General features: G+C 71.8%; 54 protein-coding genes and 1 tRNA gene (1 of these 55 cut by a window edge). 40 read left to right on the forward strand and 15 right to left on the reverse strand.

What is annotated here, in order from left to right; genetic code table 11:
* Positions 1-433, forward strand: the 3' portion of a protein-coding gene (locus B0I31_RS17855) for a bifunctional DNA primase/polymerase (protein ID WP_106616483.1). Its footprint begins 170 nt before the window's first position; only the last 433 of its 603 coding nucleotides appear in the window; the start codon falls outside the window, past its left edge; the stop codon is at positions 431-433.
* Here B0I31_RS17855 and B0I31_RS17860 read toward each other — a convergent pair.
* Positions 403-2,781 carry a DEAD/DEAH box helicase gene (locus B0I31_RS17860; RefSeq protein ID WP_425444367.1) on the reverse strand — a complete coding sequence of 793 codons (2,379 nt, stop codon included), beginning with the start codon at positions 2,779-2,781 and terminating at the stop codon, positions 403-405. The two genes, B0I31_RS17855 and B0I31_RS17860, sit on opposite strands and share 31 nt — an antisense overlap.
* 235 nt (positions 2,782-3,016) lie before the next feature.
* On the opposite strand from B0I31_RS17860, the gene B0I31_RS17865 reads away from it, so the two are divergent.
* The 8 genes from B0I31_RS17865 to B0I31_RS17905 all read left to right on the forward strand — a co-directional run bounded on the left by B0I31_RS17865 (position 3,017) and on the right by B0I31_RS17905 (position 14,404).
* Positions 3,017-5,320, forward strand: a complete 2,304-nt coding sequence (locus B0I31_RS17865; RefSeq protein ID WP_106616485.1) for a sodium-translocating pyrophosphatase — start codon at positions 3,017-3,019, stop codon at positions 5,318-5,320.
* A gap of 155 nt (positions 5,321-5,475) precedes the next feature.
* The gene (locus B0I31_RS17870) at positions 5,476-6,063 is read left to right on the forward strand and encodes a hypothetical protein (protein WP_245950007.1); all 588 of its coding nucleotides are present in this window, start codon (positions 5,476-5,478) and stop codon (positions 6,061-6,063) included.
* Positions 6,064-6,105: 42 nt separating this feature from the next.
* Positions 6,106-6,711, forward strand: a complete 606-nt coding sequence (locus B0I31_RS17875; RefSeq protein ID WP_106616487.1) for a hypothetical protein — start codon at positions 6,106-6,108, stop codon at positions 6,709-6,711.
* Between the two features lie 90 nt (positions 6,712-6,801).
* Positions 6,802-7,713: a hypothetical protein gene (locus B0I31_RS41810; protein WP_245950009.1), complete on the forward strand. Its 912-nt coding sequence runs from the start codon at positions 6,802-6,804 to the stop codon at positions 7,711-7,713.
* Between the two features lie 127 nt (positions 7,714-7,840).
* Complete coding sequence (gene topA / locus B0I31_RS17890; RefSeq protein ID WP_106616488.1) at positions 7,841-10,603, forward strand: type I DNA topoisomerase; 2,763 nt, start codon at positions 7,841-7,843, stop codon at positions 10,601-10,603.
* A 13-nt stretch (positions 10,604-10,616) separates the two neighbouring features.
* Positions 10,617-11,072, forward strand: coding sequence for a hypothetical protein (locus B0I31_RS17895; RefSeq protein ID WP_106616489.1), 456 nt, complete (start codon positions 10,617-10,619; stop codon positions 11,070-11,072).
* Positions 11,073-11,156: 84 nt separating this feature from the next.
* The gene (locus B0I31_RS17900) at positions 11,157-13,184 is read left to right on the forward strand and encodes a bifunctional MFS transporter/dTMP kinase (RefSeq protein ID WP_245950011.1); all 2,028 of its coding nucleotides are present in this window, start codon (positions 11,157-11,159) and stop codon (positions 13,182-13,184) included.
* Positions 13,185-13,204: 20 nt separating this feature from the next.
* Entirely contained in the window at positions 13,205-14,404 is a 1,200-nt protein-coding gene (locus tag B0I31_RS17905; RefSeq protein ID WP_106616491.1) for a DNA polymerase III subunit delta', read from the forward strand.
* Positions 14,405-14,408: 4 nt separating this feature from the next.
* Here B0I31_RS17905 and B0I31_RS17910 read toward each other — a convergent pair whose 3' ends face one another.
* Positions 14,409-16,013, reverse strand: a complete 1,605-nt coding sequence (locus tag B0I31_RS17910; protein WP_245950013.1) for a hypothetical protein — start codon at positions 16,011-16,013, stop codon at positions 14,409-14,411.
* Positions 16,014-16,108: 95 nt separating this feature from the next.
* On the opposite strand from B0I31_RS17910, the gene B0I31_RS17915 reads away from it, so the two are divergent.
* The 5 genes from B0I31_RS17915 to B0I31_RS17935 all read left to right on the forward strand — a co-directional run bounded on the left by B0I31_RS17915 (position 16,109) and on the right by B0I31_RS17935 (position 18,661).
* A tRNA-Thr gene (locus B0I31_RS17915) sits at positions 16,109-16,182 on the forward strand.
* A 116-nt stretch (positions 16,183-16,298) separates the two neighbouring features.
* Positions 16,299-16,607, forward strand: a complete 309-nt coding sequence (locus B0I31_RS17920; RefSeq protein ID WP_181320215.1) for a TauD/TfdA family dioxygenase — start codon at positions 16,299-16,301, stop codon at positions 16,605-16,607.
* A 17-nt stretch (positions 16,608-16,624) separates the two neighbouring features.
* Positions 16,625-17,278 carry a YdcF family protein gene (locus B0I31_RS17925; protein WP_181320216.1) on the forward strand — a complete coding sequence of 218 codons (654 nt, stop codon included), beginning with the start codon at positions 16,625-16,627 and terminating at the stop codon, positions 17,276-17,278.
* A 14-nt stretch (positions 17,279-17,292) separates the two neighbouring features.
* A complete protein-coding gene (locus B0I31_RS17930) occupies positions 17,293-18,207 on the forward strand; it encodes a hypothetical protein (RefSeq protein WP_106616495.1) in 915 nt (304 codons plus the stop codon).
* Positions 18,208-18,481: 274 nt separating this feature from the next.
* Entirely contained in the window at positions 18,482-18,661 is a 180-nt protein-coding gene (locus B0I31_RS17935) for a hypothetical protein (protein WP_146173879.1), read from the forward strand.
* Here B0I31_RS17935 and B0I31_RS17940 read toward each other — a convergent pair.
* From B0I31_RS17940 to B0I31_RS17950, 3 genes are all read right to left on the reverse strand, one after another.
* The gene (locus B0I31_RS17940; RefSeq protein ID WP_106616497.1) at positions 18,648-19,598 is read right to left on the reverse strand and encodes a TIGR03617 family F420-dependent LLM class oxidoreductase; all 951 of its coding nucleotides are present in this window, start codon (positions 19,596-19,598) and stop codon (positions 18,648-18,650) included. The two genes, B0I31_RS17935 and B0I31_RS17940, sit on opposite strands and share 14 nt — an antisense overlap.
* Before the next feature lie 10 nt (positions 19,599-19,608).
* Entirely contained in the window at positions 19,609-20,172 is a 564-nt protein-coding gene (locus B0I31_RS17945; protein WP_245950015.1) for an excalibur calcium-binding domain-containing protein, read from the reverse strand.
* A gap of 297 nt (positions 20,173-20,469) precedes the next feature.
* A complete protein-coding gene (locus tag B0I31_RS17950; protein ID WP_181320217.1) occupies positions 20,470-20,922 on the reverse strand; it encodes a DUF4442 domain-containing protein in 453 nt (150 codons plus the stop codon).
* A gap of 127 nt (positions 20,923-21,049) precedes the next feature.
* Here B0I31_RS17950 and B0I31_RS17955 point away from each other — a divergent pair, with 127 nt between their 5' ends.
* Together B0I31_RS17955 and B0I31_RS17960 are read left to right on the forward strand one after the other, a co-directional pair.
* Positions 21,050-21,565, forward strand: a complete 516-nt coding sequence (locus B0I31_RS17955) for a MarR family winged helix-turn-helix transcriptional regulator (protein WP_106616499.1) — start codon at positions 21,050-21,052, stop codon at positions 21,563-21,565.
* Complete coding sequence (locus tag B0I31_RS17960) at positions 21,565-23,229, forward strand: MDR family MFS transporter (RefSeq protein WP_106616500.1); 1,665 nt, start codon at positions 21,565-21,567, stop codon at positions 23,227-23,229. Before B0I31_RS17955 ends, B0I31_RS17960 begins: the two co-directional genes overlap by 1 nt.
* A gap of 66 nt (positions 23,230-23,295) precedes the next feature.
* Here the strand turns inward: B0I31_RS17960 and B0I31_RS17965 are convergent, their stop codons facing one another.
* Positions 23,296-23,799 carry an inorganic diphosphatase gene (locus B0I31_RS17965; protein WP_106616501.1) on the reverse strand — a complete coding sequence of 168 codons (504 nt, stop codon included), beginning with the start codon at positions 23,797-23,799 and terminating at the stop codon, positions 23,296-23,298.
* A gap of 381 nt (positions 23,800-24,180) precedes the next feature.
* Between B0I31_RS17965 and dacB the strand changes: the two genes are divergently transcribed.
* The 4 genes from dacB (at position 24,181) to hpt (ending at position 28,215) form a co-directional block, all read left to right on the forward strand.
* Entirely contained in the window at positions 24,181-25,530 is a 1,350-nt protein-coding gene (gene dacB, locus B0I31_RS17970; protein WP_181320218.1) for a D-alanyl-D-alanine carboxypeptidase/D-alanyl-D-alanine endopeptidase, read from the forward strand.
* Positions 25,531-25,709: 179 nt separating this feature from the next.
* Positions 25,710-26,723: a zinc-dependent metalloprotease gene (locus tag B0I31_RS17975; RefSeq protein ID WP_106616503.1), complete on the forward strand. Its 1,014-nt coding sequence runs from the start codon at positions 25,710-25,712 to the stop codon at positions 26,721-26,723.
* Entirely contained in the window at positions 26,720-27,646 is a 927-nt protein-coding gene (gene tilS / locus B0I31_RS17980) for a tRNA lysidine(34) synthetase TilS (protein WP_106616504.1), read from the forward strand. The genes B0I31_RS17975 and tilS overlap by 4 nt, the downstream gene beginning before the upstream one ends.
* A 17-nt stretch (positions 27,647-27,663) precedes the next feature.
* Positions 27,664-28,215, forward strand: coding sequence for a hypoxanthine phosphoribosyltransferase (gene hpt, locus B0I31_RS17985; RefSeq protein WP_106616505.1), 552 nt, complete (start codon positions 27,664-27,666; stop codon positions 28,213-28,215).
* Between the two features lie 51 nt (positions 28,216-28,266).
* Here hpt and B0I31_RS17990 read toward each other — a convergent pair whose 3' ends face one another.
* Positions 28,267-29,967, reverse strand: a complete 1,701-nt coding sequence (locus B0I31_RS17990) for a substrate-binding and VWA domain-containing protein (protein WP_106616506.1) — start codon at positions 29,965-29,967, stop codon at positions 28,267-28,269.
* A gap of 418 nt (positions 29,968-30,385) precedes the next feature.
* Here B0I31_RS17990 and ftsH point away from each other — a divergent pair, with 418 nt between their 5' ends.
* From ftsH to B0I31_RS18030, 8 genes are all read left to right on the forward strand, one after another.
* The gene (ftsH, locus tag B0I31_RS17995) at positions 30,386-32,659 is read left to right on the forward strand and encodes an ATP-dependent zinc metalloprotease FtsH (RefSeq protein ID WP_106616507.1); all 2,274 of its coding nucleotides are present in this window, start codon (positions 30,386-30,388) and stop codon (positions 32,657-32,659) included.
* A complete protein-coding gene (gene folE / locus B0I31_RS18000; protein ID WP_106616508.1) occupies positions 32,656-33,300 on the forward strand; it encodes a GTP cyclohydrolase I FolE in 645 nt (214 codons plus the stop codon). Before ftsH ends, folE begins: the two co-directional genes overlap by 4 nt.
* A 29-nt stretch (positions 33,301-33,329) precedes the next feature.
* Positions 33,330-34,118, forward strand: a complete 789-nt coding sequence (gene folP, locus B0I31_RS18005; protein ID WP_106616592.1) for a dihydropteroate synthase — start codon at positions 33,330-33,332, stop codon at positions 34,116-34,118.
* Positions 34,119-34,146: 28 nt separating this feature from the next.
* The gene (gene folB / locus B0I31_RS18010) at positions 34,147-34,509 is read left to right on the forward strand and encodes a dihydroneopterin aldolase (RefSeq protein WP_106616593.1); all 363 of its coding nucleotides are present in this window, start codon (positions 34,147-34,149) and stop codon (positions 34,507-34,509) included.
* Entirely contained in the window at positions 34,502-34,984 is a 483-nt protein-coding gene (gene folK, locus B0I31_RS18015; RefSeq protein ID WP_106616509.1) for a 2-amino-4-hydroxy-6-hydroxymethyldihydropteridine diphosphokinase, read from the forward strand. The genes folB and folK overlap by 8 nt, the downstream gene beginning before the upstream one ends.
* Before the next feature lie 55 nt (positions 34,985-35,039).
* Positions 35,040-35,696, forward strand: coding sequence for a maleylpyruvate isomerase family mycothiol-dependent enzyme (locus B0I31_RS18020; protein WP_106616510.1), 657 nt, complete (start codon positions 35,040-35,042; stop codon positions 35,694-35,696).
* A gap of 17 nt (positions 35,697-35,713) precedes the next feature.
* Positions 35,714-36,166 (forward strand): DUF3180 domain-containing protein, encoded by a 453-nt coding sequence (locus tag B0I31_RS18025; RefSeq protein ID WP_106616511.1) that lies wholly within the window; start codon positions 35,714-35,716, stop codon positions 36,164-36,166.
* 131 nt (positions 36,167-36,297) lie between these two features.
* On the forward strand, positions 36,298-37,980 hold the full coding sequence (locus B0I31_RS18030; protein WP_106616512.1) for a DUF6779 domain-containing protein: 1,683 nt from the start codon (positions 36,298-36,300) through the stop codon (positions 37,978-37,980).
* On the opposite strand, the gene B0I31_RS18035 is transcribed toward B0I31_RS18030, so the two are convergent.
* The 5 genes from B0I31_RS18035 to B0I31_RS18055 form a co-directional block, all read right to left on the reverse strand.
* Positions 37,981-39,045: an NADH-quinone oxidoreductase subunit D gene (locus B0I31_RS18035; protein ID WP_106616513.1), complete on the reverse strand. Its 1,065-nt coding sequence runs from the start codon at positions 39,043-39,045 to the stop codon at positions 37,981-37,983.
* A 36-nt stretch (positions 39,046-39,081) separates the two neighbouring features.
* Positions 39,082-39,534: a DUF1203 domain-containing protein gene (locus B0I31_RS18040; RefSeq protein ID WP_181320219.1), complete on the reverse strand. Its 453-nt coding sequence runs from the start codon at positions 39,532-39,534 to the stop codon at positions 39,082-39,084.
* A gap of 69 nt (positions 39,535-39,603) precedes the next feature.
* A complete protein-coding gene (locus B0I31_RS18045) occupies positions 39,604-40,761 on the reverse strand; it encodes an RNA polymerase sigma factor (RefSeq protein WP_106616515.1) in 1,158 nt (385 codons plus the stop codon).
* Positions 40,758-41,165, reverse strand: coding sequence for a YciI family protein (locus tag B0I31_RS18050; RefSeq protein ID WP_106616516.1), 408 nt, complete (start codon positions 41,163-41,165; stop codon positions 40,758-40,760). The genes B0I31_RS18045 and B0I31_RS18050 overlap by 4 nt, the downstream gene beginning before the upstream one ends.
* A 118-nt stretch (positions 41,166-41,283) precedes the next feature.
* Positions 41,284-41,709 (reverse strand): MarR family winged helix-turn-helix transcriptional regulator, encoded by a 426-nt coding sequence (locus tag B0I31_RS18055; protein WP_106616594.1) that lies wholly within the window; start codon positions 41,707-41,709, stop codon positions 41,284-41,286.
* A 64-nt stretch (positions 41,710-41,773) separates the two neighbouring features.
* Between B0I31_RS18055 and B0I31_RS18060 the strand changes: the two genes are divergently transcribed.
* Entirely contained in the window at positions 41,774-42,097 is a 324-nt protein-coding gene (locus B0I31_RS18060; RefSeq protein WP_106616517.1) for a cupin domain-containing protein, read from the forward strand.
* Between the two features lie 27 nt (positions 42,098-42,124).
* Here B0I31_RS18060 and B0I31_RS18065 read toward each other — a convergent pair whose 3' ends face one another.
* Positions 42,125-43,171 carry an SAM-dependent methyltransferase gene (locus B0I31_RS18065; RefSeq protein ID WP_106616518.1) on the reverse strand — a complete coding sequence of 349 codons (1,047 nt, stop codon included), beginning with the start codon at positions 43,169-43,171 and terminating at the stop codon, positions 42,125-42,127.
* 30 nt (positions 43,172-43,201) lie between these two features.
* Here B0I31_RS18065 and B0I31_RS18070 point away from each other — a divergent pair, with 30 nt between their 5' ends.
* The 5 genes from B0I31_RS18070 (at position 43,202) to B0I31_RS18090 (ending at position 47,562) form a co-directional block, all read left to right on the forward strand.
* Positions 43,202-44,374 carry a PrsW family intramembrane metalloprotease gene (locus B0I31_RS18070; RefSeq protein WP_106616519.1) on the forward strand — a complete coding sequence of 391 codons (1,173 nt, stop codon included), beginning with the start codon at positions 43,202-43,204 and terminating at the stop codon, positions 44,372-44,374.
* Positions 44,375-44,465: 91 nt separating this feature from the next.
* Positions 44,466-45,356 (forward strand): Rossmann-like and DUF2520 domain-containing protein, encoded by an 891-nt coding sequence (locus B0I31_RS18075; protein ID WP_106616520.1) that lies wholly within the window; start codon positions 44,466-44,468, stop codon positions 45,354-45,356.
* On the forward strand, positions 45,353-46,243 hold the full coding sequence (gene panC / locus B0I31_RS18080) for a pantoate--beta-alanine ligase (RefSeq protein ID WP_106616521.1): 891 nt from the start codon (positions 45,353-45,355) through the stop codon (positions 46,241-46,243). Before B0I31_RS18075 ends, panC begins: the two co-directional genes overlap by 4 nt.
* A gap of 10 nt (positions 46,244-46,253) precedes the next feature.
* Positions 46,254-46,748, forward strand: a complete 495-nt coding sequence (panD, locus tag B0I31_RS18085; protein WP_106616522.1) for an aspartate 1-decarboxylase — start codon at positions 46,254-46,256, stop codon at positions 46,746-46,748.
* Between the two features lie 28 nt (positions 46,749-46,776).
* Positions 46,777-47,562, forward strand: coding sequence for a type III pantothenate kinase (locus B0I31_RS18090; RefSeq protein WP_106616523.1), 786 nt, complete (start codon positions 46,777-46,779; stop codon positions 47,560-47,562).
* Here the strand turns inward: B0I31_RS18090 and B0I31_RS18095 are convergent, their stop codons facing one another.
* Positions 47,563-48,318, reverse strand: a complete 756-nt coding sequence (locus B0I31_RS18095) for a class I SAM-dependent methyltransferase (protein WP_245950017.1) — start codon at positions 48,316-48,318, stop codon at positions 47,563-47,565.
* A 62-nt stretch (positions 48,319-48,380) separates the two neighbouring features.
* Between B0I31_RS18095 and lysS the strand changes: the two genes are divergently transcribed.
* The 5 genes from lysS to B0I31_RS18120 all read left to right on the forward strand — a co-directional run bounded on the left by lysS (position 48,381) and on the right by B0I31_RS18120 (position 53,456).
* Positions 48,381-49,892 carry a lysine--tRNA ligase gene (gene lysS, locus B0I31_RS18100; protein ID WP_106616525.1) on the forward strand — a complete coding sequence of 504 codons (1,512 nt, stop codon included), beginning with the start codon at positions 48,381-48,383 and terminating at the stop codon, positions 49,890-49,892.
* A gap of 114 nt (positions 49,893-50,006) precedes the next feature.
* Positions 50,007-50,354: a histone-like nucleoid-structuring protein Lsr2 gene (locus B0I31_RS18105; RefSeq protein WP_073886911.1), complete on the forward strand. Its 348-nt coding sequence runs from the start codon at positions 50,007-50,009 to the stop codon at positions 50,352-50,354.
* A 245-nt stretch (positions 50,355-50,599) separates the two neighbouring features.
* Positions 50,600-51,607: a FecCD family ABC transporter permease gene (locus B0I31_RS18110; RefSeq protein ID WP_245950019.1), complete on the forward strand. Its 1,008-nt coding sequence runs from the start codon at positions 50,600-50,602 to the stop codon at positions 51,605-51,607.
* The gene (locus tag B0I31_RS18115) at positions 51,604-52,653 is read left to right on the forward strand and encodes a FecCD family ABC transporter permease (protein ID WP_106616527.1); all 1,050 of its coding nucleotides are present in this window, start codon (positions 51,604-51,606) and stop codon (positions 52,651-52,653) included. Before B0I31_RS18110 ends, B0I31_RS18115 begins: the two co-directional genes overlap by 4 nt.
* A complete protein-coding gene (locus B0I31_RS18120; protein ID WP_106616528.1) occupies positions 52,650-53,456 on the forward strand; it encodes an ABC transporter ATP-binding protein in 807 nt (268 codons plus the stop codon). The genes B0I31_RS18115 and B0I31_RS18120 overlap by 4 nt, the downstream gene beginning before the upstream one ends.
* Before the next feature lie 8 nt (positions 53,457-53,464).
* Here the strand turns inward: B0I31_RS18120 and B0I31_RS18125 are convergent, their stop codons facing one another.
* Positions 53,465-54,265: a (2Fe-2S)-binding protein gene (locus tag B0I31_RS18125; protein WP_106616529.1), complete on the reverse strand. Its 801-nt coding sequence runs from the start codon at positions 54,263-54,265 to the stop codon at positions 53,465-53,467.
* Positions 54,266-54,632: 367 nt separating this feature from the next.
* Here B0I31_RS18125 and B0I31_RS18130 point away from each other — a divergent pair.
* The coding region (locus B0I31_RS18130; RefSeq protein WP_106616530.1) for an ATP-dependent Clp protease ATP-binding subunit at positions 54,633-56,465 on the forward strand (1,833 nt) is incomplete at its 3' end.

The raw sequence follows: 56,465 nt of genomic DNA on the forward strand, positions 1-56,465 counted from the left end.
CTGGCAGGAGCGCATCGGCACCAAGGCGGAGCAGGTCGCCACCTGGTGGGCGGGCCACTCCTACAGCATCCTGCTGGCCACCGGCCACGGCGTGGACGCCGTCGAGGTCGGCGCCGACCTCGGCCGCCGGGCCGCGGTCGAGCTGCGCGCCGCGGGCATCCCGGTGCCGATCGTGGCCACCCCGGAAGGCCGCTGGATGTTCCTGGTCGCCTCCGGTGGCACGCCGATCACCGACCCGGACGTCACCCACTACGGCCAGGGCGAGTACGTCCCGCTGCCGCCCAGCCCCGGCCAGGTCGGCGTGGTGCACTGGCGGGTCAAGCCGCAGATCTGCGCGTGGCACCTGCCGCACGTGGACGTGGTCCGCGAGGCGCTGCTCCAAGCCGCCGACCACACCTCCGACTACGGCCTGGTCGCCGCCGACCGGTCGTGACCGACGTGGCCGTGCTGAACGTCGTGGTGTCTCTCCCCGACCACCCCGAGCACGACGTCCAGCACGGCCACACCGCCCGCCTTGTCCAGCGGATCGTTGCCGTTCCCGCACTTCGGCGACTGAACGCAGGACGGGCACCCGGCCGGACACGCGCAAGCCGCGATGGCCTCCCTAGTAGCGACCAACCACGGGATGACCGCGTCGAACCCGCGGTCGGCGAACCCGGCTCCCCCGGGATGACCGTCGTGCACGAACACCGTCGCCTCCCCGGTGTCCTCGTGCAGCGCGGTCGAGACTCCGCCGATGTCCCAACGGTCACAGGTCGCGAAGAGCGGTAGCAGGCCGATCGCCGCGTGTTCGGCGGCGTGCAGTGCGCCGGGGACGCGCGCCGGTGTCAGACCGGCGCCCCCCGGCGCACTGCCCAGCAAACCCGAGGACACCGTGTACCAGACCGCCCGCGTCACCAACGTCTGCGCGGGCAGCGACAGCGGCACCGAGTCGATCACCTGGCCGGACGGCAGCTTGCGCAGGTAGCCGACCACCTGCGAGGTCACCTCCACCTCGCCCAGGCACACCGTCACCCCCTCGAACGAGCGCTTCTCCAGCACCCGCACCACCGAGATGTCCTTGGTGTCACGGGCGGTCGTCGTCCAGTCCGGCTTCTCCGCGTGCACCATCGCCAGCCCGGCGTCGAGGTCCAGCTCGTCCACCACGTACGACTCGCCCTGGTGCAGGTAGACGGCACCGGAGTGCACCTGCCAGCACGCCGAGCCCGGGTCGACGGTGCCGAGCATCCGCCCCGAGTCGGCCTCCACCACCACGACCTGCTCGCCACCGGACCCGCGGATGTCCACCTGCGCGTGCGGCCGGTCGTGCGACGTCCAGTACCACCCGTTCGGCCGCCGCCGCAGCACCCGCCGCGCCGTCATGTCCTCCAGCACGGCCAGCGCCGCGTCACCCCCGAACGCGTCCAGCGAGTCCGGTGTCAACGGCAGCTCCGCCGCCGCGCACGCCAACTGCGGCTCCAGCACGTACGGGTTCGTCGGGTCCAGCACCGTCGCCTCGACCGGCTTGTCCAGCACCGCAGACGGGTTGTGCACCAGGTAGGTGTCCAACGGGTCGTCCCGCGCCACGAACACCACCAGGGCGTCGCTGTCCCCGGTCCGCCCCGCCCGCCCGGCCTGCTGCCAGAACGACGCCAGCGTGCCCGGGAAACCGGCCACCACCACGGCGTCCAGCCCGACGATGTCGACGCCCAGCTCCAGCGCGTTCGTCGTCGCCACGCCCAGCAGCTCGCCCGACGACACCGCCCGCTCCAACGCCCGCCGCTCCTCCGGCAGGTACCCGCCCCGGTACGCGGCCACCCGCGAGGCCAGCGACGGGTCGACCTCCGACAGCACCCGACGCGCGCCCAACGCGGTCAGCTCCGCACCCACCCGCGACCGCACGAACGCCAACGACCGCGCGCCCTCCACCACCAGGTCGGCCAGGATCCGCGCCGTCTCCGCGCCCGCCGACCGCCGCACCGGCGCCCCGTTCTCGCCCTCCAGGTCGTCCAGCAGCGGCGGCTCCCACAACGCCACCGTCCGCCCGGCGCGCGGTGACCCGTCCTCCGTCACCGCCGCCACGTCCGCGCCCAGCAGCGCCGCGGCCGACGCCGCCGGATCGGCCACCGTCGCCGACGCCAGCACGAACACCGGGTCCGCGCCGTACCGCTGAGCCACCCTCCGCAACCGCCGCAACAACAACGCCACGTGCGAGCCGAAAACACCCCGGTACGTGTGACATTCGTCGACCACCACGTACGACAGCCCGCGCAGGAACCGGATCCACCTGGCGTGGTTGGGCAGCACGCCGCGGTGCAGCATGTCCGGGTTGCTGAACACCCAGTTGGCGTGGGCGCGCACCCAATCGCGTTCCGCCATCGGGGTGTCGCCGTCGAACGACGCGGCGCGCACGCCCGACACGCCCAGACCCGTCACCGATCTCAACTGGTCCGCGCCCAACGCCTTCGTCGGCGACAAGTACAGGGCTGTTGCCTTCGGATCAACTGTCAACGCGCTCAAGACCGGCAATTGGTACGCCAGCGATTTACCCGACGCGGTGCCCGTCGCCACGACGACGTGTGATCCGGACCACGCGTGCGTCGCCGCTTCCACCTGGTGCCGCCACGGTTGGGCTACCCCCCGATCCACCAGCGCGGACACCACCGGGGCCGGTGCCCACGACGGCCACGGCACGGGCTGCGCGGGCCGTGCCGGCTGGTCTTCGGTGTGCGTCAACGGCGATTCGCCCGCCGGAACACCGGCGAGGACCCGGTCCAGCAAACGACGTCCCTGGTTCGCCACGGGGCGCAGCTTCGCACACCTGTCCGACATCCGGACCCTGCGTCTGCGGATAACGGTGTGTGTACGGATCGGGACGCCCCGTTGCCTACTTGCGGTCTATGAATAGACTCCGCCGCTATCGCATCCAATGAGGGGTGCATCACGTTGTGTCGGGGCTGACAGTCGCGTGAGTGACCCGCCTCACAGCAGCGGGGTGGCCCTGACATTGGGCTTGGAAAACTCACCAGGAGGACGGATGTCCCGGCAATTCCTCGCGGAGGGCCTAGAGCTCTCCGGAGGTGATCGCGGCCTCGTCGCCGTGGTCGCCGTGGTCGCCCTGGCTGCCCTGGCCGTGGGCTACGTGCTGCTCCGGGAGGTACTGGCCGCGGGCCAGGGCACCTCCAAGATGCAGGACATCGCCAAGGCGGTCCAAGAGGGCGCAGCGGCCTACCTCAACCGGCAGTTCCGAACGCTCGGCATCTTCGTCGTCATCGTGTTTGTGCTGCTGTTCGCGTTGCCCGCCGAGGACATCGGGGAACGGATCGGCAGGTCGCTGTTCTTCCTCGTCGGTGCGGGCTTCTCCGCCGTCATCGGCTACCTCGGCATGTGGCTGTCGACCCGCGCGAACGTGCGCGTCGCCGCCGCGGCCAAGGAGAGCGGCGGCCGGGAGAAGGCCATGCGGATCGCGTTCCGCACCGGCGGCGTGGTCGGCATGTTCACCGTCGGCCTCGGCCTGTTCGGCGCGGCCCTGGTCGTGTTCGTCTACGTCGGCCAGGCACCGCGGGTGCTGGAGGGCTTCGGCTTCGGCGCGGCCCTGCTCGCCATGTTCATGCGGGTCGGCGGCGGCATCTTCACCAAGGCCGCCGACGTCGGCGCGGACCTGGTCGGCAAGGTCGAGCAGGGCATCCCCGAGGACGACCCGCGCAACGCCGCCACCATCGCCGACAACGTGGGCGACAACGTCGGCGACTGCGCCGGCATGGCGGCCGACCTGTTCGAGTCCTACGCCGTCACGCTCGTGGCGTCGCTGATCCTCGGCACGGCCGCGTTCGGCGCGAAGGGCCTGCTGTTCCCGCTGATCGTCCCGGCGATCGGCGTGCTCACCGCGGTCATCGGCGTCTACATCACCAGCGCCAGGACCGGCGAGAACGGCCTCACCGCGATCAACCGCTCGTTCTACATCTCGGCGGTCATCTCGGCGGTGCTGTGCACGGTCGCGGCGTTCCTGTTCCTGCCCAGCTCGTTCGCGGGCCTGGCGGGCGTGTCCGAGGAGATCGCGGGCACCCCGGGCAACCCGGCCCTGATCGCCGCCGTCGCGGTGATCATCGGCATCGTGCTGGCGGGCGTCATCCTGTGGCTGACCGGCTACTTCACCGGCACCGAGCACAAGCCGGTCAAGGAGGTCGGCCGCACCTCGCTCACCGGCGCGGCGACCGTCATCCTGTCCGGCATCTCGGTCGGCTTCGAGTCGGCGGTCTACACCGCGCTGGTCATCGGCGGCGCGGTCTACGGCGCGTTCCTGCTGTCCGGTTCGGTGGTCGTGTCGCTGTTCGCGGTCGCGCTGGCCGGTTGCGGCCTGCTGACCACGGTCGGCGTCATCGTGGCCATGGACACCTTCGGCCCGGTCTCCGACAACGCGCAGGGCATCGCCGAGATGTCCGGTGACGTGGACGGCGAGGGCGCGCAGATCCTCACCGAGCTGGACGCGGTCGGCAACACCACCAAGGCGATCACCAAGGGCATCGCGATCGCCACCGCCGTGCTGGCGGCGACCGCGCTGTTCGGCTCCTACAAGGACGCCATCGAGCAGGCGCTGCGGGACGTGCAGGTGGGCCTCGGCGAGGTGCCGGTGTCGTTCACCAACGTGGTGTTCAGCCCGAACGTGCTGGTCGGCGTCATCATCGGCGCGGCCGTCGTGTTCATGTTCTCCGGTCTCGCGGTCAACGCGGTGACCCGTGCGGCGGGCGCGATCGTGTTCGAGGTGCGCCGCCAGTTCCGCGAGAACCCCGGGATCATGGACGGCACGGTCAAGCCGGAGTACGGCAGGGTCGTCGACATCTGCACGAAGGACTCGCTGCGCGAGCTGGCCACCCCCGGCCTGCTGGCGGTGCTGGCGCCGATCGCGGTCGGTTTCGGCCTGGGCGTCGGCCCGCTGGCCGGTTACCTGGCCGGCGCGATCGCGACCGGCACGCTGATGGCGGTGTTCCTGGCCAACTCCGGTGGTGCCTGGGACAACGCGAAGAAGCTGGTCGAGGACGGCAACCACGGCGGCAAGGGCTCGGACGCCCACGCCGCCACGGTCATCGGTGACACGGTCGGCGACCCGTTCAAGGACACCGCCGGTCCGGCGATCAACCCGCTGATCAAGGTGATGAACCTGGTCTCGGTGCTGATCGCGCCCGCCATCGTCGGCTTCAGCGTCGGCGCGGGCGAGTCGGCCGGTATCCGGTACGCCATCGCGATCGTCGCGGTGGTGGTCATCGTGGCGGCCGTGGTCGTGTCCAAGCGGCGCGGCACGGCCATCGCGGACACCCCGGCGGAGGCCACCACCTCCGCGTGACGTGTGGGCAGGAGGGCGGGGTGCCGCGGTCGGAGGCACCCCGCCCTCGCACGTCCGGGTAGGCCGGGTGGGCGTGCCCGGATGGGGGCACACTGTTGTGTGACGTCCAGCGATGTCGCCCAGCACTGTCGCCCAGAACGATGGGGAGCGCCCTGATGAGACTGATTCCGCTGCTCGCCTCGGCCGCCGTGGTCGTGGCGGTCGCCGGGTGCGGGTCCGGGGACGACTCCACCGCGCCCACGTCGTCGACGTCCGCGGCGCCGTCCGACGAGGCCGCGGTGGCGTACATGGACAAGGTGTGCACGGCGACGGCGTCGTTCGCCGCGGTGCCGAGGACGCCGCCGCAGATCGACCCGAACGACCCCGCGAAGGGCAAGGCCGACATGGCCGCGTACATGGGCCAGATGGCGGAGGCGTTCAACCAGCCCGCCACCAAGCTGCGCGAGGTCGGGCCGTCGCCGGTCGCGGGTGGCGACCAGCAGGTGGAGCAGATGGCCGCGACGTTCGCCGGCATCGCGAAGAACTTCACCGACGCCAAGGCGGCCATCGAGGCGGCGGACGCCAACGACCCGGTCGGCGGGCTCCAGGCCGCGGGTGAGGCGATCACCCGGCTGGATGAGCTCGTCGCGCCGCTGAAGCAGTTGGAGTCGGTGCCGGAGCTGGCGGCGGCGGCCGAGAAGGCGCCTGCCTGCCAGGACCTGCGGACGCTGCAACCGTCGGAATCGCCGCAGCCGACCACGTAGTAGGTTGCCCTCTCACCTTTTCACCCGATCTGGGGGCATTTCGTGAAGCACCGTGTCGCGCTCGCCGGCGTGTTCGCCGCTGTCCTGGTCACCACCGCGTGCGGCGGTGGCGCGTCGTCCACGTCCTCGGGGACGTCCGCGGCCACCACGACCACGACCGCGGCGGCCACCGCCGACCCGGTCGAGTGGACCGGCACGTTCTGCGACGGCATCGGCCCCACCATCGAGGGCGTCGTGGACCTGCTCAAGGCCATGTTCGAGGGTGGCGCGCAGGACCCGGCCGCGCAGAAGACCGCGATGCTGGACTACACCTCGAAGTCGGGGAAGTCGCTCACCGAGGCCGGCGAGAAGCTGGCGGACCTGGGCGCGCCCACGGCGGAGAGCCAGGCCCTGCACGACGAGCTGGTCAAGTTCTTCACCGACTCCGGCAAGGAGATGGTGAAGGTCAACGGCGAGCTGGCCGCGCTGGACCCGGCCGACCCGGAGTTCTCCACCAAGCTCGGTGAGCTGGGCAGCGACGAGGCCGACCCGTCCAAGCTCCAGGAGCAGATCAAGAAGCTCCAGGAGGACCCGAAGCTCGGCGAGGCGTTCAAGCAGGCCCCGCAGTGCGTGGCGATGGCCGAGACTCTGAAGAGCCTCGGCAGCTGACACCGCTGGGACGCCCGAGGACGTTGGGGTACGTGGTTCAGCCCTTCGGAGACTGGCCGTGGTCGAACGTGTGTTCTACGCTGCGTCTTCGTGGGGCAATTGTCCTTCTACTCGGCCGAGGCGAGACAGCCTTGCGTCGGTGACCTGGCGGGCCTGCTGTGCGGGCCCGGCCGGGCGCTGGGCTTCGCCCGTGGACGCGCGGCCCGGGTGTCGGTGACCGTCGACACCCGGGACCGGGCCGCCGCGGTGGTGGCGGCGCTGGCCGAGCGCGGCGTGCAGGCGCGGATCGAGCTGGTCACGACGCCGGTCCGGGGCGAGGCCACCGAGGACGACGCCCCCGCGCCGGACGAGCCCGTGGCGGAGGAGCACCCCGGGGTCGAGGCGGTCGAGGACGAGGTCGTACCGGACGACGGGCTTGACGAGCCGCCGGACGAGGTGATCGACGATCCGGTCGACCTCGACGAACCGGTCGACGACGAGCCGGACGGCTTCGCGCCCGTGGTGATCGGCTCGGGCCGCAGCCGCCCCGCCGAGCACGAGCCGGAGCCGGAGCCGGAAGCGGAGACGGCGCCCGAAGCGAAGACGGCGGAGCTCGCCGGGCACTCGGAGGACGAGCCGGTCGTCATCGAGTCGTGGCAGGTCACGACGGCTTTCCGCACCGACCTGGCCGGGCTGGCGGCGCAGTGGCTCGACGGCGACCGCAAGGTCGTCCCGCCCGGGTTCACCCTCGACGGCGCGGCGCTGCGGCTGTGGGCGCTCGCGTCCGGCCGGTGGGTCGAGTCGGGCTCCGGGTACCTCCTCGGCCTCGATCCCGAGGCACCCGACACGCACGAAGCGTTGCGAAAAGCATTGGCCACGTCGGGCCTGCCCTCGACACTCTTGACCGGCAAGGCCGGGGGACCGGCGCTGCGCGTCGTCGGCAGACGGCGGCTCGAACGGCTCGCCGAGCTGGTCGGACGTGCGCCGCGGGGCGTCGCGGAACGCACCTGGCCGGCCGCGTAGCGCGTCGGGTTGGCGGAGGATCCGGCACAGTTGTGTCACCCTGTCCCGACCAGGGCTGCCCATGCGGCGACAAAGGACAGTGCACACTGGCGGGTCGGGACACAGTGTTCGAAGAGAGCGGGACGGCGTGGCTGGATCGACACGGGCGAGGAAGACAAACGGGGGATCAGCGAGCGGCAACCGGCGGTTGGTGATCGTCGAGTCGCCCACGAAGGCGCGGAAGATCGCGTCCTACCTCGGCAGCGACTTCGTCGTGGAGTCATCCAAGGGGCACATCAGGGACCTGCCCCGCGGCGCGGCCGACGTGCCCGCGAAGTACAAGGGCATGTCCTGGGCACGCCTCGGGGTCGACGTGGACCACGGCTTCGAGCCGCTCTACGTCGTCACGCCGGACAAGAAGGCGACCGTCGCGGAGCTGAAAGAGCTGCTCAAGGACGTCGACGAGCTCTACCTCGCGACAGACGGCGACCGCGAGGGCGAGGCCATCGCCTGGCACCTGCTGGACACGCTCAAGCCCAAGGTCCCGGTCCGCCGGATGGTGTTCCACGAGATCACCGAGCCCGCGATCCTCGCCGCCGCCGCGAACCCGCGCGACCTGGACCAGGACCTGGTCGACGCCCAGGAGACCCGCCGCATCCTCGACCGCCTCTACGGCTACGAGGTCAGCCCGGTGCTGTGGAAGAAGGTCATGCCGAAGCTCTCGGCGGGCCGCGTGCAGTCCGTGGCGACCCGGATCGTGGTCGAGCGCGAGCGGGAGCGGATGAAGTTCGTCACCGCCTCGTACTGGGACGTCTCGGCGACCATGGACGCGGGCGAGGACGCCTCGCCGCGCACGTTCGGCGCCCGCCTGGTCGCCGTCGACGGCACCCGCCTCGCCGCGGGCCGCGACTTCGGGCCGGACGGCAGGCTCAAGGCCGGCGCGGACGTCCGCGTGCTGGACGAGGCGCAGGCGACGGCGATTGCCGAAGGCCTGGTCAACGCCACCATGACGGTGTCCTCGGTCGAGGAGAAGCCGTACTCGCGCAAGCCGTACGCGCCGTTCATGACCTCCACGCTCCAGCAGGAAGCGGGCCGCAAGCTGCGGTTCTCCGCGGACCGCGCCATGCGGACCGCGCAGAAGCTGTACGAGAACGGCTACATCACCTACATGCGCACCGACAGCACCACGCTGTCGGAGACCGCGATCGCGGCGGCCCGGGCACAGGCCACCGAGCTGTACGGCTCGCAGTTCGTGTCCAAGGAGCCCCGCCAGTACACCCGCAAGGTCAAGAACGCGCAGGAGGCGCACGAGGCCATCCGCCCCGCCGGCGAGGTGTTCCGCACCCCCGGCCAGGTGGCCCGTGAGCTGGAGTCCGACGAGTTCAAGCTGTACGAGCTGATCTGGCAGCGCACGATCGCCTCCCAGATGGCCGACGCCCGCGGCAACACCACGTCAGTCCGGATCTCCGGTAGGACGGCGGGCGGCGAGGACGTGACGTTCGCCGCGTCCGGCCGCACGATCACCTTCGCGGGCTTCCTCAAGGCCTACGTGGAGACCGTCGACTCGGAGGCGGGCGGCGAGTCCGACGACGTCGAGTCGCGCCTGCCGCAGCTGGTCAAGGACCAGTCGGTGCTCGCGGCCGAGCTGTCCCCGGACGGCCACTCGACCTCGCCGCCGCCGCGCTTCACCGAGCCGAGCCTGATCAAGACGATGGAGGAGCTGGGCATCGGCCGCCCGTCCACCTACGCCTCGATCATCAGCACCATCCAGGACCGCGGCTACGTGTGGAAGAAGGGCTCCGCCCTGGTCCCGTCGTGGGTGGCGTTCGCCGTGGTCGGGCTGCTGGAGCAGCACTTCGGCCGGTTGGTCGACTACGACTTCACCGCCGCGCTGGAGGACGAGCTGGACGGCATCGCCGCCGGCCGCCAGGAGCGCACCACGTGGCTGTCCGGGTTCTACTTCGGCGGCAACGTGGGCCCGGAGTCGTCGGTCGGCCGGTCCGGCGGGCTGAAGAAGCTGGTCGGCTCCAGCGTCGAGGAGATCGACGCCCGCGAGGTCAACTCGATCCCGCTGTTCCCCGACCTGGACGGCCGCACGGTGTACGTGCGGGTCGGCCGCTACGGGCCGTACCTGGAGCGCGAGGTCGAGGGCCCGGACGGCACGGTGGCCGCGCAGCGGGCGAACCTGCCCGACGACCTGCCGCCGGACGAGCTGAACCGCGAGATCGCGGAGAAGCTGTTCGCCACGCCGCAGGAGGGGCGTTCGCTGGGCAACGACCCGGTCACCGGGCACGAGATCGTGGCCAAGGAGGGCCGGTTCGGCCCGTACGTGACCGAGGTGCTGCCCGAGGCGCCGGAGGGCACGAAGAAGGCGCCGAAGCCGCGCACCGGCTCGCTGTTCAAGTCGATGTCGCTGGACGCGGTCACGCTGGACGACGCGCTCAAGCTGCTCTCGCTGCCGCGCGTGGTCGGCAAGGACCCGGAGACCGGCGCGGAGATCACCGCGCAGAACGGCCGGTACGGGCCCTACCTGAAGAAGGGCACCGACTCGCGGTCGCTGACCAGCGAGGACCAGCTGTTCACGGTCACCCTCGACGAGGCGTTGAAGATCTACGCCGAGCCGAAGAAGCGCGGTCGGGCCGCCGCCGCGCCGCCGTTGAAGGAGCTGGGCGCGGACCCGGTGTCCGGCAAGCCGATGGTGGTCAAAGAGGGCCGGTTCGGCCCGTACGTGACCGATGGCGAGGTCAACGCGTCGCTGCGCAAGTCGGACAGCGTCGAAGGCCTGTCCGACGAGCGGGCGGCCGAGCTGCTGGCCGAGAAGCGGGCCAAGGGGCCGACGACGAAGAAGAAGGCACCGGCGGCCAAGAAGGCGCCCGCGCGCAAGAAGGCTCCGGCGAAGTCGAAGAGCTAGGGGAGGCGGGGCGGTGGACGACTTAGGCGCGGGTCGGTTCGGCCACGACGGCACGCAGCCGCCACCGCCCCCTCCGCTGTACCCGGACCCGCTCGCGGGCCTGGTCACCGGCGAGCACCACTACCGGCCACCGGGGACACCGGCGCCGGCCGTGGTGCCGCCGCCCGTGCTCCCGCCGCCCGACGTCCAGGCGGCGCCGACCCGTCGTGCGCCCGCTCGTGCGCCTGCTCGTGAGCAGGCACGGCCGCCGGTGCGGCAGGTGTCGGGTGAACCCGCCGCGCACCTGCCCCACGCCGGATTGGCACGTCAGCAGGCCGCCACGGCCGTGCCGCAGCCGTCCGCGCCGCCGGTGCCGAAGAAGGGCAAGGGTGGGCTGATCGGGTGCCTCGTCGTGCTCGCCGCGCTCAGCGGGCTGCTGTTCAACGTGGTGCGTGAGATCATCGAAGCCGTGGTCGACCTCCTGCGATGATCTCGCTTCGGTCACCCGAACGGCGGATGTGGTCTGGCGGGTGAATCGGTCCGGCTACCCTTACTGCCTGCACCATCGGCGGGGGTGAGCACCATCCAAGACGGCGGCACAGCGGCCTCGACCAGCCACCGGATTCGCAGTGTGTTGGCGATCCGGCCGTTCCGCAGGCTCTGGGGTGTCACCTATCTGTGCAGCGTTGGTGACTGGTTGTCATTGCTGGCCTTGACGGGCCTGGTCACCAAGATGATGGACAGCTACCAGTGGCAGAGCTTCTCGCTCAGCCTCGTGGTGCTGACCCAGCTGCTGCCCGGCATCCTGTTCGCGCCGCTCGGCGGCGTGCTCGCGGACCGGTTCGACCGGCGCAAGATCATGGTGGTCTGCGACCTGCTGCGCGGCGGCCTGTTCATCTCGATCGCGCTGGTCGGCACGGCGTGGTGGCTGTTCATCGCGAACTTCCTGGTCGGCTGCTGCGCGATGCTGTGGATCCCGGCCAAGGACTCGGCGGTGCCGAACCTGCTGCGCCGGCCCGACCAGGTGGAGACGGCCAACCAGCTCGGCCTGGTGATGACCTACGGCATCTCGGTCATCTCCGGCGCGGGCCTGTACTCGATCATCTCGGGCATCCCCGGCTACCTCGGCCTGCAGAACAGCAACCTCGAATTCCGCATCGCGACCATCGCGGTCATGGTCAACGGCGCGCTGTACGTGACGTCGGCCATCATCGTGGCGACCCGGATCCCGGAGCTGTCCGGCCGGATCGCCGCGGTCAAGCGCACCCGGGAGAACGGCGAGGCGCCCGGCTTCTTCGCCATGCTCCGCGACGGCATGAAGTACGCGGCCCGCACGCCGCTGGTCCGCGGCCTGGTCATCGGCATGATCGGCGCGTTCGCCGCGGCCGGCGCGGTGATCGGCACGGCCACCCCGTACTCGCTGTCGCTGCTGGGCGGCGACTCCACGTTCGGCCTGCTGTTCGTGGCCGTGTTCGCGGGCCTGGCGCTGGGCATGGCGACCGCGCCCCGGATGGCTCGCAGGCTGCCCTACGACCGGCTGTTCGGGCTGACGATCCTGGTCGCGGGCCTGAGCCTGCTGTTCGTGGCGTTCGCGCCGCACCTGTGGGTGGCGTTGATCTCGGTGGCGTGCGTCGGCGCCTCGGCGGGCATGGCGTTCCTCACCGGGCTGACCATCGTCGGCTCGCAGGTCGAGGACGCGATGCGCGGCCGGACCGTGGCGCTGCTCCAGTCGCTGCTCAAGGTGGTGCTGTTCGCCGCGTCGGCCACCGCGCCGCTGCTGGTCACGCTGGTGCAGAAGCGCACGGTCACGATCTTCGGCCACCCGATGCTGGTGGACGGCACCCGTCCGGTCCTGTTCGGCGCGGGCGTGATCGCCGCGCTGCTCGGGCTGATCGCCTACCGGCAGATGGACAACCGGCGGACCGAGCCGATCCTGTCCGACCTGTTCGCGGCGCTGCGCGGGCGGGCACGGCGGACCGGCGGCCTGCTGATCGCGGTCGAGGGCGACACCCGGCACGACACGTCCGTGCAGGCCAGGAGGCTGGCCGAAGCGTTGCGCGAAACCGGCCGCGAGGTCGTGCTGGCCTCCGACCCCGACCTGGACGAGCAGCGGCTGCGCAACCTGCTGTCGACCGCCGACCTGGCCGGGGTGCGGGCGCACGCGCTGGTGGCCGCCGCCGTGCGCGCGGACGTGGTGGAACGCGAGGTGCGGCCGGCGTTGGACAACGGCGCGCTGGTCGTCATGGAGCGGTACGTGGACAGCCCGTTGGCGCACTTCAGCGCGGCGGGCAGCGTCGAGCCGCGCGAGGTGGAGGGCCTGGTCGACTGGGCCACCGGGCGGCTGCGGCCGGACGTGACCGTGCTGCTGGACCGGATGCCCTCGCAGGTGCGGGCCTCCGGCGGCACGCTGGACACCGTCGAGCACCACTGGCGGGTGCAGAAGCTGCTGACCGACATGGCCTCGGCCGACCCCGAGCGGTACGTCGTGGTCGACGCGGACGGCACCGAGGACGAGGTGGCCGACCGGGTGCGGACCGCGGTGCTGCCGCTGCTGGCCAAGCGGACCCGGATGCCGGCCAAGCCGGTGGCGGAGACCCCCTGACGGATCGGTACGGTCGCCTGGTGAACCGTGGTGTGTGGGGCGACGTCGTCGGCCAGCCCGAGGCGGTCGCGGTGCTGTCGTCAGCGGCGGAGGCTGCCGCGTCGATCGTGGCGGGAGGGTCGCCCGCGCCGGGCGTGATGACCCACGCGTGGCTGTTCACCGGGCCGCCCGGTTCCGGGCGCATGGTCGCGGCACGGGCGTTCGCCGCCGCGTTGCAGTGCACCTCGACCGACGACCGCCCGGGCTGCGGTGAGTGCCACGGGTGTCACACGGCGTTGGCGGGCACGCACGCCGACGTGCGCGTGGTCTCGACGGAAGGGTTGTCGATCTCCGTCGACGAGATGCGGGCGCTGGTGCAGGTGTCCGCCCGCCGGCCGACGTCCCGGCGGTGGCAGGTGGTGATCATCACCGACGCCGACCGGCTCACCGAGCGCGCGGCGAACGCGCTGCTCAAGGCGGTGGAGGAACCGTCGGAGCGGACCGTGTTCCTGCTGTGCGCGCCATCGGACCACCCCGACGACGTGTCGGTGACCATCCGATCGCGGTGCCGGGTCGTGTCGCTGGCCACGCCGCGCACGGCGGCGATCGCGTCGGCGCTGCAGGACGAGGGCGTGGCGCCGGAGGTGGCGTCGTGGGCGGCGTCGGTGTGCGGCGGGCACGTGGGCCGGGCGCGGCGGCTGGCCACCGACGAGCAGTCGCGGGCCCGGCGCGAGGCCGTGCTGCGGATCCCGACCGCGTTGCGCAGGCCGGCGGACATCTTCACCTGCGCCGACCAGCTCGTGTCGGCCGCCGAGGGTGACGCGCAGTCCGCGAACGAGGGCCGTGACCAGGCCGAGCGCGAGGCGTTGGAGACCGCCATGGGCGCCGGCGGCACGGGCAAGGGCACGGCCGCCGCGTCACGGGGCGCCAAGGGCGCGTTGAAGGACCTGGAGAAGCGGCAGAAGTCGCGGGCCACCCGGACCCAGCGCGACTCGCTGGACCAGGCGCTGGTCGACCTGGCCGCGTTCTACCGGGACGTGCTGGTCACCGCGACCGGCGCGCCCGCCGTGCTCAACCACCCGGACCGGGCCGAGGACGTGCGGACGGCGGCCTCGTCGTGGACGCCGGAGTCGACGTTGCGCCGGCTGGAGGCCGTGCTGAACTGCCGGACCGCGCTGGAGCTGAACGTGAAGCCGCGCATCGCCATCGAGGCCATGCTGACCACGCTCCAGCGCGGCTGAGCGGTCACGGCGTCTTCGGCGTCGCCTTCGTCGTCGGACGGCGGTGCGCGGGCAGGGCGGCGACCACGACGACGCCGATCAGCAGCAGCACCGTGCCGGTCCAGAAGATCGGGACCGTCTTGTAGGCCGCGTTCGTGTAGGCCAACGGCTGTCCCTGCTTCGGCGGTGCCGCCTGGCCGCCACCACCCGGCGGTGCCTGCGTCGGGGCGCACACCACGCCGCCGCTCGGGGCCGCCGCGCGCACGATCTGCTCACCCAGGGACACCTGTGCCAGCGCCGACGGCAGGTTCGGCAGACCGAGGGCATCGGTCGGCAGCAGCTGGAGGTCGAGCAGGCGCGCGGTGGCCCCGAGCATGAACCCCTTGATGGTCGGTCCGCCCTGCTGGAGGGGGCCGTCGATGACCATGTCCTTCTGGTTGAGCTGCGCGATCTGCAGCCGCAGGACACCGATGTCGAGCGTGGGCAGGCCCTCGGCCAACGCGCCGACCAGCGGCAGCTTCTGACCGGCCGTGACGCCGATCGGGACGTCCAGCTTCGGGTTGGCCGCGTCGAGCGTCCCCAGCTCCTTGCCGCCCTGGCTGACCCGCAGCACGGGGGCGGTGTAGGTGATCTTCGAGGTGGCCTGGTCGCCGGTCGACAGTGCGGTGAGCGTCGGCCGGCTCACCACGTCGACGCGGATCTCGGCGGACGTGCCGGCGAGGAGGCGGACGCTCGCCGCCTGGAGCGTGGAGGTCGACTTGACGGCCTTGTTGGCGCTGCCGGGCAGGTCGACCAGCTCGACGGTGGAGTGGGCGCCGAGCGTCTCGGGGAGGCTGAGCAGCGAGCCGTTCGCGCCGGTGTCGGGCGTGCCGGAGAGCAGGCCGCCGAGTTGGCTGAGCGGTGCGGTGAGCTGCTTGACGTTGTCGATCAGGAGCTGTTGGCCGGCGCCGTCGAGCTTGGACCCGGTGAGCAGGCCGGTGAGGTCCGGGGTGCCGGGCAGGGTCGGGATCGCGTTGAGGACGCTGAGGGAGGCCACGGAGGTCTTGGCGTCGGCGAGCGGTTGGACGCACGGGCCGAGGTCGTCGTCCCAGCGGGCGTGCACGCTGCCGTTGAGCAGACCGACCTTGAGCAGCGCGTCCAGCGGGGTGGCGGGCGGCGTGAGGCCACCCGTGACGGGGTCGGCGTTGTCCGGTGAGGCGGTCTGCACCAGCGTGCCCGGCGTCTGCGGCGCCCGGCCACCCACCGCGAAGCCCAGCGGCGAGGCCTGCGCGACCGACCGTTCGTAGGCCAGGAACGCCTCGGTGTTGGCCTGGGCGGAGGCCAGCCCGACCCCGATCTCGGCCGCCGACTGCTTGGGCAGCTGCTCGCCGAAGCCGGGCAGGATCGTGCTGGTCGGGGCGGAGTCGGGCGCGAGCCTGACCACGGCGAGACCGGTGCCGGCGTCGCCGATCGCGTGCGCCTTGAGGGGCGGCCCGGCGGACACCGGCGGCTGGTTCGGGTCACGCGGCCCGGGCACCGGCGTCGTCGTCGGCTGGGCGAGTGCGGGAGCGGCGCAGAGCGCGACCAGCACGGCGGCGGCGGGCACGGCCATCAGGCGCATGTGGGCGAACCTCCCGGACAGCGGCGTCATGGCGGCGACGCCGCGTGAGCACCGTCACTGTCGCGTCTAACGACCCACCCCCGGTTCGGTGACGCCGGGGGGTTCGGCTATAGTTGTCGCATCTCGCCGCCTTAGCTCAGTCGGCCAGAGCGGCTCACTCGTAATGAGCAGGTCATCGGTTCGATTCCGATAGGCGGCTCGCGGGATACAGCGCTGGGGCTCTCCCTCCGGGGAGGGCCCCAGCGCCGTCTTGGTGGCCGACCACGCGCTGAGCGCCGCCCCCGCCCGGGCGCTGCGCCTCCGGGCTCGAGCCGGGTGCCGAGCGGCCGGACCCTGAGCCGGGCGCGGCTCCGGAGCCTGCGCCACGCAGACTCGATCGACGACGGTGCCCGGCAGGCGGTCCGGGAATTCTCGGATGCGCTGCACGACCACCTGACGACCATTCCGCTGCGATCCGGTGAAGTGGTCCTCGTCGATCAGCACCGATACCTGCACGGCAAGACCCCGCTGGGAGCCGGGCAGACCGAAATAGCCGAGGATCGACGGCGGCTGCTGCTCCAGATGTTCGGCAGGGCACCGGCCGATGACAATTCCCGCGACGAACGAACGGAAGCGCACGCGTGAGCGAGAGTGGACTGCAAGTGTCGGACCTCGAGGACCAGGACCGCAGGGACATCGAAGTCCTGTGGGAGTACCACGTGCTGGATTCGGGGCCGGTCGACGGTGATTTCCTGCTCGCGCTCGGCAGTCACGACCTGAGGGTCGCGGACCACGCCGGCGAGCTCTACGCCTCGGGTGCCGCGCCGTTGGTCGTCGTCACCGGTGGCGCCGGGAAGGTGACCAGCAAGGAGTGGTCGACGTCCGAGGCCGCCCGGTACGCGGAACGCCTCGTGGAGATGGGTGTGCCGCGGGAGAGCCTCATCCTGGAGGACGCCTCGACCAACTCGAGCGAGAACTTCTCGTTCACCCGCAAGTTGTTGCTCGACCGCGGGATCGAGGTGCGGACGGGCATCATCGTGAGCAAGCCCTACATGGCCCGCCGCGCGCGGGCCACCGCGGGCAGGCAATGGCCCGAGGTGCGGTGGTTCACCCGACCGCAGGTCATGCCGGTGTGGGACCACCCCACCCCCGACGTGCCGCTGGACCGGATGATCAACCTGATGGTCGGCGACCTGCAACGACTCAGGGTCTACGCGGAGGCGGGCTTCCAGGAGCCGGTCGACGTGCCGGACGACGTGTGGGCGGCGTACGAGCGCCTCGCCGCACGGGGCTTCGACCGATTCGTCATCAAGTAGGGGCGCTGGGTCGGATGGACGACTTGGGGGCGGTTCCGCTTCTGGTGAGCCGGGACATCCAGGAACGCATAGCCTCCAGTGCGCGGGCGGCGGACCTGTTCTTCGGCGCGGAACAGACCCGGGTCCGGGACTACTACTCCAGGACCGGAGACCCGCGACTCGCGCTGGTGATGGGTGAAAGCGCGGCCGCGCTCGCGCGGAGGTTGGACGTGGTCGGCTCGACGAGCCTTTCCGCGCTCCACCTCTTCCTGTGTGAGATGTGCCTGGCGGCGGGTGCGTCCGCCGACAACCTGGCGCGAGCGGGTGCGCACCTCGACCGCGCTCGTGAACAAGCGGAACGCGCGACGGGCGGCACGCTCGTGCCCAGAATACTGCTCAACTGGTATTGGCTGACGTCGATCGTCGCCAAGGCATCCGGTGATGACGCGGCCTACGCCGTCCTGCTCACCGAAGGTCTGGCGGACAAGTGGATCGCGAGGCACGCGGAACCGGCCGACTACATCCCGGTCGTGAGGCAGCAGGTGATGGCCCGGCAGGAGCTGCGAGGGCACCTGGCGCTGCTGGCGCAGGCGGTGCACTACAAAGACCAGCGACCTCTGGACTACTACCGCAGCGTCAAGCGGGTCATGGAGTTCCTGACCAACCAGGGACACCACGCCGCGGCACGGAACCTGCATTACGAGTTCGTGCGGTCGTTCGCCGCCATCGGGCCTCGCAGAACGTTGATCGCCAAAATTTCGTTCACCAAGAACCTCGCACACTTGGCGGCCCTGGAAGGCAACGTCGCGGTGGCGAAAAAGCTCGTGGGAGCCACGTTGCAGTCCGCGACCCAAGCCGGCCTGGTCGGTCAGGTCAGGCAATTGACGCTGCTGCGGGAAGCGATCACGCAAAGCGACGTCAGAGGGGCGCTGGTGACGTTCCGCCTGTAGCCGCACCACGTCGAAAGGAGCCGGATGTCCGGAAACGGTTGGTCGTGAACCGGATCATCACGGCGGCGATGGTGGTGGCCGGCGGGGTCCGTGGACGCCGGGACCCGCTCGGCGAGGTGTGACTGGTCGGTCAGGGCCGTGGTCGACGAGCGGTCCGGCTGATTCGGATCACCTTGCCGACTACGGACCGAGTCGGCGATGCTGCTCCATCGGGGTGACCTTTTCACCATTGGCGTCAGGTGTGGGCGACGGTGTCGTTGCCACCGTGGAGGTGATGGCGATGGTCACGATGGTCGTGCTGACGGTGCTGGCCCTGCCGCTGGCCGTGCTGGCGGCACGCGTCGGGCGTCGGCGCTGGGTGCGGCGGCGGGCCGTGGCGCGGGTGCGGGCCGAGTTGTTCCGGCACTGGATGCTGCGCGACGAGCCGAGCGGCCGGTACCTCATCCGGTCCTGACGACCGGTGCGGCGATCCTGGTGATCACGTCGCCGTAGCGGCGGGTCAGCTCGGCCCTCGCGGCGACGGGCGTGCCCACGACGGTGAAGGCGGTCAGGACCTCGTCGGTGACGGCGGCGGCCATGTCGTCCCAGCGCTGCCGCCGCGACAGCCGGTGCAGCTCCTCGTGCAGCTCGCCCCAGCCGTGCAGGTCCAGGACCTTGCGGTAGGCGGGCGTGGAGCCGTAGAACGCGATGCGCCGCCTGGCCTCGGCCACGCCCCGCTCGTCGCACGCCACCAGCGACGGCCCGCTGATCTCCAACCCCTCCAGCGTCTTCCCCGCCTTCGCCCGACCACGCGCCAGCGCGGGCAGCGTCACCTCGCGCAGGTACCGCTCGGTGGTGAAGGCGTGGCACAGGAACCCGTCCGCCACCTCGCCCGCGACCTCGGTCATCAGCTCGCCGACGCCCGCCAGCCACACCTTCGGCGGACCGTGCGGGTTGGGGCCCGGGTCGAAGTACGGCGTCATCAACGTGTGCGTGTAGAACTCGCCGCGGAACCGCAGCCGCTCGCCGGTGGCCCACGTGTGCCAGATGGCGCGCAACGCCAGCACGAACTCGCGCATCCGCGCCGCGGGCCGTGACCACGGCATGCCGAACCGCTTGGTGACGTGCGGTTCCACCTGCGAGCCGAGGCCGAGGTGGAACCGCCCGCCGGTCAGCAGCTGCAGGTCGTTGGCCTGCACCGCGGTGCTCATCGGGTTGCGCGCGAACGCCACCGCGATCGACGTGCCCAGCTCCAGCCGGTCCACCTGCCCGGCCACGTGGCCCAGTGCGACGAACGGGTCGTGCCGGGTCTCGGCCAGCCAGAAGCCGTCGCAACCCTGCTCCCGCGCCGACCGTGCCGCGTTCAGCACGGTCCGCGGGTCGTACTCGTCCTCCAACCGGTCCACCTTCACGGCGGGGAACCTACTCGCAGGCCACGCCGTCCTTGTCGCGGTCCAACGCGGGCCGGTAGCCGGGCTGGCCGGCGTAGAGCGGCGCCGCGCCCGCGGCACGGGCGGCGTCGCAGTTGGCGTAGTAGGCGCTCGCCGGCGGGGCGGGCTGCACGGGCTGCGGCGCCGGCTGCGGGGCCGGTTGCACGGGTGGCGGCGGAGGCGGGTTGTAGGTCGGCTTCGGCGCGGGCGGGGGAGGCGGCGGCGGTGCGACCGTGTCGCCGCCGGCGCACGGTGCGCCCCACAGGCCGAGACCGGCGGCCTTCGCCGCCTCCTGGGCCGCGGTGAGGGCGGCGGACGCGGCCTGCTCGGCGCGGGCCAGGCCCTGGCCCGCCAGGTGGACGGCCAGGTCGACGCCATCCGGCAGCAGCACGGTCGCGCCGACGACCCGCAGGTCCTGGCCCGTCAGCGTGGTCTTCAGGAAGTCGGCCGCGGCCGCGCCCCAGCACTCGCCGGGCTGTGCGAGCCCCGCCAACTGCACCCGGCCGCCGCCGGACACGGTGATCGTGCGGCCGTCGACGACTTCCGCGACCTTCACGGGAGGTGCGGTCGTTGTCGTGGTTGTGGTGGTGGTGGTCGTTGTGGTTCCAGTCGTGCTGGGCGCACGTAAGGCCCCGCCCGCGGGCTCCGGACTCGCGGAGCAGCCGACGACGAGCACGAACAGCGTCGCGACACCGACAGTGACGGTCGGGCGCTTGCGGGGGAGCTTGCGCCAGGAAGCTAACGGCCCCGAATCGGCGGGGCCTGCGGTTCTCTCTGCCATGATCGCGTCATCGTCGGTGCGACGACCGGGTGTTACCCACGTCACGTGGCACACCCGGTCGGGCACGCTGAGTCACCGGTTGGGGCGCAGGGTCCACACGACGGTCATCTCACCGGTCGTCACGCCGTTCGCGTCGGTGATCGTCACGTCGACCGGGAACTCGGGCCGCGTGCCGGCCTCCAGCTCGGCCACGACCTCCGCCGCGGGGCGTGCCAGCACGGCCTCCGCGCGCAGCGTGCCCAGGGCCAGCTTCTTGTAGGCGATCTCCGACCGCGCCACCAGCGGCGTCACCTTGGACAGGTGCGGCGCGAACGCGGCCATCACGACGGCACCCGAGGCGGTCTCGGCGACGCCGAACATCATCGCCGCGTGCGGGCCGCCGACGTGGTTGCGCAGCTCCTCGCGGTCGGGCAGCTCGGCGACCACCCGGTCGCCCGAGACCTCCGGGAACTCCACGCCCACGGTCTTCACCCACGGCACGGCCTGCTTCATCGCGTCGGCGACGAACGAGTAGTCAGCGCTCATGGCCCGGATGCTACCGACCGGTAACCATGAGACCGGAGTCACGGGTAACTCGTTTGCCAAGCCACCCGTTCGAGCGCATGCTTGTACCCAGCAACTAGTTGGTTGATGCAAGCAAACGGAGTGTGCGATGACGACCCCGGTGGGTGACGAGGTGCGGGCCGAGGAGCTCGCCATGGCCGACCGGCTGGGCATGGCACTGGTGCGGATGAACAAGATGCACGCCTGCGTCGCGTCGCACATGAGCAAGGCGGGCTTGGACAAGGCGTCGTTCGTGCTGCTGGCCAACCTCAACCAGATGGGCCCGTCGCGGGCCGGCGCGCTGGCGGAGGCGGTGTTCTCCGACCCCTCCACGGTCAGCCGCCAGGTGGCGACGCTGGTCAAGGACGGCCTGGTGGAGCGCCGGGCCGACCCGGAGGACGGCCGGGCGAGCGTGCTCGCGGTGACCGAGGCGGGGCAACGCCTGCTCGCCGAACGCCGCGCCCAGCGCAACGTGCTGCTGGCCAACCTGTTCACGGACTGGTCCCCGCAGGAGTGGACGCAGTTCATCGAGTACTTCGAGCGCTTCGTGGGGGACTACGAGAAGGCGCTACCGGATTTCATCGCTGAGAGCGGACTGGGGCCGCGCTCAGAAGGGGAGAAGTGATGTCGGAAACGACAACCCGAGCGGACGCGCCGCCACCCGGCGCCGCCCTGCTCACCCACCGGCAGATCCTGACGATCCTGTCGGGCCTGCTGCTCGGGCTGTTCCTGGCCGCGCTCGACCAGATGATCGTGGCGACCGCGATGAAGACCATCGCCGACGAGCTGCACGGCCAGACGCTGCAAGCGTGGGCGACCACCGCCTACCTGATCACCGCGACGGTCTCCACGCCGCTGTACGGCAAGCTGTCCGACATCTACGGCCGCAAGCCGATGTACCTGACCGCGATCTCGCTGTTCCTCGCGGGCTCGCTGCTGTCCGGCATCGCGAACTCGATGTACGAGCTGGCCGCGTTCCGCGCGGTGCAGGGCCTGGGCGCCGGTGGCCTGATGTCGCTGGCCATGGCGATCCTGGCGGACATCACCTCGCCGCGTGAGCGCAGTCGCTACACGGGTTACTTCATGGCGGTGTTCGGCATCTCCAGCGTCGCGGGACCCGTCGTCGGCGGTCTGTTCGCGGGCATGGAGTCGTTCCTGGGCACGGCCGGCTGGCGCTGGGTGTTCCTGATCAACGTGCCGATCGCGCTGGTGGCGCTGGTCGTGGTGGCCAAGGTGCTCAACATCCCGCACCAGCGGGTGAACCACCGGATCGACTTCGTCGGCGCGGGCCTGCTGACCCTCGGCCTGGTACCGCTGCTGATCGTGGCCGAACAGGGCCGCGAGTGGGGCTGGGCATCGGGCACCGCGATCGCCATGTACGTCGTCGGCGTGCTGGGCCTGGTCGGGTTCGTGTTCGTCGAGCGGCGCATGGCCGACGAGGCGCTGCTGCCGCTGCGGCTGTTCCAGCGCCAGACGTTCTCGCTGGGCAACCTGATCAACTTCATCCTCGGCATCGGGATGTTCGGCGGCATGGTGTCGCTGCCGCTGTACCTGCAGATCGTGAAGGGCTACTCGGCCACCGAGTCCGGCCTGATGATGCTGCCGCTGACGTTCGGCATCATGATGGCGGCGGGCACGAGCGGCAACATCACCGCGAAGACCGGCCGCTACAAGGTGTTCCCGGTCGTCGGGTTCGGCGTGCTGTCGCTGGCGCTGTTCCTGTTCAGCACGGTCGGCACGGACACGCCGATCTTCCAGCCGCTGGTGCTGATGTTCTTCGTGGGCGCGGGCCTCGGCCTGTGCATGCAGACCCTGCTGGTGGCCATCCAGAACGACGCCGAGCCGCGTGACATGGGCGTGGCGACCTCGTCGGCCACGTTCTTCCGCCAGATCGGCGGCACGGTCGGCACCGCGGTGTTCCTGTCGATCCTGTTCAGCACGGTCGGCGACAAGATCGGCAACGCGCTGCGCACGGCGGCGGCCACGCCCGACTTCCAGGCGGCGCTGGCCCGGCCGGAGAACCGCGAGTTCGCCGTCGGCCTGCAGAGCGGCACGGGCTTCGACCTGGACAACACCGAGTTCCTGACCAGGCTCGACCCGGTGCTGGCCCGGCCGTTCCTGGACGGCTTCTCCGAGTCGATCGACCTGGTGTTCCTGGTCGGCGGCCTGGTGACGCTGGTCGGGTTCGCGGTGATCTGGTTCCTGCGCGAGGTGCCGCTGTCCAACCGGTCCGGCCTGGAGCGGGTGCAGGACGAGAACGCCGAGGCCGCGCCGGTCGCGCTGCACTGACCCGGTCCGCCGACGAGAAGAGGCCCGCTCCCCGAGCCGGGGGCGGGCCTCTTCTCGCGGATCAGCTCAGTGGTCCTCGCCGCGCGCCACGGCGTCCTTCAGCCGCTGGTACGAGCGGACGATCTCCGCCTCGGCCTCGGTGCGGCCGACCCAGGTCGCGCCCTCGACGCTCTTGCCCGGCTCCAGGTCCTTGTAGACCTCGAAGAAGTGCTGGATCTCCAGCCGGTAGAACTCGTTGAGGTGGTGGATGTCGCGCAGGTGCTCGGAGCGCGGGTCCTCCGCCGGGACGCAGAGCAGCTTGTCGTCGCCGCCCTTCTCGTCGGTCATCCGGAACATGCCGATCGCGCGCGCCTTGATCAGGCAGCCCGGGAACGTCGGCTCCTGGACGATCACGAGGGCGTCCAGCGGGTCGCCGTCCTCGCCGAGCGTGTCGTCGACGAACCCGTAGTCCGCCGGGTACTGAGTGGCCGTGAACAGGGTCCGGTCCAGCCGGATGCGCCCCGTCTTGTGGTCCATCTCGTACTTGTTGCGGACCCCCTTGGGGATCTCGATGGTGACGTCGAACTCCACTGCGCGGTCCTCGCTCGTCTTCGCCGTTCGTTACGCCACTAGTGTGGACTACGACGTCTCGTCAACCCCTTGCCGAGGGTGTGACGTTGCCCGTACTCGACCGCGGAGGACTGCGTGCCCGACGATCCATCGTGGCCGACCGTCGACGGTGACGAGGTCGACCGCGAGCCGCCGACGGTGCAGGTCAGACGGCCTGAGCCGGCTACCATGCGGATCCCCGCGCCGGTGCGGGCCACGCCGGTGAGGGTGCCGCCGAAGCCCGCCGCGCCACCCCCTCCGGTGCCGCCGACCGAGATCAAGTCGGAACCTGAACCGGTCCCTGAACCGATCACGGAACGTGAAGATCCACCGCCGCCTGCCGGGCGGCGGAAGCGCCCGTTCGTGTTGGGTGCGGCGGCGCTCCTGGTCGTCGCCCTGGCCGGTACGGCGGTAGTCGGGTCGCAGCAGGGCTGGTTCGACACCACGCCCGCGCCGACGACGGCCGCGCCGCTCCCGCCCGCGCCGGTGTCGTTGTCGGTGAAGGGCGTCGGCGCGGACGGCACCCCGCCCACGGCCGCCGGCGTGCGGTCCGTGCTGGCCGGTCCGGCGGCGAACGCGCTGCTGGCGCCGTTGACGGGCGTGGTGGTCGACCCGGCCACCGGCACGGCGCTGTGGAACCAGGGCGAGACGGCGCCGCAGACGCCCGCGTCCACGATCAAGATCCTGACTGCGGCGGCGGCGCTGCTCACCCTCGACCACACGTCCCAGTTCTCGACCAAGGTCGTGCGCGGCTCTCAGCCCGGGTCGGTGGTGCTGGTCGGGGGCGGCGACCCGACGTTGTCGTCCCTGCCCGCGGGGCAGACCACGGTGTACCCCGGCGCGGCCACGATCGACGACCTGGCCGCGCAGGTGCGCGCGGCGGGCGGTCCGGTGACGCAGGTGCTGTACGACGTGTCCCGGTACGCCGGGCCGGGGACGGCGCCCGGGTGGCACCCCGACGACGTGCCGGGCGGGTACGTGGCGCCGATCGAGCCGGTGATGCTCGACGGCGGGCGTGAGGATCCGACCAAGGACGAGGTCAGGCGCACGTCGACCCCGGCGGCGGTGGCGGCGCAGGCGTTGGCGCAGCGGTTGGGCGTGCCGGCCGTGGCGGCGGGCGCGGCGGCACCGGGCGCGGAGGTGCTCGGCGAGGTGAAGTCCGTGCCGGTGGACCGGCTGGTCGAGAACCTGATGCAGATCTCGGACAACGTGCTGGCCGAGACGGTGGCGCGGGAGGTGGCGAAGGCCCGCGGGCTGGAGCCGTCGTTCGCGGGTGCGGCGCAGGCGGTGCGGGACGTGCTGACCGAGCACGGGTTCGACCTGTCGACGGCCACGATCGTGGACGGCAGCGGGCTGTCGCCGAACGACAAGGTGCCCGCGAAGCTGCTCGCGGACGTGCTCGCGGCGGCGGCGAAGCCGGACGCGTCCGACCCGAGGACGGCCAAGCTGCGGCCGTTGCTGACGGCCCTGCCGGTGGCTGGTGGCAGCGGCACGCTGGCGGGGCGTTACGAGCAGTGGGGCGCGGGCGGCCGTGGCTGGGTGCGGGCCAAGACGGGCACGTTGACGGCGGTGAACACGCTGGCGGGCGTGGTGGTGGACGCGGACGGGCGGCTGCTGGTGTTCGCGTTCATGTCGTTCAACGCCGGGGAGACCGCGAAGGTGCGCGGTGCCTTGGACGAGCTGGCCGCCGCGCTGCGCAGTTGCGGCTGCTGAGCCGTCCTGAGCGTTCGACTCGGGGTACCTGAACGTAGGACACGGTCGTTCTGAACGTAGGACACGCGCGGGGTGAGCGTACGACTCTCGCGTGAGTCGTACGTTCAGGTCCCGAGTGTCGAACGTTCGGGTACCCCGAGTTCTACGTTCGGGCGGGTCGCGCAGGTAGCGTCAGGAGGGTGAACCCGGCGACGCAGGACCGCAGTGCCCCGGTCGATTGGGCCCTGGCCGTCACCACGGCGACCAGGCTCGTCCGCCCCGGCCCGATCGTGCCCAGAGCCGAGGCCGACGTCGCCGTGCACCGACTGCGCGAACTCGCGGTGGACGCCGAGGTGCACGTCCGCGAGCTCACCGGTCTCGGCCACGGCCTGCCGCTCAGGCAGGGCGAGGTGGTCGACCGGCCCGCGTGGGTGCGTGCCGCCGTGCAGGGCCTCTCCGCGCTCACGGACGGCGCCCTGCCCAAGCAGTCCGGCGCGTTCAGCGGGGTCCTGGCGGGCACGGCGGGCGTGCAGGCGGGCGTGGTCATCGCGTTCCTCAGCGGCCGGGTGCTCGGCCAGTACGACCCGTTCTCGGACGGCGGCAGGCTGCTGCTGGTCGCGCCGAACATCGTCGGCGCCCAACGGGCCCTCGACGTCTCCGGCGAGGACTTCAGCATGTGGGTGTGCCTGCACGAGGGCACCCACCGGTTGCAGTTCACCGCCGTGCCGTGGCTCGCCGACCACTTCGCGGGCCTGGTCGCCACGCTGCTCGGCAGCATGGAGGAGGGCTCCGCGCCACGCCTGCGCGACCTGCCGAAGCGGCTGCGCGAGTCGGGCGGCCTGGTCGAGCTGCTGCAGAGCCCCGGCCAGCGCGAGGTGCTCGACCGGCTCATCGCGTTGTCGACCCTGCTGGAGGGCCACGCGGACCACGTGATGGACGCCGTGGGCCCGGACGTGGTGCCCTCGGTCCGCACGATCCGCGAACGCTTCACCGCCCGCCGCCAGGGCGGTGGCGTGCTGGACCGCGTGCTGCGCACCCTGCTGGGCGTCGAGGCGAAGGTCCGCCAGTACGCCGAGGGCGCGGCGTTCACCCGGCACGTGGTCGACGCGGTCGGCATGGACCGCTTCAACACCGTCTGGACCGGCCCCGACACCCTGCCGACCAGGGCGGAGATCGCCGACCCGGCGGGCTGGCTGCGCCGCGTCCAACCGTGAACGGACCGCTCGCCGAGGTGCGCACCGCCGTCAAGCGCTTCCTCCACGAACACCGGCCCGAGCGGGTCGCGGTGGCCGTCAGCGGCGGCGCGGACTCGCTCGCCCTGGCCGCCGTCACGGCCGGACTGGTCGAGGCCGGACTGGTCGAGGCGTCAGCCGTCGTCGTGGACCACGGCCTGCAACCGGGGTCGGCGCAGGTCGCCGAACGGGCCGCGGGCACGTGCCGCGAACTGGGCCTGGCCGCCGAGGTACGCCGGGTGGAGGTCACCGGATCGGGTGGACCTGAGGCCGCCGCCCGCAAGGCCAGGTACGCGGCGCTGAGACCCGAGCGCGGCCTGGTCCTGCTCGGCCACACCCGTGACGACCAGGCCGAGACGGTCCTGCTCGGCCTGGGCCGCGGCTCCGGGCCGCGCAGCATCGCCGGCATGCGCCCGCACGACCCGCCGTGGGGCCGTCCGCTGCTGCGGGTCTCCCGGGCGACGACCAGGGCCGCGTGTGACGAACTCGGCCTCACGCCGTGGGACGACCCGCACAACGAAGACCCCCGCTACACCAGGGTCCGCCTGCGCCGCGAGGTCCTGCCGCTGCTCGAAGAGGTGCTCCAGGGCGGGGTCGCCGACGCGCTCGCCCGCACGGCCGCCCACCTGCGCGAGGACTGCGACGCGCTGGACGAGCTGGCCGAGGCGTTCGGCGGCGACCGCTGTTCCGTGGCCGAGGTCGAACAGCTGCCGACCGCCCTGAGGCGTCGGGTGCTGCGGCGGTGGCTGCTGGAGGAGCAGGTGCCCGAGTTGTCCGACTCGCACCTGCGCCGGGTGGACGCGCTGGTGAGCGAGTGGCGCGGGCAGGGCGGCGTGTGGCTGCCCGGCGGCTTTGTGGCGCGGCGTGCGCATGGCAGGCTGCGAGTGGAACCAGTGCAGTCATGACAAAAGGGGAACCGTCCGTGTACGACGGCGACATCAGTTCCGTGCTCATCAGCGAGCAGGAGATCAGCGACAAGGTCACCGAGCTGGCCAACAAGGTCGCGGCTGACTACCCGGCCGACGGCGGGAACGACCTGGTGCTGATCACCGTGCTCAAGGGCGCGGTGATGTTCATGACCGACCTGGCCAGGGCGTTGCCGGTGCCGGTCCAGTTGGAGTTCATGGCGGTGAGCTCCTACGGCTCGTCGACCTCGTCCTCCGGGGTGGTGCGCATCCTCAAGGACCTCGACCGGGACATCGCGGACCGCGACGTGATCATCGTCGAGGACATCATCGACTCGGGCCTCACGCTGTCGTGGCTGCTGAAGAACCTGGCCTCGCGCAAGCCGCGGTCGCTGGAGGTCTGCACGCTGCTGCGCAAGCCGGATGCGGTCAAGGTCGAGGTGCCGGTGAAGTACGTCGGCTTCGAGATCCCGAACGAGTTCGTGGTCGGCTACGGCCTGGACTACGCCGAGCGCTACCGCGACCTGCCCTACATCGGCGCGCTCGACCCCAAGGTGTACTCGAGCTGAACAGCGAGAACGGGGGGTGGCCGGGTAGGCCGCCCCCCGTTCCCGCGACTGTCAGCAGTTGGGCCGGCAGCGGCGTTGTGAGATGCCGTCCAAGAGCACGCCGCGGATGTCCTCGGGCTCCATCGCCTGGTAGGCCTTGCCGCCGGTGGCGTCGGCGATCTGCCGCAGCGCGTCCATGTCCGCGTCGGCGCCCAGCCCCACCATGATCATCGGCACCGGCCGCGCCGGGTCGGCCTCCTGCTTCAACGTGGCCACCAGTGCGGGCAGGTCGATGCTGGAGATGTCGTCGTTGCTGCCGTCCGTGATCAGCGTGACCGAGTTGATCTTCGACGGGTCGTAGGTCTGCTGCACGTGCCGGAACGCGGCCAGCGCGGTCTCGTGCAACGCCGTGCCGCCGCCGACCAGCGCGGGCAGGTTGCCGGCGCCCTTCTGCAGCTGCACCCGTCGCGGCGCGCCGGCGATCGGCTCGCCCAGCGGGCCGACCGGCACCAGCTCGATCCAGTCGTTCGGCGGCTTCTTGTTCGTCGAGAACGCCCACAGGCCGATCTCCGAGGTGTCGGGCAGCATGCCCAACGCGGTCAGCGCCGCCTCGCGGGCCGCCTCGACCCGGGTCTGGCCGTTGCTCATCTTCTCGGCCATCGAGCCGGACACGTCCAGCACCGCGAGCAGCCGGGTGTCCAGGCTGACCGCGCCCCACGTGCGCAGCAGCTCGGAGACCTGGTCCGGGTCCGGCGTCTTCAGCACGGCCACGTCGTCGCCGCGCACGCCGTCCTTCTCGTTCGTCCAGCCGCCGGGCGCCTTGCCGTCCGGCGTGCGGAAGCCCGCCTCGGCGAACCGCTGGGCGGTCCGGCCGGTGCGCAACGCCTTCTCGAAGTCCGCCGCGGCCTGGGCGGTGCCCGCCTGCTCGCCCGCCCGGCTCACCCGCACCAGCGGGTAGTCGAACGAGACCGTGCCCTCCTTGGGGTAGGAGGCGACGACCCGGCGCGACCCCGCCACCCGGTTGGCCGACAGCACGGACTGCTCCGACGCGGTGAACACGGGCGCGTTCTCCTCGCCCTGCACGACCTTGCCGAACGCGTCGCGCACGGACGGCAGCGCGTTGCGGCCGACCCGCAGCAGCGCGCCGATCAGCTCCGGCTTGGGCGTGCCGTCCGGGTTGCCGAGCTGCGCCCGGATGACCGCGAGCGTGGCCAGGCCCTCGGTGGACATGGTCGGGTCGCTCAACGTCACGGGCACCTTCGGGTCCACGACCTTCGCCCAGGTCACGGGCGTGATCGGCCAGCCGAGCGCGCTCAGCGACCGCTCCGAGCCCGCGATCACCAGCGGTGAGCTCGCCAGCGGGTCGAGGATGTCCAGCCGGGGCGCCTCGGCACCCTCCTCACCGGCCTGCCGCTGTGTCTCGGCGGCCCACATGGACGAGTCCGGCACCCAGAGCGCGGGCGGGTTGATCTGGGCGGTCGGCAGCTCGTTGGCCACGTCGGCGGCGCCGCGGGCCTCGACCTGCACCTGCACGCACTTCTCGTCCGCCATCGGCTGGGTGGCCTGGTAGTCGTCGGCCGCGCCGCGCACGACCTCCTCGACCGCCGGGGTGACCGCGATCTTGAGCGGCAGGGTGCCCCGGCACTCGGGGCCGCTGGTGGCTCGCAGTGCCACCACGGTGACGCCCGCCGCGGCGATGACGCCGATCAGGGCGCCGAGGGGCAGGAGGACGCGGCGGAAGCGACCAGGGCCGTCCGGGTTGCGAGCTGACATGCTTCGTACCTTCGGTCGGTGTTCACCCTTTCGGGTGGGCGAGGACACTCGGTGGTTGCCGAGAATGACACGGCGCACTGACCTGACAAACTCTCGTGTTCTACATCACTCGAGTGGTGCTCATCTTGTTGCTACCTGCTAGTAACAGATAACCCCTCGTAATGGATACGGGCTCGGCTCCCCGCCGGTTCATGATCGAATCATCCGACCGGCTGAACCTCCTTGACCTGCGACGCGTGTTCGCGGTCACCACGGGAACCAGGAGCCGTCCCCGGCCGTTGGTCCGGCAAGACGCGACAGGGCCCGCACGCGGAGCGCTTCGCCCGAGCCATGGGCGGTAGTCTGGTCGGACGGGTGTGCCCGTCTGCGCCCGTCGACAAGTCAGGGAGGGTCGAGGCCGCCCGCCGGCCGTAAGTGCATGGACCGCAAGCGCCTGCTTCGCAACCCGCTGCTGTGGATCTTGGCGGTGTTGCTGCTCTTTTACGCCTTCAACGTGCTCTTCGACGACAACCGGGGCTACACCCCGATCAAGACGTCCCAGGCACTGCAACAGATCCGGGACGGCCAGGTCAAGGAAGCCACGATCGAGGACAAGGAGCAGCTCCTCAAGCTCACCCTCAAGGACGGGGTGACCGTCGAGGGCAGCAACCGCGTGCGCGCCCAGTTCCCGGCGAGCTCCACGGACGAGGTCTTCACCATCCTCGACCAGGCGAACAACAAGCCGGTCGTGGAGACCAAGGTCACGCAGGACTCGTTCCTGATGCAGATGCTGCTCTACCTGGTCCCGCTGGGCCTGCTGCTGCTCCTGCTGATGTGGATGATGAACAACGCGCAGGGCGGCGGCAACCGCGTCCTGAACTTCGGCAAGTCCAAGGCCAAGCAGCTGTCCAAGGACATGCCCAAGACGACGTTCGCCGACGTCGCGGGCGCCGAAGAGGCCGTCGAAGAGCTCTACGAGATCAAGGACTTCCTGCAGAACCCGGGCCGCTACCAGGCCCTGGGCGCGAAGATCCCCAAGGGCGTGCTGCTGTACGGCCCGCCCGGCACCGGCAAGACGCTGCTCGCGCGCGCCGTGGCCGGCGAGGCCGGCGTGCCGTTCTACTCGATCTCCGGCTCCGACTTCGTGGAGATGTTCGTCGGTGTCGGCGCCTCGCGCGTGCGCGACCTGTTCGAGCAGGCCAAGCAGAACGCGCCGTGCATCATCTTCGTGGACGAGATCGACGCGGTCGGCCGCCACCGCGGCGCCGGTATGGGCGGCGGTCACGACGAGCGCGAGCAGACGCTCAACCAGCTGCTGGTCGAGATGGACGGCTTCGACTCGCGCGGCGGGATCATCCTGATCGCGGCGACCAACCGGCCCGACATCCTCGACCCGGCCCTGCTGCGCCCCGGCCGGTTCGACCGGCAGATCCCGGTGTCCGCGCCGGACCTGAAGGGCCGCAAGCAGATCCTGCGCGTGCACTCCAAGGGCAAGCCGCTGGCACCCGAGGCGGACCTGGACGGCCTGGCCAAGCGCACCGTGGGCTTCTCCGGCGCCGACCTGGCCAACGTGGTCAACGAGGCCGCGCTGCTCACCGCGCGCAAGAACGGCACGATCATCACCAGCGTCGAGCTGGAGGAGTCGGTCGACCGCGTGATCGGCGGTCCGGCGCGCAAGAGCCGGATCATCTCCGAGAAGGAGAAGAAGATCACCGCCTACCACGAGGCCGGGCACGCCCTGGCCGCGTGGGCGATGCCGGACATCGACCCGGTCTACAAGGTCACGATCCTGGCCCGCGGCCGGACGGGTGGTCACACCCTGTCCGTGCCCGAGGAGGACAAGGACCTGATGACCAGGTCGGAGATGATCGCCCGGCTGGTGTTCGCGCTGGGTGGCCGCTCCGCCGAGGAGCTCGTCTTCCACGAGCCGACCACGGGCGCGTCCAACGACATCGAGCAGGCGACCAAGATTGCCCGCGCGATGGTCACCGAGTACGGCATGTCCGCCCGGCTCGGCGCGGTCAAGTACGGCCAGGAGCAGGGCGAGCCGTTCCTCGGCCGCAGCATGGGCCGCCAGGCCGACTACTCGCTGGAAGTCGCGCACGAGATCGACGAGGAAGTGCGCGAGCTGATCGAGGCCGCGCACACCGAGGCGTACGAGGTGCTCAACACCTACCGCGACGTGCTCGACGCGCTGACGCTGGAGCTGATCGAGAAGGAGACCCTGCACCAGAAGGACCTGGAGCGGATCTTCGCCGCGGTCGAGAAGCGCCCGCGGATCACCAAGTTCAACGAGTTCGGCAACCGCACCCCCTCGGACAAGCCGCCGGTCAAGACCCCGGCGGAACTGGCCAAGGAGCGCGGCGAGCCGTGGCCGCCCGCGATCGAGGACACGCTGGACTCCGACGTGCCGGTCCAGGACGGGGTGCCGACGCCGCACAGCGGCAACGGCGCGCAGGCGCAGAACCCGCCGGTGCAGCCGTACCCGCAGGCACAGCCGTACCCGCAGGCCTACCCGCAGCAGCAGCCGCAGCCCTACCAGCCGCAGCCGCAGCACCCGTCGTCCGGTCCGCCGAACTACGGTGCCCCGCCCGGGTGGACGCCCGCGACGGTGCCTGGCGGCGCCCCGCAGCCACCCCAGTGGCAGCCGGAGCCGACCGACGCGGAAGCGGGGAAGAGGTCCTTCGACACGGACCCGGACAACCGCACGTGACCGAGCACGACACCGCGCTCGACCAGACCGGCCTCTCCGCGAACGGGGGGGCCGGTCTCGCGCGCCGGCCCTTCGACCAGAAGCGGGCCGAGGCGGCGGTGCGCGAGCTGCTGCTCGCGTGCGGTGAGGACCCGGAGCGCGAAGGGCTGCGCGACACGCCCGCCCGGGTGGCGCGGGCGTACCGGGAGCTGTTCGCCGGGCTGCACACCGACCCGGACAGCGTGCTGGCGCGGACGTTCGACGAGAGCCACGAGGAGTTGGTGCTGGTCACCGACATCCCGATGTTCTCGTTCTGCGAGCACCACCTGCTGCCGTTCCACGGTGTCGCCCACGTCGGCTACATCCCGAACGAGCACGGCCGGGTGACCGGGCTGTCCAAGCTGGCCCGGCTGGTCGACCTGTACGCCAAGCGGCCCCAGGTGCAGGAGCGGCTGACGTCGCAGGTCGCGGACGCGTTGATGCGGCGGCTCGACCCGCGCGGTGTGATCGTGGTCGTCGAGGCCGAGCACCTGTGCATGGCCATGCGCGGCGTGCGCAAGCCCGGTTCGCGGACCACGACGTCCGCGGTGCGCGGGCTGCTGCGCGACTCGGCGACGTCGCGGTCGGAGGCGATCGAGCTGATCAAGGGACGTTTGCGGTGAGCGTGCCCAAGCCTGGGCACTGCGTGGTGATGGGCGTGCTCAACGTCACACCGGACTCGTTCTCGGACGGGGGCCGGTACCTCGACCTGGACGACGCGGTGGCGCACGGCGTGGCCCTGTTCCGGCGCGGCGCGGACCTGGTGGACGTCGGCGGCGAGTCGACGCGTCCCGGCGCGGACCGGGTGTCGCCGGACGTGGAGGCCGCGCGGATCGCGCCGGTGATCCGGGCACTGGTCGCGGAGGGCGTGCCGGTCAGCGTGGACACCACGCGGGCCGAGGTGGCGCGGGCGGCGCTGGAGGCGGGCGCGTCGATCGTCAACGACGTGTCCGGCGGCCTGGCCGATCCGGGGATGGCGCCGCTGGTGGCGTCGGCGGGCGTGCCGTACGTGCTGATGCACTGGCGCGGGCACAGCAGGCGGATGGACCAGCTGGCCGTCTACGACGACGTGGTGCGCGACGTGCGGGACGAGCTGTGCCGCCAGGTGGACGCCGCCCTGGCCGCCGGCGTGGCGTCCGACGACATCATCCTCGACCCCGGCCTGGGGTTCGCGAAGAACGCCACCCACAACTGGCAGCTGCTGCACGGGCTCGGCTCGTTGCTGGAGCTGGGGTTCCCGGTGCTGGTCGGCGCGTCGCGCAAGCGGTTCCTCGGCACCCTGCTCGGCGACCGGGCACCGGACGGCCGGGAGGACGCGACGGCGGCGGTGTCGGCGCTGGCGGCGTTCGTCGGCGCGTGGGGCGTGCGGGTGCACGACGTCGACCGGTCGTTGGACGCGGTCGCGGTGGCCGGGGCGTGGAGGCGTGGCGGTGCCCACTGACGTGAGTGTCCCAGCGGAGGTGGCGGAGATTTCCGACCGGATCTCGTTGAAGGGCCTGCGGGTGCGCGGGTTCCACGGCGTGTTCGAGCACGAGAAGCGCGACGGCCAGGACTTCCTGGTCGACATCACCGCGTGGCTGGACCTGTCGCGCGCGGCGGCCACGGACGACCTGCGGGAGACGCTGCACTACGGCGAGCTGGCCGAACGGGCGGCGGCGATCGTGGCCGGCGGGCCGTACGACCTGATCGAGACGGTGGCGGGCAAGGTCGCCGACGAGGTGATGACCGACCTGCGGGTGCGGGTGACCGAGGTGACCGTGCACAAGCCGTCCGCCCCGATCCCGCTGGCGTTCGAGGACGTCTCGGTGACGATCAGGCGCACCCGTGACTAGGGCGGTGCTGTCGCTCGGCTCGAACCTGGGCGACCGGCTGGGCCACCTGCGGCTCGCGGTGGCCGGGTTCGCCGACGTGCTGGTGGCCGCGTCACCGGTGTACGAGACGGCGCCGTGGGGCGTGACCGACCAGGACGACTTCCTCAACGCGGTGCTGGTCGTCTCCGGTGACGTGGACGAGTGGGGCTGGCTGCGGCGCGGGCAGGCGTTGGAGCAGGCGGCGGGCCGGGTCCGGGAACGGCGCTGGGGGCCGCGCACGCTGGACGTCGACGTCGTCACGGTGGACGGCGTGCGGTCGGCGGACCCGGAACTGCTGCTGCCGCACCCCGGCGCGCACGACCGCGCGTCCGTGCTGGTGCCGTGGCTGGACGTAGAACCGGACGCGGTCGTGCCGGGGCACGGCCCGGTGCGCGACCTGCTCGCCGGCCTGGACGTCGGCGGCGTCACCCGGCGGGATGACCTCCGGCTGGTGTGACGCGAACCCTGCGGTGGTCGTGGCGCGGGGTTAGCGTGGCCGCGGAGGTGGCGCGATGAGCAACGCGGTCACTTACGACGCCGCACGGCGGCGGATCATCAGCCTGGCCACCGGCGGCGACCCCGACGCGCCGGTCGACGCCTGCCCCGGGTGGACGGTCCGGGACGTGGTGGCGCACCTGGCGGGCGGACTCGACGACTGCACCGAGCAGCGGTTCGACGGTGTCGAGGACGGCTCGTGGGGCGAGCGGCACGTGAGCGACCGGCGCGGCCGGAGCCTGGGCGACCTGCTGGTCGAGTGGGAGCGGAACTTCCAGATCGCCGAAGGGCTGTTCGACTCGCCGATGGGCGCGGTGCTGGTCGCCGAGATCGTCTCGCACGAGCACGACATCCGCACCGCGCTGGGCCGGCCGGGCGAGCGGGACAACGTGGCGGTGCGGGCGGCGCTGACGCGGCCGTTGCAGGAACTGGACCAGCGGCTGCGGGCGCGGCACCTGCCCGCGTTGCGGATCACCCTGGAGCACGGTGACCGGGTCCTCGGCGAAGGCGAACCGGCGGGCACGCTGCGGACGTCGTCGTTCGAGCTGCTGCGCGTGCTGGGCGGGCGGCGCAACGACGACCAGGTGCGCGGGCTGGACTGGGACACCGCCCCCGGGCCGTGGCTGCCCGTGCTGTCGCTGTTCGGCAGGCGCGAGACCGCGCTGGCCGAGTAGTCGGGGACGATGGTGGCGTGAGGTTCACCAAGCCACGTGACCTGCTCGCCGCCGGACTCGTCGCGGGCCTGCTCGCGCACCTGCTGATCAGGCTCGCCTACGACACGCTGCCGCCGCTGCCCGCGTTCGCCGGTTTCACCCTGCTGGTGATCGCGGCGGTCAACCTGTACCTGGCGTTCTCGCTGCGCGCCCGCATCCTGCGCAAGCCCGGCGCGCGGCCCGTCGAGCCGCTCACCGCGGCACGGGCGGTGGCGTTCGCCAAGGCGTCGTCGTTGCTCGGCGCGATCATGGCCGGTGCGTGGGCGGGCGTGCTCGTGTACGTGCTGCCGGCTCGTGGTGAGTTCGAGGCGGCCGACAACGACACCGTCAGCGGGTTCGTCGGGGTCGCCTGCGCGGCCGTGCTCATCGGTGCCGCGTTGTGGCTGGAACGGTGCTGCAGGACACCCGACGAGCCGCACCTCGATCAATAGATACCGACGCGGAGGTCTCGATCGGATAACTGACCGGTACGGTAGACGCCATGACCGGGCGAGGCGCGTCGGAAGATGACGAGCAGCAAGATCACGGTCGTGGCTCTGGGCGACTACTGCTGGTAGCGGCATTGGCGCTCGCACTCGGTGCCGCGGCGGTGTTGGTGCTGAGCGACAACGCCCGCTGGCTGCGGCTCGCGGTGGTCGCCGCGCTGTGGGCAGCGCTGGTCGGCGCGTTCCTCGCGGCCCGCTACCGCAAGCAGATCGCCGAGCGCGAGGACGAGGTGGCCGACCTGCAGTCGGTCTACGAACTCGAGCTGGAACGCGAGATCGCCGCACGTCGCGAGTACGAGCTCGAGGTCGAGGCCGAGACCCGCAAGCGGGTGCAGGAGGAGGCCAAGGACGACCTGGAGGCGCTGCGCGGCGAGCTGCGCGCCCTGCGGGAGAACCTGGAGGCCCTGCTCGGCGGCGAGGTGCTGGTCGAGCGGGTGGCGCTGCGCGCCGAGTCGACCCGGATGCGCGCCCTGTCCGACCAGTCGCGGCTGATGGCGGTGGGTGACAAGCGGATCATCAACGCCGGGCCCGCCGTGCCGGTGGCGCCGAAGGCCGCGGACAAGCCGCAGGCCGACCGGACCGAGCTGATCGAGCGGGTCAACGTCGACACCTCGCGCAAGGACCAGGTTCGGCGTCCCGAACCGACGCGCCCCGAGCCCGCGCGGCGCGAGCAGGCCCAGCCGGTGCGCCGCGAGCCCGCCCGTGCGACGGCCCAGCCCCGCCCGACGCCGCCGGTGGTGGTGCGGCGGGAGCCCGCGAAGCCGGAGCAGACGGAACGGGTGAACCGGGAGGCGGCGGCGCGGTTGTCGCCGCCGGCGGCACCGGCCGGGCGGCCGGCCGAGCCGTCGAAGACCGAGCACACCGTGCAGCGGCGCAGCCGGGTGGCCGAGCGGACCGAGATGATCAGCCGGGAGGCGTTGGCGGAAGGCGCCGTGCGGCGGCCCGAGGGTGCGGGCGGCGCGGTGCGGCGGACGGGCGAGCAGCGGCCCGAGTCGACCGGCGAGCGCTCCGCGGACGTCCGCCGCCCGTCGACCGCCCGGGCGGAGCTGACCGGTGAGCACCGTCCGGTGGGTCCGGCGGGTGACTCCGGCCGGCGGACCGGCACGCGTCCCGACCCGGTGGCCGAGACCGGTCGGCGGACCGGCGCGCGGGCCGAGGCGACGGGTGAGCACCGGCCGGTGGGTCGTCCCGATCCGGTCGGCGAGGCACGTCGTCCGGTGACGCGGACCGAGTTGACCGGTGAGCACCGTTCGGCGGAGGCGCGTCGGCCCGCGGCCCGGGCCGACCTGACCGGTGAGCACCGGCCCGTGGGTCGACCCGATCCGGTCGAGGCACGTCGTCCGGTGACGCGGACCGAGCTGACCGGTGAGCACGTGCCGGTGGCGGAACCCGCGCGTCGGGTCCCGGCCGAGGACGAGGCGCGCCGGTCGCGCCGTGCCGCCGAGCTGACCGGTGGGCACCGCCCCGTGGGTGAGCCGGAGGCGATCGGCGGTCGTTCGGCGGATTCCGCGTCGGCGGCCGTGGTCCCGGACCCGGAGGGTCGTCGTCGGGCGGCCGAGCCCGCGGCCGAGACGGGTGGCCGTCGCCGGGCCGAAGAGCACTGGGACTCGTGGGAAGAGACTTCGAAGCCGTCCGGCAGGCGCAGCGCGCCCGAGCCGGAACCGGCCGGTGCCCACGCGGACGGCAAGTCGGTCAGCGAGCTGCTCGCCGCGTTCGGCGGCGGCGACTCACCGCGCCGCCGTCGCCGCCGCGAAGACTGACTACTTGTCGATGTCCCCGACGACGACGGCGAACGACCCCAACACCGCGGGCAGGTCGGCGACCTTCGTGCCGGGCAGCAACGCGGACAGGGCCTGGACGTTGTTGAACGACGGCGTGCGCAGCTTCAGCCGCCACGGCGTCTTCTCGCCGCGGGACGCGAGGTGCACGCCGGAGGTGCCCAGCGGCGCCTCGACCCACGTGTAGACCGACCCCTCGGGCGCCTTGATCGCCTTGGGCAGCCGCAGGTTCACCGGGCCGGTCGGCAGGTCGTCGAGGCACCGGTGGGCGAGCGCGACGGACTGGCGGACCTCGTCCACCAGGCAGCGGACGCGGGCCAGCGCGTCACCTTCGGCGCGCACGACGGGCCGCACGTCCAGGTTCCGGTAGCCGGGCAGCGGGTCGTCGCGGCGCAGGTCGAAGTCCACACCGGACGCCCGGCCGACCGGTCCCGTGACGCCGAACGCGAGCGCGGCGTCACGGCCGAGGACCCCGAGGCCCGCCAACCCCTCCGGCGCTTCACCGGGGTCCACAGTGGACAAGACCTCGCGCACCCGGTCGGTCCAGCCCGCGGGGACGTCCTCGCGCAGGCCGCCGATCCGGTTGAACATGAAGTGGATCCGGCCGCCGGACGCCTCCTCCAGCACGGCCTGCACCGCGTCGCGGTCGCGGGCGCCGGTGAGCGGCGCGAGGAACACCAGGTGCGCCATGATCCGGTTCAGCTCGCACAGCAGCACTCGCAACGCCTGGGCGCGGGGCGGGACGTCCATGCCGGTCATGCGTTCCACGGCCAGCGCGACGGCCAGCTCGTTGCAGAAGGCGGCCAGCCAGTCGTGCCGGTTGGCCAGGGTGAGGACCTGCCGGTAGTCGCGGACCTCGAACAGCTTCTCCGCGCCCCGGTGCAGGTGCCCGACCAGGGGCGCGGCGGCGGTGATGACCTCGTCGTCGCGGACGGTCAGCCGGAGCCGGTACGCGCCGTGCGCCGACGGGTGCAGGGGACCGAGGTCGACCACCCGGTCCACGCCCAGGTGGCGGGCACCGGCGCCCACGCCAACGGTGATCTCCACCCGGCCATCGTCGCACGGCCGCGCCGTCGTGCCGGGTCAGGCCCGGTCGCGGGTGATCGCGAACAGGAAGCAGCCGTGGGAGACGCTGCGGACCTGGACCTCGGCCACGTCCGGGTCGTCGAACAGGGCGTCGACCCGGTCGGTGAGGGTGTCCGGCGTGGCGATCTCACCGCCGTGGATGCGGCCTTCGGCGGTGTAGGCGCGCAGGGTCCGCGGCGCGTGGCGGAACGCTTCCGGGAACTCCGCGGTGGTCGCCGGCCCGGCGCACGGCTCGGCGTGCGCGAACACCGGTCCCAGCTCCTCGTACGGCCCGGTGCCCGCGGTGGGCGTGTGGCGGAACAGGATCACCGGCTCGCCGGGCCCGGCTTTGCGCAGGCAGCAGCGCAGCGGTGCACCGGGTGACTCGGGGTGCAGTTCGTGGTGCTCGTCCGTGCCGGCGAGCTTGCGGGCGCGGTCGAGCACGTCGTCCGGCAGCGCGTGGATTCTCATGCGCTCGACCTTCGTCCGCGGCGGGCGGTGCCGCCGGCGGTCTTCGGTCATCGGGTTCGCGGCGGGGTCTCAGCGCCGCAGGACGGCGTTGAGCCGGGCGGCCTGGCGGGTCAGGTGGGCGCGTTCGGCGAGGTTAAGTGCCCTGTCGGCCGCTTCGACGTACAGGCGTGCCGCGGTGGCCAGGTCTCCGTCGCGTTCGTGGAGGTGGGCCGCCACCGCGGTGTGGCGGGGCAGCGAGTCGTCCAGCCCGGCGAGCGCGGCCAGGCCGGCCCGCGGACCGTCCGCCTCGCCGACCGCCACCGCGCGGTTGAGCCGGACGACCGGGCTGTCGGTCAGGCGGATCAGTTCGTCGTACCACTCGACGATCTGCACCCAGTCGGTCTCATCGGCGGTGGGAGCGTCGGCGTGCAGCGCGGCGATCGCCGCCTGGGCCTGGAACTCGCCCAGCCGGTCACGGGCCAGGGCCGCCTGCAGGATCTCGACGCCCTCGGCGATCGACGCGGTGTCCCACAGGCCGCGGTCCTGCTCGGCGAGCGGGACCAGGCTGCCGTCCGGCTTGGTGCGGCCGGCGCGTCGGGCGTGGTGGAGCAGCATCAGGGCGAGCAGCCCGGCCACCTCCGGGTGGTCGATCGCGGCCGCGAGCTGCCGGGTGAGCCGGATGGCCTCGGCGGCGAGGTCGACGTCGCCGGAGTAGCCCTCGTTGAAGACCAGGTAGAGCACGCGCAGCACGGTGGCGACGTCGCCGGGCCGGCCCAGCCTCACCCCGGAGACGGTGCGCTTGGCGCGGCTGATGCGCTGCGCCATGGTCGTCTCCGGCACCAGGTAGGCCTGGGCGATCTGGCGGGTGGTGAGGCCGCCCACGGCGCGCAGCGTGAGCGCGACCGCGGACGACGGCGTCAGTGACGGGTGGGCGCACAGGAAGTAGAGCTGGAGCGTGTCGTCCGCCGCTTGCGCGGGCCCGGGCGGCGGCTCCTCGTCCAGCAGGTCCTCGCGCCGGCGGCGGGCGGCGTCGGACCGGGTCGCGTCGAGGAACCGGCGCCAGGCGACGGTGACCAGCCAGCCCTTCGGGTCGCGCGGCGGGTCGGCCGGCCAGACGCGGACCGCCTCGACCAGCGCGTCCTGCACGGCGTCCTCGGCCGCCGCGAAGTCTGCTCCGCGGCGGACGAGGATCCCGAGCACGTTCGGCGTGAGGCTCCGGAGCAGGGCCTCGTCGAGTGGGGAGGTCACTCGGTGATGGTGAGCTGCGTGGTCAGCAACGGGCGCAGCTCCAGCCACTCGTGGATCGGCTTCCCGCCCGCGCCGGGTGCCGCCGACAGCTCACCGGCCAGTTCGACGGCGCGCTCGTAGCTGTCGACGTCGATCATCATCCAGCCGGCGATGAGGTCCTTGGTCTCGGCGAACGGGCCGTCGGTGGCGGGCGGGCGACCCTCGCCGCCGTACTGGACGAACGTCCCCTGAGGGGCGAGCGCGCACTCGCCCACGAACTCGCCCGTCTCCACCAGCCGGTCCGCGAAGTCGCGCATGTACTGCACGTGGGCCGTGATCTCCTCGGGCGTCCACTGGTCCATCGGCACGTCGTTGACCGCCGCCGGGGCGCCGCGGTAGTGCTTGAGCAGCAGGTACTTGGCCATCGTGGTTCTCCTCGGTGCTGACGCGCCCCATTCTGGGCTCGTTCGCACCGGGGACGCAGCCGGTCGGCGGTTCTCGACATCGGTGGGCGAACTTCTCGCGGGTTTTTTGGTGGGCGGGCTACCAGACCGGGCGGATGCCGCCTTCGGAGTCGGCCAGGTAGGTCTCCAGGGCTTCGCGGACGACGGTGAGGCGTTCCGCGCCCACCGCGGCGGCGAACTCGTCCTCCAGTTCCGCCCAGAGGGCGTCGGCGAAGCGCAGGTAGGCCTGGCCCTTGCCGGTGAGGGTGAGCGCGTGGGCGCGGCGGTCGGTGGGGTGCGGTGTCCGGTGGACGTAGCCCCAGTCGACCAGTTCGGCCACGGTCTTGGTCGCGGCCTGCTTGGAGACGCCGAGGTGGGCGGCGAGGTCGACGGCGGTCGCCGAGGGTTGGGCGGCGAGGTAGCGGAAGACGAAGCCGTGTGCCGGGCGCAGCGGTTCGAGGTCGCGTTCGGCCAGCCGCTCGTGGAAGCGGTCGGTCATCACGCGGAACGTCCTGGCGAACAGCATCGACACGGGTGCCACGGTCGCCTAGTCTGCAACTAGACAACTGAGTTGACTAGTTTGGAGAGCGATGTTCGAGCGTCACGGCTTCGTGTTCCGGCCTCACGCCACCCCGTCCAAGGGCGGGAGCACGCAGATCGCCCTGTGGACCGTCGAGGTGCCGGCGGGTGCGGAGAGCGAGCGGCACCAGGTCGACAAGGAGGAGGTCTTCCACGTGCTGGAGGGCCGGGTGGTCGTCAACGACGTCGAGGCGGCCGCCGGCGACACCGTCGTCGTCCCGCCGCACGTGGAGTTCCAGCTGGTGGGTGGACCGGCCAAGGTCCTGGTCGCCACGTCGGTGGGTATCACGGGCCTGGTGAAGGACCAGCGGATCACGCCACCCTGGTCGTTGTAGGGGCGTCGCTCCAGGGGCGCGGAGGGCTCAGGGCTGCCACGGGGGCAGGGGCGGGAGCAGCGTCGAGACGGGCACGCCGACCCCGTGCAGCAGCCACCCGAACGCCCCGAGACCACCGCGGGCCCGCAACTCGGCAACGCGAGACGCCCGCTCGGCCGCCACCAACCACTCCAACCCGCCTCCCACCCCCGCGCCGGTGCCCGCGCCTGCCCGCGCGCCCCAGTTCGAGGCCGCGCCCGAGCCGGTATCTGCCCAGGCTTTCGGCGAGGTCGCCGGCTCTGCCGTGGTTGCCGGACCTGCCGTGGTCAGGTGGGGTGGGGGGAGTTCGCCGTTCAGGCCCAGTGCGGCCAAGGCGTCCCGCTGCGAGACCAGCACCCAGTCGCCGCCGGCGGCCTCGGCGCACGCGTCCAGCGCCACGTGCGCCGTCAGGTCGCAGCTCCCGTCGAACACCGGCTCCACCCGGCGCCCACCCCGGTACGCGGCGAACGTGCCCGCCGCGTACCGCCCCGCCACCCGGTCGGCCCGCACGTGCCCGTAGTCCACCGCCAACGCCGCACCGCGCGCCACCCGCGACACGGCCTCCGCCCACGCCGCATCCCGCGGCTCGCCGATCTCGGCCCGTTCACCTTCGCCCACCGGCCACCACCGGTCCAGCCAGGGGTCCGCGCACGGCCCCGTGACCAACGGGCACGGCACCGCGTCCAGCCACTCGTGCGCCACCAACAACCCGCACACCGACGACGGCAGCGTCGACCGCCACCTCACCCCCGGCACCGACCGCGCCGGCCCCACGTCCACCGCCGTCACCACCAGCCGCGCCGCCGGCGAGCCCGACGCCAGGGACCGCACCGCACCGGCCAGTTCGCCGCCACCCGCCCCCACGTCCACGAAATCCAGCCGCTCCGGCCGACCTAGGGCGAAATCCACCCGATCGAGCAGCACGAGCAGCGCTTCGGCCAGCTCAGGACCCACCAGCGGAGCAGTGCGGAAGTGGTCCGCGGGCACCTCACCACGCGTGAAGAACCCCGACGGCCCGTACAACGCCTCCCGCCACAGGGCTTCCGAGTCCACCATCGGTCAAGTGTCCCTTTAAGGTTTCTCCCCGTGACCACTCCCGCCCGCCAGCGAGTCGACCAGCAGCGCTGGACCGTCCTGCTCCCGGTTCTGGGGCTGATCGCGTTGGGCGTGTGCGGGCTGGTGCTGCTCGGCCTCGGCACCTCCCAGACCGGTCTGCTGCCGATCCTCGTCGGCGCGGTGGCCGCGCTGCTGCCCGTGCTCGCGGTGATCGGCGCCTACCTGTGGGTCGACCGCTGGGAGCCGGAGCCGGCCAAGATCCTCCTGCTGGCGTTCTTCTGGGGCGCGTGCGGCGCGACGATCACCTCGCTGGTGTTCAACCAGACCGCGCACGTGCTCGGCCAGCTCATCGACGGCGGTGACGGCAGCACGTTCGCCGCGGTGGTCGGCGCGCCGATCACCGAGGAGGCGGCGAAGGCGGCGTTCATCGTGGTGCTGTTCCTGCGCCGCCGGCACGAGTTCGACGGCGTCGTGGACGGCGTGGTGTACGCGGGCGTGACGGCCGCCGGCTTCGCGTTCACCGAGAACATCTGGTACTTCGCCCGGGTCTTCTCCGACAGCGGTTTCGGCGACCTGAGCAGCGGCGTGATCGCGTTGTTCATCCTGCGCGGCGTGCTCTCGCCGTTCGCGCACCCGCTGTTCACCTCGATGACCGGCATCGGGATCGGCATCGCCTCGGTGACCGCGAGCCGCCGGCTCAGGGTGGTCGCACCGGTCCTGGGTTACCTCGGCGCGGCCGGCCTGCACTCGCTGTGGAACTTCTCCACCACGGTCGGCACCGGCTCCACGTTCATCAACCTGTACTTCCTGATCATGGTGCCGATCTTCGCCGGCATGGTCGTCATGGTGGTCTGGCAGCGCCGCCGCGAGCAGCGGATCGTCGCGGGCCAGCTGCCCGCCATGGCCGCCAACAAGTGGATCGCCTCCAGCGAGGTCACCCTGCTGGCCAGCCTCCAGGGCCGCAGCCGCTGGCGGCGCACGGTCAAGCGCAAGGTCGGCGACGAGGCGGCCAAGGCGGTCGCGGGCTACCAGGTCGCCGCCACCGAACTGGCGTTCCTGCGGCACCGCATGGCGGGCGGCACGGCGGGCCACGACGCGGAAGAACGTCACGCCCAGTTGCTCACCGCGCTCATCGCCGCACGTCAGGCGGCCGTCGACGCGCCGGGTGCGCTGAAGGCCGCGGGTGGCGTTCGTCGCAGTTGACGGCCCAGGCCACCACACCGGATTACGCTCGCGGCCGTCGTCCGGTACCCGAGCATCGGGACTGGAACGCCGCGGTGAAGGAGTACGTCGCATGGACGCGACCCCCCGCCCCGCGCGGTTGGCCGTGGGAGTGATCTCGGCCGGCCGGGTGGGTTCGGTGCTGGGTGCCGCGCTGTCCCGGGCGGGACACGTCGTGAGCGCTGTCTCCGCCGTATCCCGTGACTCGCTGCGCCGCGCCGAAGAGCTGCTGCCGGACGTGCCCGTGCTGTCGCCGCCGGAGGTCGCCGCCTCCGCCGACCTGGTGCTGCTGGCCGTGCCGGACGACGAGCTGCCCGGCCTGGTCCGCGGCCTCGTCGCCACCGGTTCGCTGCGCGCCGGGCAGATCGTCGTGCACACCAGCGGCGCGCAGGGCGTGGCGGTGCTGCGACCCGCCGCCGAGCTCGGCGCGCTGTGCCTGGCCCTGCACCCCGTGATGACGTTCACCGGCCGGGTCGAGGACGTGCAGCGGGTGAACGCCTGCTCCGTCGGCGTCACGGCGGCCGACGACGACGAGATCGCCTGGCACGTCGGCGAGGCGCTGGTGGTCGAGATGTCCGCCGAACCGGTGCGCGTGCCCGAGGCCGCCCGCCCGCTCTACCACGCCGCCCTCGCGCACGGTGCGAACCACCTGATCACCCTGGTCGCCGACTGCGCCGACCTGCTGCGCGGCGCGGGCATCCACGACGCCGAGCGCATGCTCGGCCCGCTGCTGTCCGCCGCGCTGGACAACGCCCTGCGGCACGGCGACCGCGCCCTCACCGGCCCCGTCGCGCGCGGCGACGCGGGCACCGTGGCCAAGCACCTCGCGGTGCTCGCCGACACCGAATCGCTGCCCGCGTACCGGATCCTCGCGCTCCGCACCGCGGCGCGCGCCCAAGCGGCCGGGCTGCTCAAGCCCGAACTCGCGTCCGAAGTCCGCACCACCCTAGAGGGACAGGCATGACCAAGCCGCTCACCAAGGACGACTACACGCCCAACGACGTGACGGTGCACCGCGACCCGGAACGGCTGCGTCGCGTCACCAGGGCGTTGAAGGCGGCCGGTCGCAACATCGCCCTGGTGCCGACCATGGGCGCGCTGCACGAGGGCCACCGCAAGCTGATCCGCGAAGCGCAGGTCATGCAGAACACCGTGGTCGTCGTGTCCATCTTCGTGAACCCGACCCAGTTCGGCCCGAACGAGGACTTCGACCGCTACCCGCGCAGCTTCGACTCCGATGTGGACATCTGCCGCGAGGAGCGCGCGGGCCTGGTGTTCGCGCCGTCCGCGGACGACATGTACCTGCCCGGCAGCACGATCACCGTCGACCCGGGCCCGCTCGGCGACGAGCTGGAGGGCAGGACGAGGCCCGGCCACTTCACCGGCGTGCTCTCCGTGGTGGCGAAGCTGTTCAACATCGTGCAGCCGACGTACGCGGTGTTCGGCGAGAAGGACTACCAGCAGCTCACGCTGATCCACCGGATGGCGCGCGACCTGAACTTCCCGCTGGACGTGGTCGGCGTGCCGACCGTGCGCGAACCGGACGGCCTGGCGCTGTCCTCGCGCAACCGCTACCTGTCCGAGGAGGAGCGCTCGGCCGCGACCGCGCTGTCGGCCGCCCTGGTGGCCGGCGCGTACGTCAGCGGCCAGGGCCCGGACGCCGTGCTCAAGGCCGCGCACGACACGCTCGCCGCGGCGCCCGGCGTCGACCTCGACTACCTGGAGCTGCGCGCGCCCGACCTCGGTCCGGCGCCGGAGAACGGCGACGCCCGCCTGCTGGTGGCCGCCCGCGTCGGCTCCACCCGACTGATCGACAACGCCGCCGTGCTGCTCGGCACCGGTGACGAGTAAGGGGACCGCCATGTTCCGCACCATGCTCAAGTCGAAGATCCACCGGGCCACCGTCACCCAGGCCGACCTGCACTACGTCGGCTCGGTCACGGTGGACGAGGACCTGATGGAGGCCGCCGACCTGCTGGCGGGCGAGCAGGTCGCGATCGTGGACGTGACCAACGGCGCCCGCCTGGAGACCTACGTCATCCCCGGCGAGCGCGGCACCGGCGTGATCGGCATCAACGGCGCGGCGGCACACCTCGTCAAGCCGGGTGACCTGGTGATCCTCATCGCCTACGGGCAGATGGACGACGCCGAGGCGCGGGTGTACGAACCGAAGGTGGTCTTCGTCGACGCCGACAACAAGGTGGTCGAGCTCGGCGCGGACCCGGCGCACGCGCCCGAGGGTTCGGGCCTGGTGAACGGGTCCACGTCCGCTCAGATCCCGGCGCAGCCGGAGCCGGTGGCGGCGGAGACCGAGGACGCGGCGGCGCTGGACGCGTTGATCCAGGCCGAGGACTAGTAGGCCGAGAAACAGGGGGAGACCCGCAGTGCTGCTCGCCATCGACGTCGGCAACACCAACATCGTGCTGGGCCTGTACGACGGCACGGGTGACTCCGCCGCGCTGATCCGGGACTGGCGGATGCGCACCGACGCCCGGATGACCGCCGACGAGCTGGCGCTGACCATGCGCGGCCTGCTCGGCGAGTACGCCGACAAGATCACCGGCATCTCGGCGCTGTCCACCGTGCCCGCGGTGCTGCGCGAGCTGCGCGTGATGCTCGGCCGGTACTACTCCAGCGTGCCCAAGGTGCTGGTGGAGCCGGGCGTGCGCACCGGCGTGCCGCTGCTGGTGGACAACCCCAAGGAGGTCGGCTCCGACCGGGTGATCAACACGCTGGCCGCGCACCACCTGCACAGCACGGCGTGCGTCGTGGTCGACTTCGGCACGTCCACGAACCTCGACGTGATCTCGGCCAAGGGCGAGTTCCTCGGTGGCGCGCTGGCACCGGGCATCGAGATCTCCGTGGACGCGCTCGCCGCGCGTGCCGCCCAGCTGCGCAAGGTCGAACTGGTCCGTCCCCGGTCGGTCATCGGCAAGAACACCGTGGAGTGCCTGCAGTCCGGCATCGTCTACGGGTTCGTCGGCCAGGTGGACGGCCTGGTGCGCCGGATCGTGGACGAACTGCAGCTCAGCGAGCCCGGCCCGGTCACGGTCATCGCGACCGGCGGCCTCGCGCCCCTGGTGGTGGCCGAGTCGGCCACCATCCAGGCGCACGTGCCGGACCTGACGTTGTTGGGCCTGAGGCTGGTCTTCGAACGCAACATGAAGTAGTCAGACGCGTCGCAGGCGCTTCACGAAGACGGTCAGCGGGAGGTCGAACTCGCCGACGGCGGTTTCGGGGCGGGACTTGAGGAACGCGAGCAGCCGCGCGTTCAGCTCGGCCCGCTCCTCCTCCTGGATCACCAGCGCGTGCGAGTGCGTGTTGACCATCGCGACCAGCGACTCGGCGGTGCGCCGGTGCGCGTGCGGGAAGAGCCGCTTCACCGGGTCGGTGAAGCGCTCGTACTCGGTCAGCGGGTCGAACGCCAGGTCGTCCTGCTCGCTCACGCTGGACTGGGCCACCCGGACGAACTCGTCCACCCACGGCACCGAGTTGTCGTAGTCGTTCCACAACGCCGCCAGCACACCGCCCGGCCGCAGCACGCGCGCGATCTCGGGCAGCGCGCGCACCGGGTCGAACCAGTGGAACGCCTGGCCGACCACGACGGCGTCCACCGTGCCGTCCGGGAGGGGGATCCGCTCCGCGGTGCCGGGCAACGCGCGCGCCGCGCCGTGGTGGCGCACGAGTTCCGACAGCATCGCCTCGTCGGGCTCGACCGCCGTCACGTGGTGCCCCTCGGCGAGCAGGCCGCCGGTCAGCTTGCCCGTGCCCGCGGCGAGGTCGAGCACCTGGTGCGGTCCTTCGCCCAGTGGCTCCAGGATCCAGCGGATGGCCTCGGCCGGGTAGTCCGGTCGGTGTTCCGCGTACGCCGCGGCGCGCGCTCCGAAGGAGTTCGCCCGCCGGGCCCGCAAGTCGTCTCCGGTCACCACCCAGAGCCTAGTGAGATCCGGTTCGATTTCCCGAGCGGTCTTTCCGTACTCTTCGTCCTGTGAGTGAGCAGCCAGCGACCGGTTCCGCGACCAGCGACGACGATCTCCCCGAGCAGCTGAGGGTGCGCCGGGAGAAGCGGGCGCGACTGCTGGAACGCGGTGTCGATCCGTATCCGGTCGAAGTACCACGCACCCACACGTTGCGCGAGGTGCGCGAAGCGCATCAGGACCTGGAACCGGACACGTCGACCGGTGATGTGGTCGGTGTGACGGGCCGGGTCATGTTCATCCGCAACACCGGCAAGTTGTGCTTCGCGACGCTGCGCGAGGGCGACGGCACCGAACTGCAGGCGATGCTCAGCCTGAACGGCGTCGGCGAGCAGGCGCTCGCCGAATGGAAGTCCGATGTCGACTTGGGCGACCACGTATTCGTGCACGGCGAGGTCATCACGTCCCGCCGCGGCGAACTGTCGGTGATGGCGGACCGGTGGCAGATGGCGGCGAAGGCGTTGCGCCCGTTGCCGGTCGCGCACAAGGAACTCGCCGAGGAAACCCGCATTCGCCAGCGGTACGTGGATCTGATCCTGCGCGAGCAGGCCCGCAACACGGTTCGCAACCGGGCCGCGGTGGTGCGGTCGTTGCGGGAGTCGTTCCACCGGCGCGGTTTCGTCGAAGTCGAGACCCCGATGTTGCAGACGTTGCAGGGCGGTGCGAGCGCCCGGCCGTTCGTGACCCGGTCGAACGCGCTCGACATCGACCTGTTCCTGCGGATCGCACCGGAGCTGTACCTGAAGCGGTGCGTGGTCGGCGGTATCGAGAAGGTCTTCGAGATCAACCGCAACTTCCGCAACGAGGGCATGGACTCGTCGCATTCGCCCGAGTTCTCCATGCTGGAGTACTACGAGGCGTACGCCACCTACGACACGAACGCGGTGCTGACCCGCGAGCTGGTGCAGGAAGCCGCGATGGCGGTGGCCGGTTCGCACGTGGTGACGCTGGCCGACGGTTCCGAGTACGACCTCGGCGGCGAGTGGACCACGTTGAGCATGTACGAGTCGTTGTCCGAAGCGGCGGGCGAAGAAGTCACGCCCGAAACTTCTTCGGAGCGGTTGCGCGAGCTCGCCGACAAGCACGGCCTGGAGACCGACCCGAAGCTCGGTCACGGCAAGCTGGTCGAGGAGCTGTGGGAGCACCTGGTCGGCGACTCCTTGCACGCGCCCACGTTTGTGCGTGATTTCCCGGTGGAGACCTCGCCGCTCACCCGTCAGCACCGCAGCCGGCCGGGCGTCGCCGAAAAGTGGGACCTCTACGTGCGCGGTTTCGAGTTGGCCACGGGATACTCCGAACTGGTGGACCCCGTGGTCGAGCGGGAGCGGTTGGAAGCCCAGGCCCGGCTTGGCGCGACCGGTGACGTCGAGGCCATGCCGGTCGACGAAGACTTTCTGCGATCACTGGAGTACGGAATGCCACCGTCCGGTGGTGTGGGAATGGGCATCGACCGGCTGCTGATGGCGCTCACCGGTCTCGGTATCCGGGAGACGATCCTGTTCCCCCTCGTGCGCCCGGAATGAGTAACTTCTCGGACTCCAGGCGGCGCATTCCTCCAGTTGTGCGCTAACCTGCACTCGCCAATGCTTTAGGTCGCGGTCGGGGAACACCGCGCATTCGAGTCCAGGAGGATACGCATGGCGCAGAAGGTCACCGTGACCCTGGTCGATGACCTGGACGGTGGGAAGGCCGAGGAGACGGTCGGCTTCGGATTGGACGGTGTGTCCTACGAGATCGACCTTTCTGCGGACAATGCGTCCAGGCTCCGCGACGCTCTCGCCGACTTCGTCGCCAGCGCCCGCAAGGCGGGTGGCCGCAAGCGCGGCCCGGGTCGTCCGGCCGGTGTGAAGGCGGCTCGTCCGGCTTCGGCGGATCGCGAGCAGAACCAGGCGATTCGGGAGTGGGCCCGCAAGCAGGGCATGAAGGTGTCCGATCGAGGCCGCATCCCGGCCGAGGTGCTGGAGGCTTACCACCAGCAGGGCTGACGCCAGTTGTGGACGTGGCGCAGGCCACGGCAATTACGTCGATCGACGAAGGGGCGCCGGATTCTCCGGTGCCCCTTCGATCGTTTTCCGCCGCGTTGTGCGGTGTTGTGAAGATCCATTCCGTGAACCGTCGCGCGATCGCGCGCCCAGGTGATCTTCGACTCGTCCGTTCGGCGGCACGCAGCGTGCTCGGCGGTGCTCGGACTGTGTTCGGTTAGGCTTACCTCACCGAAGGTCTGGTCGCCGTGGGAGGAGCAGGAGCGTTGGCCCTCCGCAGCACCCGCCTGGCCCTGCTCGTCGGACTCCTCGGCCTGGTCGCGCTCGCCAGCGTGGCCATCGGCGCGAAGGACATCCCGCTCGCCGACGTCTGGCACGCGCTGACCGCGCCGACCGGGCTGGAGAACGACCTGGTGGTCCGCGAGCTGCGGGTGCCGCGCACGGTGCTCGGCATCGCGGTCGGCGTGGCGCTGGGCGTCGGCGGCGCGCTGATGCAGGGCCACACCCGAAACCCGCTGGCCGACCCGGGCATCCTCGGCGTCACGCAGGGCGCCGCGTTCGCGGTCGTGCTGTCGATCTTCACGTTGGGCGTGAGCAGCCTCTACGGGTACGTGTGGTTCGCGTTCGCGGGCGCGCTCATGGCCAGCGTCGTGGTGTTCCTGCTGGGGTCCGGGCGCAATGGGCCGACACCGGTCACGCTGGCGCTGGCGGGTGCGGCGGTCAGCGCCCTCATGCACGGCCTGGTGTCCGCGCTGGTGCTGCTGGACCGGCAGAGCCTCGACGCGTTCCGGTTCTGGCAGGTCGGTGCGATCGCCGGGCGCGACCTCGACCTGCTGTGGCAGGTGCTGCCGTTCCTGGTGCTCGGGCTGGTGCTGGCGGGTGTGAACGCGTCCGGGCTGAACGCGCTGGCGCTCGGTGACGACGTGGCCCGCTCGCTCGGGCAGCGGGTGGCGGTGACCAGGGTCGTCGGGGTGGTCGCGACGACGTTGCTGGTGGGTGGCGCGGTCGCGGTGTGCGGGCCGATCGGGTTCCTGGGGCTGGTCGTGCCGCACGCGGCGCGGGCGCTGACCGGGCCGGACCACCGGTGGCTGCTGCCGTTCGCCGGGGTGATCGGTGCGATCGTGCTGCTGGTCGCGGACGTCGTCGGCCGGGTGGTCACCAGGCCGGGTGAGCTGGAGGTCGGGGTCGTGCTGGCCCTGGTCGGCGCGCCGTTCTTCATCGCCCTGGTGCGGCGGCGGAAGCTGGTGCGGCTGTGAAGGGCTTCCGCGTCGGGCCTGTGTCGGGTCCGCTGCGGTGGCGGCCGTTCACCGTGGTGGTGGTCGGGTTGGGGCTGGTGGTGCTCGCGGGCGCGGTGAGCGTGGCCCGCGGTGACTTCCCGATCCCGCTCGGGCAGGTGTTCGACGTGCTGCTGGGCGGCGGGCAGCGCGGGCAGCGGTTCATCGTGCTCGACCTGCGCCTGCCGCGGGCGTTGACCGGGGTGCTGGTCGGCGCGGCGCTCGGCGTGGCCGGTGCGGTGTTCCAGTCGATCGCGCGCAACCCGCTGGCCGGCCCCGACGTCCTCGGGGTCACGTGGGGTGCGGGCGCCGGCGCGGTCACCGTGATCACGTTCGCCGGGTCGCTGGGCGTGGTCGGCGGGACGACGGCGGCGGTCGGCGTGCCGTTGGCGGCGCTGGGCGGTGGGCTGGTGGCCGGGCTGCTGGTCTACGGGCTGGCGTGGCGGCGGGGGATCGAGGGTTTCCGGCTGGTGCTCGTCGGCGTCGGCATCACGGCGGTGACCGGCAACTTCACCCACTACCTGCTGACGGTCGGCGACGTGACCGACGCGGCGCGGGTGATGGTGTGGATCACCGGCAGCCTCAACGGGCGCGGGTGGGAGCACGTCGTGCCGGTCGGGCTGGCGCTGGCGGTGCTGATCCCGGCGGCCCTGGTCGGCACCCGGCTGCTGGGCGCGCTGCAGTTCGACGACGACACCGTGCGCGGGCTGGGCGTGCGGCTCAACGGCGCGCGGACGGTGATGCTGCTGCTTGCCGTCGTGCTGGCGGCCGTGGCCACCGCGTCGGCCGGGCCGGTGGCGTTCGTGGCGCTGGCGTCACCGCAGATCGCGCTGCGGCTGGCCGGTACCGCCACACCGCCGCTGCTCGGGTCGGCCGTGGTCGGCGGGCTGCTCGTGGTGGTGTCGGACCTGGTCGCGCGGCTGGCGTTCGGCGGGTTCGAGCTGCCGGTGGGCGTGGTGACCGCCGTGCTCGGGGCTCCGTACCTGATGTACCTGCTCGTCCGCAGTCGCCGGGAGGCACGGGTATGACCGCAGTTCGGTTGCAGGCTCAGGCGCTGTCGGTCGGGTACGGGGAGCGGCTGGTGGTGTCCGGGCTGGACCTGGACGTGCTGTCCGGTTCGGTGACGGCGGTGATCGGGCCCAACGGGTGCGGCAAGTCGACGCTGCTGCGCGCCCTGGGCCGGTTGCTGCCCGCGCGTTCGGGTGCGGTCGTGCTGGACGGCAAGCGGATCGACCGGACGCCGACCCGTGAGGTGGCGAAGGTGCTGGCGATGCTGCCGCAGTCGCCGCAGGCACCCGAAGGGCTGACCGTGGCCGAGCTGGTGGCGCGCGGGCGGCACCCGCACCAGGCGTGGTACCGGCAGTGGTCGCCGGAGGACGAGGCGGCAGTGGCGTCCGCGCTGGAGATGACCGGCATGGCGGAGCTGGCCGAGCGGACCGTGGACGAGCTGTCCGGCGGCCAGCGGCAGCGGGCGTGGATCTCGATGGCGCTGGCCCAGGGCACGGACCTGCTGCTGCTGGACGAGCCGACGACCTACCTGGACCTGGCGCACCAGGTCGACGTGCTGGACCTCGTGCAGCGGCTGCACCGGGACTTCAGCCGGACCGTGGTGATGGTGCTGCACGACCTGAACCTGGCCGCCCGCTACGCCGACCGCCTGGTCGCGATGAAGGACGGCCGGATCGTGGTGGCCGGCCCTCCGTCCGACGTGCTGACCGAGCCGAACCTGCTGGCCGTCTTCGACCTGGACGCCCGCGTCGTCCCCGACCCGGTCACGTCCACCCCCCTGGTCATCCCCATCGGCCATCGCCATCGCACCCGCGAGCCCTGAACCGCGGGTCAGCAGACGCGGGGGCAGGTGGTGCAGGCTTCGGCGTTCGGCAGGACGAAGTGGAAGCAGCAGCTCTCGCGGCGGCGGGTCCAGCCGGTCCCGGTGGCCCGCAGGGTCGACGCCGAGGTGAACGGGTCGAGCTTGGCCGGCAGCAGCAGCGCCGAGTCCATCACGCCCGCGGTCTCGTCGCCGCACAGCTGGCCGACCGTCCACGCCGCGCTGTCCAGCGCGTCCGTGGCCGCCGCCCACAGCATCCGCCGCCCCAACCGCACGGTCGGCCCGAACGCGCCCACGAACTGCGCGCTGTGCGCCGCGAACCGGGCCCTCAGCAACGCCGCCAGCGCCGTCTCGTCGGCCACTGCGGTCGCCGCCGGGTGGCCTGCCTCCGGGTCGTCCGGCAGGCACGCGAACTCGTCGGCCAGCAGCGCCACGCCGACCACGTGCGGCCTGCCTTCAGCCGCCACCTTGACGGCCACGTCGGCGGGCCGCAGCGACGGCACCCGCCGCTCGGTGTGGAACAGCAGCCCGCCCAGCACGCCGACGACGTTGAGGTACCAGCTCATGACGTACCCGGCGGTGGTGCGGTCGGGCGCCTCGCCGTACTGCTCGCGCAGCCACTCCGCCAGCGCCTTGCGCCACCCGTCGAACCGCTCCGGCTCGCCCAGGAACTCCGAGCACAGCACCCAGTCGCCGCGCGTGTCCGGCAGCCCGAACCGCACCTCGAAGCCCTCGTACAGCGACACCCGCCCCAACGAGCGCGCGACGGGCGTCGTCACGTCGCACGCGGTCGTGCGCACCGGTACGGTCATGGCCAGAAGGTCCTCGTCGGTTCGAGATCGGCCGGGTGGGTTCGGTGGAGCGGTGGTTGAGGCTTGCCTAACCTTACCGAGGTTCACCTAACTCGCACGGCGGTGGTGACACCGGTCACCCCGGTTGTCGCCGAACGGTTGAATGTTCGCGCTCAGCGGACAACCGCCGTTCCGTGGAATCCCGCTGGCAGATCACGCGTTGGTACCGGTGTCAGAGATCCCCGAAGACCGCTGCCTGCGATCGGGAACTGAGAGTGTCGGGACTGACGACTACAGTGGTCCCACGGTGCCGCGCTCTCCACGGTCAGCCAGACGGTCAGCCAGTGGTGAGCCCGAGGACCGCCGGCGCAGCAGTCAGGGAGTGCGAATGTTCGAAAGGTTCACCGACCGCGCGAGGCGGGTGGTTGTCCTGGCCCAAGAAGAGGCCCGGATGCTCAACCACAACTACATCGGCACCGAGCACATCCTCCTGGGGTTGATCCACGAGGGTGAAGGTGTCGCCGCCAAGGCGCTGGAGTCGTTGGGGATCGCGCTGGAGGGCGTCCGCCAGCAGGTCGAAGAGATCATCGGCCAGGGTCAGCAGGCCCCATCCGGCCACATCCCCTTCACCCCGCGCGCCAAGAAGGTGCTCGAGCTGTCACTGCGCGAAGCGCTGCAGCTCGGACACAACTACATCGGCACGGAGCACATCCTGCTCGGCCTGATCCGCGAGGGCGAAGGCGTCGCCGCGCAGGTGCTGGTCAAGCTGGGTGCGGACCTCAACCGGGTGCGCCAGCAGGTTCTCCAGCTCCTGTCCGGCTACTCCGGCGGCAAGGAGCCGGCCGAGTCGGGTGGCCGCGGTGAGGGCACCCCGTCCTCGTCCCTGGTCCTCGACCAGTTCGGGCGCAACCTGACCGCCAGCGCGCGGGAGGGCAAGCTCGACCCGGTGATCGGGCGCACCAAGGAGATCGAGCGGGTCATGCAGGTGCTGTCCCGCCGCACCAAGAACAACCCGGTCCTGATCGGCGAGCCCGGTGTGGGCAAGACCGCCGTGGTGGAGGGCTTGGCCCAGATGGTGGTCAAGGGCGAGGTGCCCGAGACGCTGAAGGACAAGCAGCTCTACACGCTGGACCTGGGTTCGCTGGTGGCGGGCTCGCGCTACCGCGGTGACTTTGAAGAGCGCCTGAAGAAGGTGCTCAAGGAGATCCGCACGCGCGGCGACATCATCCTGTTCATCGACGAGATCCACACCCTGGTGGGCGCCGGCGCGGCCGAGGGCGCGATCGACGCCGCGTCGATCCTCAAGCCCATGCTGGCCCGCGGCGAGCTGCAGACCATCGGCGCGACCACCCTCGACGAGTACCGCAAGTACGTCGAGAAGGACCCCGCCCTGGAGCGCCGGTTCCAGCCGATCCAGGTCGGCGAGCCGTCGCTGGAGCACACGATCGAGATCCTCAAGGGTCTGCGTGACCGGTACGAGGCGCACCACCGCGTCTCGATCACCGACTCCGCGCTGGTCGCGGCCGCCACCCTGGCCGACCGGTACATCAACGACCGGTTCCTGCCGGACAAGGCGATCGACCTGATCGACGAGGCGGGCGCGCGGATGCGCATCCGCCGGATGACCGCGCCGCCGGACCTGCGCGAGTTCGACGAGAAGATCGCCGACGTGCGCCGGGACAAGGAGTCCGCGATCGACGCGCAGGACTTCGAGCGCGCCGCCAAGCTCCGCGACCAGGAGAAGACGCTGCTCGGCCAGAAGGCCGAGCGGGAGAAGCAGTGGAAGGACGGCGACCTCGACGTCGTCGCCGAGGTGGACGACGAGCAGATCGCCGAGGTGCTGGCGAACTGGACCGGCATCCCCGTGTTCAAGCTCACCGAGGAGGAGACCACGCGTCTGCTCCGCATGGAGGACGAGCTGCACAAGCGGATCATCGGCCAGGTCGACGCCGTCAAGGCGGTCAGCCAGGCGATCCGCCGCACCCGGGCGGGTCTGAAGGACCCGAAGCGCCCCTCGGGCTCGTTCATCTTCGCCGGCCCGTCCGGTGTGGGTAAGACCGAGCTGTCGAAGGCGCTGGCGAACTTCCTGTTCGGCGAGGACGACGCCCTGATCCAGATCGACATGGGCGAGTTCCACGACCGGTACACGGCGTCGCGCCTGTTCGGTGCCCCTCCCGGCTACGTCGGCTACGAAGAGGGCGGCCAGCTCACCGAGAAGGTG

The sequence above is a fragment of the Saccharothrix carnea genome, from assembly GCF_003014735.1.
Lineage (GTDB): Bacteria > Actinomycetota > Actinomycetes > Mycobacteriales > Pseudonocardiaceae > Actinosynnema > Actinosynnema carneum.

What these genes read in the sequence shown, in the direction of transcription:
- B0I31_RS17865 (WP_106616485.1), top strand. Translation starts at nt 3,017, where the DNA reads ATGTCCCGGCAATTCCTCGCGGAGGGCCTAGAGCTCTCCGGAGGTGAT.
- B0I31_RS17870 (WP_245950007.1), top strand. Translation starts at nt 5,476, where the DNA reads ATGAGACTGATTCCGCTGCTCGCCTCGGCCGCCGTGGTCGTGGCGGTC.
- B0I31_RS17910 (WP_245950013.1), bottom strand. Translation starts at nt 16,013, where the DNA reads ATGACGCCGCTGTCCGGGAGGTTCGCCCACATGCGCCTGATGGCCGTG.
- B0I31_RS17930 (WP_106616495.1), top strand. Translation starts at nt 17,293, where the DNA reads ATGGACGACTTGGGGGCGGTTCCGCTTCTGGTGAGCCGGGACATCCAG.
- B0I31_RS17935 (WP_146173879.1), top strand. Translation starts at nt 18,482, where the DNA reads ATGGCGATGGTCACGATGGTCGTGCTGACGGTGCTGGCCCTGCCGCTG.
- B0I31_RS17950 (WP_181320217.1), bottom strand. Translation starts at nt 20,922, where the DNA reads ATGAGCGCTGACTACTCGTTCGTCGCCGACGCGATGAAGCAGGCCGTG.
- B0I31_RS17955 (WP_106616499.1), top strand. Translation starts at nt 21,050, where the DNA reads ATGACGACCCCGGTGGGTGACGAGGTGCGGGCCGAGGAGCTCGCCATG.
- B0I31_RS17960 (WP_106616500.1), top strand. Translation starts at nt 21,565, where the DNA reads ATGTCGGAAACGACAACCCGAGCGGACGCGCCGCCACCCGGCGCCGCC.
- B0I31_RS17990 (WP_106616506.1), bottom strand. Translation starts at nt 29,967, where the DNA reads ATGTCAGCTCGCAACCCGGACGGCCCTGGTCGCTTCCGCCGCGTCCTC.
- ftsH (WP_106616507.1), top strand. Translation starts at nt 30,386, where the DNA reads ATGGACCGCAAGCGCCTGCTTCGCAACCCGCTGCTGTGGATCTTGGCG.
- folP (WP_106616592.1), top strand. Translation starts at nt 33,330, where the DNA reads ATGGGCGTGCTCAACGTCACACCGGACTCGTTCTCGGACGGGGGCCGG.
- B0I31_RS18020 (WP_106616510.1), top strand. Translation starts at nt 35,040, where the DNA reads ATGAGCAACGCGGTCACTTACGACGCCGCACGGCGGCGGATCATCAGC.
- B0I31_RS18040 (WP_181320219.1), bottom strand. Translation starts at nt 39,534, where the DNA reads ATGAGAATCCACGCGCTGCCGGACGACGTGCTCGACCGCGCCCGCAAG.
- B0I31_RS18050 (WP_106616516.1), bottom strand. Translation starts at nt 41,165, where the DNA reads ATGGCCAAGTACCTGCTGCTCAAGCACTACCGCGGCGCCCCGGCGGCG.
- B0I31_RS18055 (WP_106616594.1), bottom strand. Translation starts at nt 41,709, where the DNA reads ATGCTGTTCGCCAGGACGTTCCGCGTGATGACCGACCGCTTCCACGAG.
- B0I31_RS18060 (WP_106616517.1), top strand. Translation starts at nt 41,774, where the DNA reads ATGTTCGAGCGTCACGGCTTCGTGTTCCGGCCTCACGCCACCCCGTCC.
- B0I31_RS18065 (WP_106616518.1), bottom strand. Translation starts at nt 43,171, where the DNA reads ATGGTGGACTCGGAAGCCCTGTGGCGGGAGGCGTTGTACGGGCCGTCG.
- B0I31_RS18075 (WP_106616520.1), top strand. Translation starts at nt 44,466, where the DNA reads ATGGACGCGACCCCCCGCCCCGCGCGGTTGGCCGTGGGAGTGATCTCG.
- panC (WP_106616521.1), top strand. Translation starts at nt 45,353, where the DNA reads ATGACCAAGCCGCTCACCAAGGACGACTACACGCCCAACGACGTGACG.
- panD (WP_106616522.1), top strand. Translation starts at nt 46,254, where the DNA reads ATGTTCCGCACCATGCTCAAGTCGAAGATCCACCGGGCCACCGTCACC.
- B0I31_RS18105 (WP_073886911.1), top strand. Translation starts at nt 50,007, where the DNA reads ATGGCGCAGAAGGTCACCGTGACCCTGGTCGATGACCTGGACGGTGGG.
- B0I31_RS18120 (WP_106616528.1), top strand. Translation starts at nt 52,650, where the DNA reads ATGACCGCAGTTCGGTTGCAGGCTCAGGCGCTGTCGGTCGGGTACGGG.
- B0I31_RS18125 (WP_106616529.1), bottom strand. Translation starts at nt 54,265, where the DNA reads ATGACCGTACCGGTGCGCACGACCGCGTGCGACGTGACGACGCCCGTC.